Raw genomic sequence first — 50,569 nt, 5'->3', positions numbered from 1 at the left:
TATCGGTTTTGTCACCTTTAAGATGAAGGTTTTTTTCTTCCATAACTGGTACTTTTCAATTGCGAAAAGTTGACACTTCAAAGTTGCTGATTACAACAAATTGATTAGCCCTGTAGGGGCGGAGATATTTATAGAAAAGAAACGCCCCCTCCATCCCTGTGATGTTGGCAAAAGCGATTTAAACGCAAACGTGTCCCGAACTCGCTTCGGGAGAAGACGCGGAAGGATTGAAGAAGTCAAAAGTTGAAAGGCAAAAGGCAAAAGTGAAGAAGTCGCAGTCCCAGTCGCAGTGTTCAGTGTTTCTCCCTCCGGGAGAATAAGACGGGGAAAACGGGTGATGCGGCTTGTAACCGCGTCGGCGACACTTGATTAACGCTGTCAGGTCCTGCGGACGCTGTCAGGTTGGGAAGAGCAACGGCCTGAAAAGCCAACTCAATTCAGCCCGGGGCAGAGCGACGCAGGAGCGGCACCCCGGGATAAAGGCGCCCCCCTCCATCCCTGTGATGTTGGGAAATGCGATTTAACCGCAAACGTGTCCCGAACTCGCTTCGGGAGAAGACGCGGAGGGATTGAAGAAGTCAAAAGTTGAAAGGCAAAAGGCAAAAGGGGAAGAAGTCGCAGAGAAATTAGTCGCAGCCTGGGAGAATTTACCATTTAACGATTTACTATTGACAATTGAGAAAAACGACGGTCGAAAAAAAGTCGCAGTCGCAGGATGATCGGATGCTCGGATTGATTGAAGGATTGAGGGATTGAAGAAGTCGCAGTCACAGTCGCAGATGGTCAGATTGCTGGATGCTCGGATCGATTGAAGGATTGAGGGATTGAAGGATTGAAAGTCACAGTCACACTACTCACTACTCACGACTCAAGACTCACGACTAACGACTGATCACTCCTCATTAATATAAATTAACGAAATCTAAGAGCTTGAAACCTTTATTTCCGGCTAGCTTTATTACATTTGCTATTCGGGTGGTTGAAACCAGTTATTAAACATCCGCTTCAACTGTCTGTTTTGGCCTGAGCGATTGACAACGCAGTCGATCATAGCAGCGCAACAAATTATACCGTAATCAAACTGAAGTAATCCATGAAAGCAGTAAACAAGAAGAAACTGGGCATAATCCTATCGGTAGTTTTGGTTATAGGGGTCGTTTTCACCTCCTTTACCCGCGACGAGAAGCTCTTTCAGATCGATAAAAACCTGGATATTTACTACACCCTGGTCCGGGAACTGAATCTGTTTTATGTTGACGATATCAATCCCAACGAGTTGGTCAAGACCAGTATTGACAAGATGCTGGAGTCGTTGGATCCTTATACAACTTACATTCCGGAGTCGGAGATGGAAGACTTTCGCTTTATGACAACGGGCGAATATGCCGGCATTGGTGCGCTGATCGGCAAGCATGGCGATCAGATCATCATTTCGGAACCTTACGAGGGCTTTCCAGCGCAGAAAGCCGGATTAAAAGCGGGTGATGTATTTTTAGAGGTGGCTGGTAAGTCGACCGATAAGATGTCGACCGAAGACGTAAGCAATCTGCTAAAAGGCCCTGCCAACCAAGTTGTGAAGGTGAAGGTTGAGCGCACCGGCGAAAAAAAGCCGCTGGACATTGACATTGTTCGCGAAAAAATTCAGATTGATGCAGTTCCCTACTACGGAATGCTGGATGATAAAACAGGCTATATCCGCCTGTCGAACTTCACCGCTAACTGCGGCGACGAGGTTCGTGGCATCGTAAAAGAGCTAAAAGAAAAGAACAAAGCACAATCGCTGATTCTCGACCTTCGCTCCAACCCGGGAGGGTTACTGAACGAGGCCGTGAAGATTGTCAACATCTTTGTTCCCAAGGGCAAAGAAGTGGTAAGCACCAAAGGGAAGGTAAAACAGTGGGATAAGGCGTATTTTGCTACCGAGAATCCGATTGATACCCTAATGCCTTTAGCTGTTTTGGTTAACCGCGGATCGGCCTCGGCCTCGGAAATTGTGTCGGGGGCTTTGCAAGATCTGGACCGTGCGGTAATTATTGGCACACGAACCTTTGGCAAGGGTCTGGTACAAACCACGCGCGACCTGAGCTACAACAGCAAGCTGAAGGTGACTACCGCGAAATACTATATTCCCAGCGGACGTTGTATACAGGCATTGGACTACTCGCACCGCAACGATGACGGCAGTGTGGGTGTTGTACCCGACTCGCTGATCTCGGAATTTAACACCAGCAAAGGCCGCAAGGTGTACGATGGCGGCGGCATTACCCCCGACATCAAGCTCGACCTGGATCGAATCAGCAACCTGAGCATCAACCTGGTTCAGGATTTTATGATCTTCGACTTTGCAACACAATATGCTACTACGCACGAGTCAATCCCCGAACCGGAAGCCTTTAAAATTACGGATGATATTTACCGGGAGTTCAAGGAGTTTGTAAAAGCACAAAACTTTGAATACGAATCGGAAACCGAAAAATCACTGGACGAGCTGGAGAAGATTGCCAAAGAAGAAAAATACTACGAAAGTGCCAAAGCACAGTTCGAAGCGTTGAAAACAACACTTGGACACAATCTGGATAAAGATTTGGATCAGTTTGGCGATGAGATCAAGGAAATGATGGTTGACGATATTGTTTCGCGCTATTATTACCAAAAAGGTGCCATCAAAGCGTCGCTGAAGACGGACAAAGGAATTACCCAAGCCCTGGAAACGGTGAATAACCCAACCAAACTCTCGTCGGTCTTTCAGCCGGGGGTTGTCATCTCGAAAGCCAACTAAAGGAGCAGGCTGAGTCGGAGGGATTGAAGGATTGAAGGATTGAAGGATTGAAGGATTGAAGGACGGAAGAAGTCAAAAGTTGAAAGGCAAAAGGCAAAAGGGGAAGAAGACGCGGAGAATGGTCGACCACAAAATTCAGTCACAGTCACAGTCACAGCCCGGGAGAATTTACCATTTAACGATTTACTATTGACAATTGAGAAAAACGACGGTCGAAAAAAAGTCGCAGTCGCAGGATGATCGGATTAATCGGATTGAAAGACTGAAGGATTGAGGGATTGAAGGATTGAAAGTCACAGTCACACTACTCACGACTCAAGACTCATGACTCATGACTCAAGACTCACGTCTCACGTCTCAAAAAAAACCCAATCAGCATTAACCGACCGGGTTTTTAATTAACTATAGAGCAAAGCTATACCGATTAAACTCCTTCCAGTCTGAACCCGAAGTATTGCGGATACATAATTGCAATAGTAATCAAGATAACAACGAAGATGGCCAGGATCACAAAAAACAGGATGACCCCCATTTTATATCTTTTCTTAGAGACCTCCAACTGGTTATACGATTGAATTTTACTAATCTTATTCACCAGTTTTTTCAGGGCCATCTGGTCTTTCACAATATAGTCGTAAGCTCCATACTTCATGGTGTTGATGGCCACATCGATATTGTCCTGCCCCGATAAGAAGATAAACTCGACGTTGGGCGCAACTTTCTTGGCTCGCTTCAGCACTTCAATACCATTCATACCTTCCAGCAGGTAATCCTGAATAACAACAGCCGGTTGTTTTTCCATGGCTTTCAACGCTTCTTCTCCGGTTGAAAAAGATTCAACATTGGTGAGCTTGTTGGTCTTCAGAAAACTTACGATTAGTCGGTTATAGACATGATTGTCTTCAACAACAAAAATAAGGGGGTTCTTACTTGCAACCATAGGATCGGGAATATAGGTTAATTATCCGGTTAAACAATTGAGTTTCTAGATGTATACTCGTTAAAAATAAGCAAAAAACGAAACAAAATAATTTTTTGCCCTACAAATTATACCAATTGTTTCTCAGCCTGAGCCTTAAGCGAAACGCTGAAATTACAATGGACAATGCCGACAAGCAACTGAAGAGGCTTAAAGAGTGATCAATTTAAACCACCAATTCAAGTGCGAATCGGTATTACGCGAACATCACAATGGACTAACGAACAAAACTCAAATAAATTTTATCCTTGACCCTAAATCTGCTAAATTGCTCACACAAACAAGAAGCATTTATGTTACTAGCAATCGACATTGGCAATACCAACATTGTGTTTGGTGTATCGGCTGCCGGAGACTGGAAAAAGATCTGGCGCATCCAAACCGATGCGCACAAAACGGCTGACGAGTATGAGGTCATCTTTCGCAGTCTTTTCAGCAGCGGTAAAATCTGCCGAAATGAAATTGACCAGATCATACTGAGCAGTGTTGTGCCCGCCTTAAACCGGGAGTTTCAGGATATGCTGCCCCGGCTTACCGGAAATGATGTACAGTTAATTCAGCCGGAGCTGTTTGAGCGCTTACCCATTCAGGTGATGAACCCCTACGAAATTGGCGCCGACCTGGTAGCCAATGCGCTGGCTGCTTACAACAAGTACCGCAGCTGGTGCATGGTCATCGATTTTGGCACGGCCCTCACCTTTACAACCATCTCGGCCGAAGCTGCTATCCGGGGGGTGGCCATCGCCCCGGGCCTGCGCACTGCTATTCAGGCATTGGCCGGCAATACGGCTCAATTACCCGATGTTCCACCGGTTTTACCGCCCTCGGTGCTGGGCACCAACACGGTTCATGCCATTCAGGCGGGTATTGTAATTGGGTATACCGGGCTGGTCGACCGGATCATCAGCCAAACCGAGGCGGCTGTCGGGCAACAGCTCACCGTGATTGCTACGGGCGGACTGGCATCGACCTTCGCACACGAGCTCACACGAATCGACCATATTGAGCCCAACCTGACACTCGATGGGCTTCGCCTGATTGGTGCTTACCTATAGCCATCGCAAAGCATTCCGGATCAATGGCCAAAGCTTTACCGGTAATTTTCGGCTGTTCAACGATAAGCCATCTTTTCAGAAAGAGTGAATGCCGAGCTTTAGTGACGAATTCGAATATGAATGGGTATTTCCCAAAATCCGTCGCTTATGAAAAAATGGTCAATCCTTAGCATTCTTGTCTGCCTAACCTTCCTGTTCCAATCGTGCTGGATGCTTGGTCCCTCGGTAAAAGGAAACGGTGAAGTCACGGAAGAAACCCGCCAGCTATCGGATTTTAGTCGCCTCGAGACATCAACCGGGCTGGAGGTATTGCTGCTTGCCGACTCTACGGAATATGTCGTTATTGAGGCCGATGCCAACCTGCATCAGGTAATCCGAACAGAGATCAAAGAAGGAACACTGAAAATTTTCACCGAGAGCCGCATTCGCTCGGCCAAATCGAAAAAAGTGTTTGTCCACTACAAGCAGCTGGAGTCGTTACAGTCGTCGTCGGGTGCAGTCATTCGCAGTGGCGATCCGGTAGTTAGCCGGCAGCTGGAGCTTCGCGCCTCATCGGGCAGTCATCAATACCTTCAGATTAACACCAAAAAATTAGACAGCCGGTGCTCATCGGGTGCGCACATTGTCATCGCCGGAAAATGTGAAGATGCCACCCTCAAAGCCTCGTCCGGGGCCCATTTTAAAGGGCATACTTTCCGGACCGGCAAATGTGTGGCCGAGACATCGAGCGGAGCCCACATCTGGATTGACGTCGTAGATTATCTGCAGGCCGACGCATCAAGCGGCGGGCACTTGTACTACTCGGGCAGTCCGACACAAACCGAGCTCCACTCCTCCTCCGGCGGATCGATATCCCAAAAACAATAAGCTACCGGATTGATTGAAGGATTGAAGGATTGAGGGACTGAAGGAATGAAGAAGTCGCAGCCCGGGAGAATTTACCATTTAGCGATTTACGATTGACAATTGAGAAAAACGACGGACGGATTGAAGGACAGAAGGATTGAGGGATTGAAGAAGTCGCAGTCTCAGTCGCAGTCTCACGACTCACGACTCACTACTCACTACTCAAGACTAATCTCTCTGTGAAACTCTGTGCTCCCCTCTGTGGACTCCCGGAGCTAGTGCGGGACACGTTCTGTGGTAAGAAATATTGGGTTGCCGAATTCTCAGACTAATTGAAGGACAGAAGGATTGAGGGATTGAAGGACTGAAGAAGTCGCAGCCCGGGAGAATTTACCATTTAGCGATTTACGATTGACAATTGAGAAAAACGACGGTTGGATTGAAAGACAGAAGGATTGAAGGATTGAAGAAGTCGCAGTCTCACTACTCATGACTCAAGACTCATGACTCAACAGCCGGTTCATCGCTTGCAACATTTCTTCTGTTCCCAATCGTATATCGAAAATCGTTCGATGGCAAATTATCCTGGGCCAATCAATGAATCGTTCCAATCCGAACATCCTCCCGTCCGAGCTTTGCTCCTGCGGTTAAACAATAGCAGCATTAAGAGCAGTAATTTTGCAATTTCTTTGGATTAAAATATTGCCTTTCATCTCAAATTCAATTAACTTTATAAGAGTAAGCCAAAATAACCGATTGTTTAACTATTAAAAATTAAAGTTATGAGTTCAGGAAAAGTTGTACTAGGCGTATTAGCCGGTCTTGCCGCCGGAGCTGCTTTGGGCGTTTTATTTGCACCAGACAGCGGCGAAGCTACCAGACGTAAAATTGCTGAAAAAGGAGAAGATTTTTTAGATGATGCCAAGGATAAAATCCAGGATCTGATGGATGATCTTCACAAACAAGTTGATTCAGCAAAAGAGAAAGTAAAAGATCTGGAAACCAAAATCCACCAAAAAACAAAAGAGGAACCCACTTCAAATTAATTCGAAAAACATCCATTAATCGCTTGTAAACCACAGCAAACTACTTTATGGAAGAACAAACAGAATTAATAGACGAGCTTATTGAGAAAGGCCATAACTATGGCCAAACCACACTGAAATTAATCAAACTCAAGACATTGGACAAAACATCAGATGTTTTGTCCAATATTGTCTCGTGGTTGCCGGCCATCATTATGGGCTCGGTATTTTTTGCCATACTCAACATTGGAATTGCTCTGTGGCTTGGCGATTTGATTGGTGACCGGGCATCGGGCTTCTTTGTTGTAGCCGCCTTTTACGCCCTTGTAACACTGATTTGCTGGATATTCAGAAAGCCGCTGTTCAAGTATCCGATCGATAATTCAATTATTAATCAGGTATTTAACGAGGAGGATGACCAATGAAAAACAGACGCCATGCATTAACGCAAGCCATTCGGACACTGGAGGAGAAACAGGAGGCGGAGAAAGAACTATTCAACCAACAACTGCGAATAACCTTCGAGAGCCTGAAACCCTCAAACCTGATCAAGCGAACCCTTCGCGAATTCAGCCAGCAAACCTTCGAGATTAAAGGCAATATGCTCGAAGCCTTCCTTCCTTTAATTACCAATTTCATATCGGGTCGATTTAGCGGCAGAAGTGGCAGAGGCAGCTTCCGGCACTTAATCACAAGCATGATCCAGATGGCCGCAACAAGCTACGCCACCAAGCATAGTCACGCCATCATCGCCTATTTCAGCGATTTACTGGACTACGTGAAAGGCTTTTTTCAAAAGTCACAACCGGAGGATGAAAAAACAGAACCGGCTATCGATGAGCCGGAAATCGCGTCATCGGAGGACACTACAAAACCGTCGGAAGCGGAACCGGATAAACAAAGCGAATGAAACCTTATGATGCCGGAGAGAGTCTCCCCAAGAGATGGAAGTCGAGGATTTTCGGATCTCCTGGACGTCTTCGTTGTCCTGTAATCGTAGTTGTCGGGTTGTCATTCCAAAACGCGATCAACCAGCAAGAAAGTCTTCTGATCAATGCCAAAAAGTTTGGAACCGGTTGGCCTATTTTTATGCGGACCGGAATCAAACGAAAAGCTTCCTGCAATCCCGGAGGGATGCAATTTGGGTAGCTTAACGACGACAGAGGGAAATTTCGTCCCGTACGGGACGGGAGAATCTTTGTGTTATCGTTTGTGCTACCCAAATTATACCGTTTTGAAGGCTAATTTATGCGCTGAAATAGAACCGTATAATGCCGATAGACTGAAAAAGGAGCATTGGAACGAAGTGATAGGATGCGAAACTTTTGAAGCTAATCGGTATTGAATGGCTAAAGCCATTATAGAAACATGAAAACCCGCCCCGTAGGACAAAAGATCCGAATTAATCAAAAATAGGACTGATAAACAGCAGGCTCTGAAATGCCGTGGAAGGAACTCTCAAAGTGCATACCAGCAGCCCTCTGTAACTCTCCCCTGAAATGAACCAATCCTGGCGGATCGATTCAATTCTGTCCCCTCTCTGCGGGCAGAGCGGGGGAATCCCGAAGCTACAGGTAAATTACAAAGAACACTATCAACGCATAAGAATGGCGTTCGATCAATGCCAAAAAGTTGGGAACCGGTTGGCCTATTTTTATCCAGACCGGAATCAAACGAAAAGCTTAGTGAACCCGGGAAGCTCCGTCGTGAGACGGAGATCACCCGGTTGAACTTAGCTTTTCGGCAGATGGCGGTTGCAGATAAAAATCAGCCATGACCTTTTTGTTTCGTTTTTGTGTCCCCGTCAGACCGGCCGGGCAGGACTACAAAAATGAAAACCCGCCCGGTAGGACAACAGATCCGAATTGAGCAAAAGTAGGAGCGAAAAACAGCCAGGGTTGAGGCAAGGCCCACCACTACAAAATGAGGCTTTGCTCCTGATTCAAGCTCAATCGCAATACAAGGTTTCCCCGATGCGGATAAAAACCTTGCCTACCGCAGGCAGGCACATCACCCGAAGAGACTTTCACAGGAAACTACATGATTCCGGGGAATCACCAACAGGAATGAGAGTGGAGAGTTCTTAGTTATCTTGTTGTCCGGGTTATCGTAGTTTTCAAAAGTTGTCGGGTTGTCATTCCACATCTAATCAAAACCGTTATTGAAATTCGACCTTAGCACCTCTGCGTACTAAGACTGTCGCAGAAAAACGACATTAGCAGGCTTTCGGGCACACTGTTTCTGCTACTGCACAATTCGTCGTCGTAACGATTGCCATCGATTGTGAATAGATGTTACAAAACCACTTTCTGGTATTTCTGATTAAAAACAGCTAACTTGAACGATATCATCGTTTTATTTATACAGAAAAGGGTATTCTGAGTATAAAAAAAGGTCTTCACAAAGTGTGAAGACCTTTTTATGTTTATGGTATTGAATCGCCTATTCCGAAAAACGAGCGGCCAGGTACTGACGGTTCAAACGAGCGATATTGGTAATTGAAACGCCTTTGGGGCATTCAACTTCACAAGCACCGGTGTTTGTACAACCACCAAAGCCAAGCTCATCCATTTTAGCGATCATCGCTTTCGCACGTGCTTTAGCTTCAACACGACCTTGTGGCAACAAAGCCAACTGGCTTACTTTTGCTGAAACAAACAACATAGCTGATGAGTTTTTACAAGCAGCCACACAAGCTCCGCAACCAATACATGAAGCGGCATCCATGGCTTCGTCAGCATCAACTTTAGGAATTGGGATGGCGTTGGCATCCGGAACTCCACCTGTTGAAACAGATACATAACCACCAGCAGCGATAATTTTATCGAAAGCTGTACGGTCAACCATCAAATCCTTAATTACAGGGAAAGCAGCTGCTCTCCAAGGCTCGATTGTTACCGTTTCGCCGTCTTTGAACTTACGCATGTGCAACTGACAAGTTGTTACATCATCGTCTGGTCCGTGCGGACGACCGTTGATGTACAAGGAGCACATACCGCAAATACCTTCGCGACAGTCGTGATCGAACGCAACAGGTTCTTTATTTTCTTTAATCAACTGCTCATTCAGGATATCCATCATTTCGAGGAACGAGCTGTCAGTAGAGATATTTTCTACTTTATAGGTTTCAAAACGGCCTTTGTCTTTGGGACCGTTCTGACGCCAAACCTTAAGGGTAAGATTTATTGTATTTTCCATTATTGATCTCCTTTTAAAAAGCCATTATTTATAATTACGTTGAACCATTTTCACACTTTCGTAAACCAGGTCTTCTTTTACCAATGCAGGAGCTTTGTCCTCGCCTTCGTATTTCCAACAGCCTACGTAAGCAAATTTATCGTCCTGGCGCAAGGCTTCGCCTTCTTCCGTTTGATATTCTTCCCGGAAGTGACCACCACAACTTTCTTCGCGGTTCAAACCATCGTGTGCCATCAGGTTCCCGATTTCGATGAAGTCGGCCAGACGGCTGGCTTTTTCCAATTCAACGTTCATACCGTCGTTCGATCCGGGGATACGTACGTTCGACCAGAATTCCTTCTTGATCTCGGCAATACGCTTGATCGCTTTTTCCAGGCTTTCTTTGGTACGTCCCATACCAACGAAGTCCCACATCACCAAACCAAGTTCTTTGTGGATACTATCGACCGAACGTTCACCTTTAATGCTCAACAACTTGTCGAAACGGGCCTTAACGGCTTTTTCAGTATCAACAAATTCCTTTTCGTTGGTTGTCATACGAGGCGTGCGAATTTCGTCGGCCAGGTAGTTCTGGATCGTATAAGGAAGTACGAAATAACCGTCGGCCAAACCTTGCATCAATGCCGAAGCACCTAAGCGGTTAGCGCCGTGGTCAGAGAAGTTCGCTTCACCGGCAGCGAACAAACCGGGAATATTTGTTTGCAATTCATAATCAACCCAAAGACCACCCATTGTGTAGTGGATCGCAGGATAGATCATCATTGGAGTTTCATAAGGATCTTCGTCCACGATTTTCTCGTACATCTGGAACAAGTTACCGTAACGAGCTTTGATCACGTTTTTACCCAAACGTTCGATTGCTGATTTGAAATCCAAATAAACAGCCAAACCTGTTGAGTTAACACCGAAACCGGCATCGCAACGTTCTTTGGCAGCACGCGAAGCAACGTCGCGGGGAACCAGGTTACCGAAAGCCGGATAACGACGCTCCAAATAGTAGTCGCGATCTTCTTCGGCAATCTGCGTTGGTTTCAATTTACCGGCGCGGATCGCTTCAGCATCTTCTTTCTTCTTAGGAACCCAAATACGACCATCGTTACGCAATGATTCGGACATCAAGGTCAGTTTTGACTGGAATTCACCGTGAACAGGAATACAAGTCGGGTGGATCTGAGCGTAACAGGGGTTAGCAAACATGGCACCTTTGTGGAATGCTTTGATTGCAGCCGATCCGTTCGATCCCATGGCGTTAGTTGACAGGAAGAAGGTGTTTCCGTAACCACCGGTTGCCAATACAACGGCGTGACCGAAGTGACGAGTCAACTCACCAGTTACCAGGTCGCGAGCGATAATACCGCGCGCTTTACCGTCAACAATAACAATGTCGACCAACTCGGTACGAGTATACATTTTTACAGTACCAGCGTTTACCTGACGCATCAATGCCTGGTAAGCACCTAACAGCAATTGCTGACCTGTTTGACCTTTCGCGTAGAACGTACGGCTAACCTGTGCACCACCGAAAGAACGGTTGTCTAACAAACCGCCGTATTCGCGGGCGAAAGGAACACCTTGAGCCACACATTGGTCGATAATGCTGTTACTCACTTCAGCCAAACGGTATACGTTCGCTTCGCGGGCACGGTAGTCACCACCTTTAATGGTATCGTAGAAAAGACGGTAAACAGAGTCACCATCGTTCGGATAGTTTTTCGCAGCATTGATACCCCCTTGTGCAGCAATAGAGTGCGCACGACGAGGAGAATCCTGAATGGTAAAGTTTTTGACGTTGAAACCCATCTCGCCAAGAGATGCAGCAGCAGCGCCACCAGCCAAACCAGTACCAACAACAATCACGTCCAGTTTACGTTTGTTGGCCGGGTTAACCAGCTTCTGATGATCTTTATAGTTTGTCCACTTCTGGGCTAATGGCCCTTCGGGTATTTTTGCATCTAATTTGCTCATAATTCAATTTCTTTTCGATTAAAATTTAATCAGGAAATACAATGGAATAATTGCGAAACCTACCGCAACCACAATGGCAAAGATTTTACCAATGCACTGCAAACGTTTCAACCAGTACTGGTTGCTCATGCCAATTGTTTGGAAAGCAGACCAGAATCCGTGGCCCAGGTGGAAACCTAACAAAGCACCGCCAATAATGTAAAGGATGCAGTATAACACACTTGATTTGAACAAGCCGGCAACCAATGCATAAGTATTGTGCATTTCAACGCCATCGATCATTGTGGCTTCCAATCCACCGGTTTTTACGGGGATGAAAAACTGAATGATGTGCATAACCAGGAAAACCAAAACCAAAGCACCAAGAACTAACATGTTACGAGATGCCCAGGTACTTGAGTAAGCTGCATTCGACTTGTCATACCCTACCGGACGAGCCTTATAGTTTTGCAAACTGATAAGAAATGACCAGATGATATGTACAACGAATCCCAGACCAAGCACCGGCTCCATAACTTTAATTAAAGGGTTGGTAGCCATAAAATTTGCCCCAAGGTTGAATAACTCACCGCTGTCGTCGAAAAGCAACAGCAAATTCACGCCCAAGTGAACGCAAATGAACATCATCAGAAATAAACCTGAAATGCTCATGATAAACTTTCTTCCGATAGAGGCAGTCAGAAAATTGCTCATAGGATAATTGATTTATATTTAAACATTAATACTAATTTCTCAAAAAAGCTCAACAAATGTAGGCCTCTGCGCGTTTTCCTACAATTAATTCCCGCCCTAAAGTAGCTAATTTAAACTGTTTCTAAGCACGGCCCAGGCCGAATCGGGACAATCAACTGTCAAACAACTTCTTAAATAACATGAAGATGTAAATTTTCTGTTAACAGAAAAGCCCTTCACAACAGCCTGAAATCTCAGATCAACACCCTCAGATAGTTACATATTTCGATCCGGGATATCAAATTGCTGACTTGACTGCACCGAGTTTCGTGCAATCTGACCTGAAAAAGAGGGATGGATATGGTATAACCAAGCTTTTTCCTATTTTTGCAAGGCTTTTTAGCGAATGGTTCCATAGTTCAACGGATACCTGCCTGCGGTAGGCAGGGAACAACAGTTTCCTAAACTGTAAATTACAACGGCATGTATACCGTTTACGCAATAAAAAGTGAAATTGATGGACGAATATATGTTGGATTTTCTTCCAATTTGGAAAGAAGACTCAAAGAACATAATTCGGGGAAAACCAAGTCGACGAAAGGATACCGACCTTGGCGCTTAATATTTAAAGAGCAATGCGACTCCCGGATTGAAGCAAGAAAACTTGAAAAGTTTTACAAATCCGGTAAAGGAAAAGAAATATTAAAAATGGTTCCATAGTTCAACGGATAGAACGACAGTTTCCTAAACTGTAAATCCGGGTTCGATTCCCGGTGGGACTACTTTTTTAGCTGATTATCAGTGCCTTAAGCGCGCATACGAACACTTTTAACGTACACTTTAGGGTTTCAAGCATAAAAAAAGCGGCTCACATTGGCCGCCTATTAATACAATATAGATTAGTTCCTACCAACTTGATGCTGCACTTGCCATGTATGATTTATAATCAGCAATTAAATTATCAATGTCCTTTTGGGCGTCTTCTTTACTGTAATTGTAAATAGTCATTCCCGAAGCATCATAGCTCCATGCCCCTGTTGGCTCAATATCTATCTTTGTTGCCCCATCTTTAACGGCTAATGTAATTAAAGCCTAGGTGTCGCCTATCGACTGACTACTTCCATGAAGTAAATATTTACCCATGATTTTACCAGCTTCTTTGTCCTGAAATTGAATAACACTCTTTGCATTATTGAATGATCTTACCATCCACTCATTTGCTTTCACATACAATTCGTCTTTGGTTCCGGGTACTTCAATAACTTGTTCCGATTTAGAAACAGTAACCTGCTGTAAGCTCATACAGGATTGAAACAATACAGCCACAAACAGAAACAAAACAGTTTTTTTTCATTGTTAAAGGTTTTTGATTATTGTTTATTGATTCTCTTTAGTTCGGAAAGAATTTGCTTTTGAAGGTCGATAACATCGTTAATTCGAAGCATCCAAGCTCCGACAAGCCTCAGAATTATAATAATTCCAGCAATTAAGGCAAGTATGAAAATTTCACCCATAGTTAATTTAGTTTTGATTTTTTGTTCAAATTACGAAAAACCGAAAAACCATTTAGCAATATTCATGATGTTTTTTACTCATCGGTTTCAAATAGCTTTTGTTTTAACTCTTTTATCCGGGCTGCCCGGTCGAAGTTGGGAGGGATAACCGTAATTACATCGCTGCCCACATCCGCTTCAATGTCGGTTTGTTTCAATCTTGGAACAGCATAATCTAATAGCTTCGACAAAAACATTAAACGCTCCTTTGGCTCCATTGCTGCCACGGTTGCCGCGACTTTACCCGGTGCTAAATGTTCAGCCAATATGTCGTCAAACTTTTCCAGTATCTCTTTTGTCTCCTTGTCTTCCATTCCGAAAGGTCTCACCTCAGAATGCTTGAGTGTCTTTTCCAAATTCCAGACTCCTTAAAAACTCTGTTATTTAGTGCTTCTATTTAAATATTTTCGCGACATGGCAAAAGCGCAACAATTTGATTATCAACAACACAAATATCAAAGCATTTGTTTAAATCGCTACATAGCTGGACCTGACATAAGATTATCACATCATCCAGTAAGAGAAATGACATCCAGAGTTGAGTGTAATAAGTAGTGAATTAATCTTCATTTTCCCTGAACAGTCAGGTTGGAACCTGGCACGGGTTAAGTTCTTTGTTTTAATGATCAGCGCGCTGTGCAAAGTTCAGACTGATGATTTCGAGAAGTTGGCTTCGGCATTCGATTGCCATGCAAGCACCAGTTCGTCACCCAAAAGAATAGAACGGTTTATGGTCAACTATCTTTTAGATACCGATCTGATCGCAAGGCTGGTATTCGGGCTATTGCCACATAAACCTCCTTCCCGCCTGGCAATTGACAGAACAAATTGAAAGTTTGGGCAGCGGAATATCAATGTATTGGTAATCGCAGTTGTTTATCAAGGTGTTGCTTTTCCGTTGCTGTTTAAGCTGTTGCCTAAATTTAGCAATTCAAACACCAACGAGCGGATTGAATTGATCCAGCGCTACATACATCTGTTTAGCCATGAATCACTGGTTTGTTTGACCTCAGATCGTGAGTTTGTAGGAGAACACCGGATCAAATACCTGAATGATAACCGCATCCGTTACTATATCCATATCCGCGAAAACTTTTGGGTTGTGCAGCCTCATAATGACAAACAAATAAAAGCCAGTTGGGTGTTTACCGATTTACCAATGAACGGGTGCCGGCTGAACCACCGGATTGTTTATTTGAACAATCAATTGTGTTACCTCTCCGGATCAAAAGGAAAAGATAAACAGGGAAATTCGGAATTGCAGACTGTTATCTCATTCAACAAGCCGGAAGATGCGCTGGAGTTGTACAAAGAGCGCTGGCTAATCGACACAGCTTCTAGAGCGCTGAAGACAAGAACGTTTAGCATAAACAGCACCCACTTAACCGAGTTAGAAAGAATTGAAAAACTATTTGCACTGGTGATCGTTGCTTTCAAATGGGCGTATTTGGTCAGAGATTATTTGAACAAGTATGTCAGACCAATATCAATCAGGAAGCACGGTAAAAAAGCGAAAAGTTTGTTCAAACATGGTTTGACTTATATAGCATCTGTTCTTTTAAATGCTTATCTTCAGGATAATATCGACTTACATATGCATTTCTTTTTCACGTACTTAGTAGACCTGTATTGGATAATTTTACACAGACTATTTGTTTTTCTAAAGAATTAATAACTACATTTGCACAACATTTGGTGATTATCGTACTTTATCGGTACGATGATGAAAAGGGAATCCGGTGAGAGTCCGGAACAGTACCCGCTACTGTAATCCCGTTAACGCATGAGTGTTAATTTGTTCTCATCAATCACAATCCACTGTTACCCGGCAGCAATGCAGGGTGTTCAACTAACGAACAGAAATCCGTATTGGACGAAAATGGGAAGGAGATGAGAATCGGGAAAGTCAGGAAACCTGCCAATTGTATTAATAAATATTTTGCTTCCGGGAATAGAAGTAAGTAGTGATTCAGATGATTTTCCGAATTATTATCAATTAGTTTCCAGGATGCATTAGTAATTTTTTTACAATGCATAAATTGTTATTTGTGGCACTTGTGCAGGTTATATTATTGCCTGTATGTGCGCAAAGTGTGGTTTTACAAGGTAAGGTGTACGATAAAAGCAACTCGCAAAAGGTTGACTTTGCCAATGTATATATCGAAAATATTAATCGTATTGCTTCGTCGGGTGTAGACGGACAGTACCGCTTTGCTGATTTACCTCAAGGTGAATATGTATTGCAGGTAACTCATTTGGGGTATGAAAAATATAGTCAGAAAATTACTTTGTCAAAGGGAATCAGTACAATTGATATTGCTTTAATACCAAAGGCTGAAACTATTTCTCCAATTGTTGTTACCGGTACCGGAACTTCGTATCATTTAGATAATGTACCCGTTCAAACCGAAATTATTACCCAAAAAGATATTGCTGAAGTTGGCGGACAAAGTGTAGAAGAGGTTTTGGCAGGTGTTTCATCTTCGCTCGATTTTACTTTGAGTTCGATGGGAACCAACCTGAAGATTAATGGTCTGGGTAACGATTATGTTTTAATATTGGTAAATGGCAAAAGGTTAACTGGCGGTTTGAGTGGATACACCGATTTGAGCCGATTAAATGCCAACGATATCAAGCAAATCGAAATTGTAAAGGGAGCGTCTTCAACCTTATATGGGTCAGATGCTATTGCAGGTGTTATCAATATCATTACCAAAAAAACACTGAATAAACTTGATGTAACCAATAGCTCATCTATCCAAGATTATGGAAGAGTTAAGCAATTAAACACACTTAGTTTTAATGGGGATAAATGGGCCGGTAAAACTTCGTTTAATTACAGACATACCGATGGGTGGCAGTTAAATAATTTGAAGTTTAATAATGCCTGGCAAAGCAATCACGATCTTCCGTTTTTAGAAGAAACCTATTATAAGCCTGTTAATAAGAGTAATGCGTATACCATATCACAAGACTTTGATTATCGTATCAATCAAAAATTAAAATTGTATGCTGGTGGTTCGTGGTACGAAAAAACCTTGTTCTTTCCGTTTAAAGCCCAAATGCATAACTACTATTACAATAATAGGGGAGTATCGGTCGGAGGAGATTATACCATCAACCCCAACAGTACAATCAATTTTAGTGTTGATTATAATAACTACCTGTATTATACCGAGTATCCTTATAAATATAACGAGTCGTATATGGTTGATGGTAGTGTTTTACGATTAACCTTTTATCCGGGAGATCGCTTTAAAAATTCCGACGAAACAACTCTGATTGCTCAGGCAAAGGGAGTGTTTAAATTAAACGATACTCACAACCTGAGTGTGGGAACCGAGTTTTTGTACGAAATGTTAGAATCGCAATATCGTCTTACTGTTGCCGATGCCAATGCCAGTACCTATTCGATTTATGTACAAGATGAGATAAAATTAGCTGATGCTTTTAGTGTAGTAGCAGGTGTGCGAGCCATCTATTATAATAAAACGGGTATGGAGTATACACCCAAACTATCGGCAATGTATAACCTTAAACCGTTCACCTTACGTGCTACTTATGCCAATGGATTTAAGAGTCCCACCTTGCGCGAGCTTTATTATTTCTACGAGAGCGATCGCATGGGAATGCATCGATTGTATATGGGCAATGAAGATTTAAAACCGCAAAAGTCGCATTACTTTTCATTAGCAGCCGATTATAAAAACAAATCATTTACAGCAGGAGTATCGGTTTACCTCAATAAAGTAAATGATATGATTGATTATTTGATTATTAGTGCCGATGATTATACGCGTTTAACCGGCGATACCTTATCATACAATCGTAAAAAAGAAATTGAGGAGTTTAAATGGCGATATAATATCGACGAGGCTCGAAGTGTTGGGGTTGATTGCCATGTGGGAATGAAATTGTTTAAACAGGTTAAAGTTAATTTGGGCTATAGTTATGTCGATGCCAAAAACCTTACCCAACACATCCGTTTGAATGGAATTTCTGCTCACAGTGCCACAGCCAAAGCATCGTGGACAAAAAAATGGAAAGACTATAAATTCAATGCCAATGTATCGGGGGTATATAAGTCAGACAAATTCTACCTCGAAGAAGACGAGACACGCTCGTATGCTAAACCTTACCAACTCTGTGAAATAACCACCAATCATACATTCTATCATTTAAATAATTGCGATATAACAGTAGTGCTAGGCATCGATAATTTATTGAATTTTATCGATCATAGTCCTTATGGATCACATTACGCCACACTTTCTCCTGGAAGAACATATCTGGTAGGATTAAATATCAAATACCATAAATATCACGAACAACTATAGATAACGGAATTATAACATAGATAAAAAAAATGAGACAAATTAACAAAACCGTAGTTTATTTTTTAATGGCCCTTGCAGGGCTTACAGCATGTAGTGATGACGACGAAAATTCGTCGGTTGTTTTGGGCGATAAAAAGGGTATTGTGTTAGTTACTTTCGGATCATCGTACGAAGCGCCACAACAAACTTTTACCAATGTAGATGCCAAAGCAAAAATAGCTTTCCCAGGCGAAGAAATCCGATGGGGATACACTTCTGATATCATTCTGAATAAATTACGTCAGGGTAATGGCGAAGGTAGTTTAAACGGTGTAATTATCGACAGAGATACTCCTGAAGAGTGTTTTGAAGTGATGGTACGAGATGGTTACTCTAAATTCGCTATTCAATCGTTACACGTTATTCCTGGTGAGGAATTCGACGAGTTACAAGAAGATGTTGCTGAATTGGAAACTAAGTATCCGGGTGTTGAGTGTTTGGTTGGAAAACCTTTACTAAACTCAGATGCTGATATTAAAAAAGTAGCTGAAGTAATGGCTGATAAATTTAAAGATGCTGTTGCCGAAGGTCCGGTTTGTTTTATGGGACACGGTACACCTCATGCTGCCGATGCGCAATACAAAAAATTAGAAACTGAATTAAAGAAGATAAATGCTAACTTCTTTGTGGGTACTGTTGAAGGTACAGGCTTTGAAGCTGGTATTACTTCAATTAGCGGAATCATTAATGAGTTAGCAACTCTTTCTCCTAAACCAACCAAAGTAACCATTACTCCAATGATGTCTATTGCCGGAGATCATGCCAATAATGATATGAATGGTAACACTGGCGAGACAGATCCGGAAGAACAATCGTGGAGAGAAAGATTAGAAGCAGAAGGTTACCAGGTTACTGATGTAATGAAGGGTTTAGGCGATTACGATGAAATTGTTGCCATTTGGATGCAGCATTTATCTGATGCCATGAATGACTAATAATAGTGTTATGTTTTAATCTGCCACATATGATTTCAGCCTTGCTGTTTCCTCACTTACTAATAATTAGATAGCAAAGGCTGATTTCATATGTTTTTTTTACATAGCTTAATTACAGAATATTTCGGAGAACAACTTAAAATAAAAATGATCAGATTATTTACTTTCATATGCGCCGTTCTAATAACGTCAGGATTAGCATATGGACAACAACGAGTTAGCGTGACGGGTGTAGTAACCGACGAGCAGCAGCAGCCGCTAATAGGCGCCAACGTTTATATCAATGGAACAACCATTGGAACTGCTACCGATGTATATGGAAACTTTAAATTAAACAATATTAAAACTGGCGATTATCAGGTATGTGCTTCGTACTCGGGCTATAAAAGATACCGTTTGGATGTAAACTTACAATCAGATAAAAAGAATTTAAGCATTCAGATGATACAGTCGGAAGGAAATCTAGGCGAAGTAGTTGTAACAGGTACCGGCACGCCTCATCATCTTAAAACAGCTCCTGTACCAACTGAATTAATCAGTTCGAAAATGATTGAAGAAGTGGCTGCCCCTGATTTTATGAGTTTAATGCAATCAGTAAGTCCTTCGTTCGATTTTACACCCGGAGTAATGGGATCTTTCATTCAATTAAATGGTTTAGGAAACGATTTTATCGTCATCTTAATTGATGGACGTCGCGTTTACGGTGATATGGGAGGTATGAACGACTTGGGACGAATTATTCCTAATAATGTTGAGCGCATCGAAGTGGTAAAAGGAGCGTCTTCATCATTGTATGGATCCGATGCCATTGGAGGTGTTATTAACATCATCACTAAAAAATCAAACAGAGGTCTGTCTGTCAGAAACAACACTCAATATTCGAGTTACAACACCTTGCAACAAACCAATAACATCGATTTCAACTTCGATAAGCTATCGGGTAGTACTACTTTTTCGATGAATCAAACCGATGGCTGGCAAAACAGTACTTACGAGCTTGATGATTGGAATGATGATGGAACTTATACAGTGGTTGAAACCGATGCAATGACTCAGAATGCATATGTCAACCGTAATATCCGCCAGGATTTAAGCTATAATATCAATGAAAATTTAAGCATTAACGGAGGAATATCATACTACATCAACGATTTAATGCGCCCGGTTACAGTATCTAATTATGGTTTCTATTTCGAAGATTTGAGTTACAATGTTGGAGCGAAGTATTTGTTTTCGAAAAAATCACATTTAGCTTTCGATTTTAATTCTGACAGATACAAATATTACTACAAATACAATCAAACCGATGAGGATGGCGATTTTCGTTTGGGAGAACTTACCTTAAATAATGATCAGCAACGACGCGATTACAATTTACGTTGGGTATCACGCATCGGTAATAACCAAACGTTATCGGTAGGATCGGAGTTGGTTCAGGAGATTTACCGTTCTGAAACACGCATTTTAAATGGTGAGGTAGATGTTAATACTTTATCGTTTTATGCTCAGGACGAATTAACACTGTTCGAAGATTTAATGCTTACAGCAGGTGTACGTGTGGTGAAACACGATAACTTCGGAACCATCGCAACGCCTAAATTTTCGGCATTATATAAGCTAAATAATTTTAATATTCGTGGTACTTATTCCAGAGGTTTTAAAGCTCCAACACTAAAAGAGCAATACTATCACTATGTAATGCGAAGTACCATGTATTTAGGTAACACTGATTTGGATCCTCAAAAATCGGATTACTATACTTTGGGTGTAGATTATCACAACAATTGGTTAAGTGCCAGTGTAAGTGCTTATCAAAACGATGTAAAAGGTTTGATTACCTATCGCGATGTAGATACTTTACCCGAAGATGCAGATAACGGCGTTAAACGCAGACGTCAACATTACAATGTAGAAGAAGCTCGCACCAAAGGTGTAGATGTAATGTTTGATGCCAAATTGCCTGCAGGTTTCTCAGTTGGTGGTGGATATAGTTATGTAGATGCAAAAAATCTTAATGATGATATTCGTTTGGAGTATGTGGCGCAGAATTATGGTAATGTTCGTGCTGGTTATCTTCATAAATGGAAAGACTATGATTTAAATCTATTACTGACTGGTAGATTTCAGGATGAACGCTTTTTTAACGATACCGAGGGAAATGCCAAGGGATACGATTTGTGGAATTTTACAACCACACATACTTTTGCTGATTTTAGCGGAACCAAATTAACAGCTACTTTGGGGATCGATAACATTTTTGATTATGTAGATGATTTACCTGATGGTTTTAACCGCAGTACCATTACTCCGGGACGCACATTTAAAGTGGGAGTTAATATCGTTTTTGCAAAATAAATAATCAGGGCAGTATTTTATTATTGCCCAACTATTCTTTGCATACTAACATAAAGAGTTTGATAAAACAAATTCATAAGTATATAGGATGACTTATGAGTTTGTTTTTTGTGCTTTGATGTATTCGTGGTTTTTGCATGTTATAGGCATTTAATTCAATAGAGCTGTTTGAGTAGACATTATAATAATAAGAAACAAAGGTAGCAAGTGTTCATCCTTTAAATACTTGCCATTTTAAAAGGTAAAAAGTTAAGTGGTAACAAAAGAGTCAAGATGCAAAGTAGGTTTTTAATAACTCAACATATAGTTGATCAACAAAGGGATACGATCTTAACTGAAAGTACTTATGAAAACAAATAAATATATTAAACTGGGTTTTATTTTACTTATAATGAGTTGTATAAGTGTTAGCGCAAAAGAAACGGTTAAGGATAAATCAGGTATTCTTCTAGTAACGTTTGGAACCAGTTATGCCAATGCACAACAGGCATACGATAGAATAGAAGCCAAGGTAAAAGGTGCATTCCCTGATACTGAAATTCGTTGGGCATACACAGCCAACTTTATACGAAAAAAACTTCATAAGCAAGGTAAACATGTGGATTCGCCAGCCGAAGCATTGGCTAAAATGGCTAGCGACGGCTATACTCATATTGCTGTTCAGTCGCTTCATATTATCCCGGGTGAAGAATATAATGCGCTAAAGCAAACAGTAACAGCTTTTAATCATATGCCTAAAAATGCCAAAGTAGTATTAATTGGAGAACCATTGCTATATACGCACGAAGATATGATGGCTACACTCGATGCTATGTCATCTGTTTTGCCTGAAAAAATAGGAAAAAGTGAAGCTGTTGTTTTAATGGGACATGGAACAAGTCATCAGTCTAATGTTTATTATCCCGGCTTTCAATATTATCTTTGGCAAAAATCACCATCCATTTTTTTAGGAACAGTAGAAGGATATCCTGAATTAGGGGATATTATCGAAAAGCTGAAAGATCAAAAAATAAAAAAAGTCTATCTACAACCATTTATGTCGGTTGCGGGTGATCATGCTCAGAACGATATGGCAGGGGATGATGCTGATAGTTGGAAATCGCAATTGGAGGCACAAGGTTTCGAAGTGAAAACTGTTCTAAAAGGATTAGCTGAATATGATGCAATAGTAGATGTTTGGATCAAACATTTAAAAGAAACCTTTGGAAAATTGTAGAACATTCAAACGATGGCTGATTGATATAATGATAAAGTTAAACATGATGAATAAAAGAATATTCAGATTTAGGTTTATTGGGCAATTAACAATCCTTTATTTGTTAGTTTGGTCTGCATCCTGCTCCAACGAAAAGGGATCTGAAACCAATTGTGCCTATAGTAATATGCAATATGCCAAAGGTTTTAGTATCGATACAGTTGATAATAAAACACGCGTTACTATTTTTAATCCCAAAGATCTATCTGGTGTGTTGGCTCAGTTCTATTTGCTTCCAGCCAATTATGAGGAGGATCTAAAAGCCAACGAAATTAAAGTTCCTTGCCAACGAATCATCTGCTTGAGTTCAACTCAACTTGCTTACTTAATCGAATTGGATGCCATTGATGGCGTGGCAGGTATTAACAGCAGTCGTCATTTATTTAATCAGGAAATCAAAAAACGTGTAAAGAACGGAAAAATACTGCGAGTAGGTAAAGAAGGGGTGTTCGACACCGAAATAATTGCTGCCATCAATCCCGATGTTATTTTTGTTTCGCCTTATAAAACAGGCGGGTACGATATGATTAAAAATATGGGTATTCCTTTGGTTCCGATGGCTGCTTACTCTGAGGAATTACCTTTAGGTAGAGCGGAATGGATTAAATTCATGTCTTTATTTGTCGATCAAAAGTCCAAAGCTGATTCTATTTTCTCGGATATTGCCAATGAATATAACCGACTTAAGTCCTTAACTCAAAATATTAAAAAACGGCCAACCGTTTTTAGTGGTAAAATGAAGGGAAGTGCATGGTATGTGGCTGGTGGCGATAGCTTCTTTGCTCAGCTATTTACCGATGCCGGAGCAGAGTATGTAATTAAAGATCATAAAACCGGAGCTTCGCCAATGGACTTCGAATCGGTGTATGCACTGGCGCACGATGCTCAATATTGGCGGGTTTTAACCAGCTCTCCTCATGGATTTGGTAAGAAAATGTTAAAAGAAGAAGATGAGCGATATGCCGATTTCGATGCTTTTAGAACCGGAAATGTGTTGGTGTGTAATTTAAGAGATATTCCTTATCGCGAAGAATCGGGTTTACGACCTCAAATATTATTGGCCGATTATATTCATCATTTTCATCCCGATTTGCTACCTGATTATAAACCTGTTTACTGGAAAGAGATTGGAGAATAATAATACAAATACTACGCTGCTTAAGCTTTTAGCCGGGGTGGCGTTGGTTATCGTTTTATTTCTGATGAACCTGGCTTGGGGCTCGGTTCATATTCCATTTGAAGGAGTGCTAAATGTATTGTTTGATAACGATACTCCAAATGTTGTTTGGAGCAATATTCTTATCCGAACCCGCCTGCCACAAGCGTTAGTGGCTTTAGCCGCCGGATGTGCGTTAAGTATATCGGGTTTGCTGATGCAAACGCTTTTCAGGAATCCATTGGCTGGTCCATCAGTTTTGGGTATTTCATCAGGCGCTAGCCTGGGAGTGGGTTTTGTGGTGTTGATAGCCGGTAATCTTTTCGGATATTCATTAAGCAGCGTGGGGCTGGTAGGCGATATGGCTGTATTATTTGCTGCCTTTGCCGGAGCATTGGGCATATTATTTATTATTCTGATGGTGGCCCGCCACGTTGGGGGTACACTCTCTGTTTTAATTATGGGCGTGATGATTGGCTATCTTAGTAACTCGCTTGTTAGCATTATGAAGTTCTACAGTCTCGAAGAAGACATTCATTCGTATGTGATCTGGGGATTGGGTAATTTTGGTAAGCTGTCGTTAGATCGCGCCAACTACTTTCTGTTGTTTACACTTGCAGTTTCGCTGTTAAGCCTGTTATTGGGTAAATGGCTGAATATGCTTTCGCTGGGCGATAATTATGCACGTAACCTTGGATTACGAATCGAACGATCTCGTTTTCTGATTATTATGTTATCGGGAGTTTTAACTGCCACTGTAACGGCTTTTTGTGGGCCCATCATCTTTATAGGTATGGCTGTTCCTCATCTGGCAAAGATGGTTTCTAAAACTTCCAATCATTATATACTAATACTGAATAGTGCTATTCTGGGTTCGGCAACGGCCTTGCTATGCAACTTAATTGCCCGACTACCTGGATTCGACGGTGCCCTGCCTATCAATTCAGTAACTGCTTTTGTAGGAGCTCCGGTAGTTATTTCAGTTATCTGGCGTCGTCGTCGCGATCAATTATCTGTTTAAAATCAATTTGTATCGATGAAGCAATCCATTCAAATAGAAAACCTATCAACCGGTTATCGTTCTTCAAAAGGAGGCAAGGTTGTGGCACGGCACTTAAATGCTGGACTCAACAATGGCGAATTAACCTGTTTGTTGGGAGCAAACGGAACCGGTAAAAGTACCTTGATAAAAACCATAAGCGGTTTTTTGAAATCAATTGAAGGTAGCGTTAGTATTAACGGTTCAACAATTGAAGCGATGAATGAGAAAGATCTGGCCAAACAGGTAGCAGTTGTTCTTACCGAAAAAATTAATGTGCCTAACGCAACGGTTTACGAGCTGGTTGCCTATGGCCGAAGTCCGCATACGGGTTTTTTAGGCCGTTTAAACTCTGAAGATAAACAAATAATAGAGCAGGCTATTGAGCGTTGTGGAATGGGTGATAAACGAAACCGCCTGGTTACTTCGCTCAGCGATGGCGAACGACAAAAAGCTACCATTGCCAAAGCCTTGGCTCAGGATACACCCATCATCATTTTAGATGAACCTACTGCATTTCTTGATTTGCCTGCTCGGGTTGAAGTAATGCAGTTGTTGCGCAAGCTGGCTGTTCAAACGGGCAAATCTATTTTAATGTCTACTCACGATTTAGATTTAGCCTTGCAAATGGCCGATCGCCTGTGGTTGTTGCAATCCGAGGCGATTATTACCGGAACTCCCGAAGACTTGCTTCTGCAAAATGCTTTTCAGGCGATGTTTAAAAAGGATAAAATTGAATTTGATAACAAAACGGGCATGTTTAAAGTGGCTCATCAATATAACTTAACGGTTCCGGTTGTCGGTCATGGTTTTGAGTACGTGCTTTTGCGACGGGCTTTAATGCGAAAAGGAATTAAACCGGTAAAAGCCAATGAGATTGAAGATTTTCATGTTCGCATTATTAACGATTCAGATCAACCTTTCGAATTTTGGTGCAATCAGTTAAAAGCACATACAACCAACAAGGTTGAAGATATTGTTTCGGAGATAATGCGAGTTGTATCACATCAAAATATTTACAATTAAGGATGATGGATATAACTAAATCAACAATGAGGATTGCAGCCGTAAGTTCGTGGATGGAAACACTGGCTATTGAGCAAAATCTCCGTTGCATTGAGTCTTTTTTAAGCGAGTTGGAAAAGCAGGAGGTAGAGTACGCACTTTTTCCTGAACTTTCGGTATCTGGTTATATCAATACTACCGATGATCTTGCCTCATTCCTTTCTGTTGCTGATGATACGATCTTAAAATTAAAACAACTTTCGAAGCAGTATTCAATAACTTTTTCTGTAGGTATACCCATGCTGATAGATAAGGGAGCAGCTATTGCCCAACTGACTTTTAAGGACGGTAACATTATTCATCAACACAATAAAACACATTTATCGGTTCACGAAAAAGAAGTATTTGAATTGGGCAAGGAGTTGGAATTATTATCACTGAACCATTCTAAAATTGGGATGCATCTTTGTCTCGAAAGTCATTATCCTGAGTTGAGTTTACAATATCAATGTCAAGGTGCCAATTTGTTGGCTTTTGCTTTTGCTTCGCCACGCGAAACACCCGAAGAAAAGATGGAACGCTTTCAGATGATGTTGAAATGCCGTGCCTACGACAATGCTTGTTTTGTGATGGCATGCAATGCAACAGGAACTACTCCAACAAAGAAGAATTACGCGGGTGTATCAATGATTATTTCACCGCGCGGTAAAGTAATAGCTCAATATAAAGGCATGGCGCCTGGATATTGTATGGCTGAAATAGATTTTTACGATATCAGGAAGATCAAAGATAGTTTGATGTCTGATTTTCCATCCTGTAGAACCACAACCCTAAACCTATCTTTTAAAGAAAAAATTGATGAAGAATAAATATCCTATAACAGGTGTGGCTTTAGGGCCAGGCGATCCGGATTTGATAACCATTTCGTTAGTTGGCGCTTTAAATTCTGTTTCCTCATTTCATGAATTTGTTTATCCATATTATTGCATATCCAAGTTGCTATTGCGCGGCTTTGGTTTTCACAACAATAACACCACCCATGCCGCGGGAGCCGTAGCGGGCTGAGGCTGCCGCACCTTTTAACATGTCGATTGACTTGACTTGCGAGGGGGGTACTGCGATAAAAACCGGGTAATCGACAATCACACCGTCCACCACCAGCAAGGCATCAGCGGTTCCCCCTTCGAGCAGCTGCGACGAGCGGATCTGAATTGAACTGCCGGTACAACTGACTCCGGGCACCCGTCCTTCAATAATCTCGATGATGCTGTTATAGCTGCTGTAATCGGGGCCCGACTCAAAATGAGCTATCGCACTCGACAGTTGATCGGCGCTGATATAATCGTATCCGGTGGCATAGTTGAAATTCTTCTCACTATTTCGAAACCGCAGATCAACACGCAGGGTATCACCTGACTTATAATCTTTCAACCGAACATCTTCTGTAACAAATCCATGTGCGCTAATCCGGAGTTTCTCGTTTGGTCCGGACTGAAATTGAAATAATCCGGCAGAATCGGTGAGGTATTCGGTGCCGGCTGTTTTTAACACGATCGACACATTCCGAAGCGGATACTCCTGAAAGGTTGTCACTTTACCAACTACAGAAACACCCTGTGCATTTGCAGCGAAAAAGGATCCACTCAAAACTGTAATGATTAGAAGACGAATAAGTTTCATTTTACGTGTTGCTTGTTGGGTTACAATCTTTTAGTCAGTTGCTTCTCAGCACGTGTAACCACAAGCAAAGGCTTATTACCAATGGCCTTGCTGATCAGTCAACCGGGGGATAAAGCTAAAAATACGGAAAAAAACCGCTGCCGATACGAACAGCGGTTTTCTGTATACATTAACAAGTAGCTTAAGCTTCTGAATTAATAAGCAGTCGCCTACTCGATAGGCCCGGCTCCGTAATTCGGGTTATTTTTATCGAACCATAAGCGTTCGGAGCTCAGCACCGATGCCGTATTGGTATTGGTTGTGATCCCTGCTGCCTGATAATAAGCAATAATAATATCATACATCAGGTCAGCCTCGCTGGGGGTATTGATGGCTACGCGTCGCGGAATATTGCCCACGCCAAAATCTTCCCAGGCAAAATAAGCACTTCCCACTTTAGGAATACCGCTACGCCGAACGGTTGTCCACAAATCTCCCGGAGTAATCAGATTCTGAATGTATTGCTGAATGTAAACCTTCTCCAAATCGTCGGTACCATCTAAGGTACAGATATCTTTGGACAACAAGGCTGCAAGTTCTCCATCCTGCAATTTGGTGGCACCTTCGGCCGGGTCGGCCAACACCGGATCTTCATCGTAATAAGGGATCTCGTGGCGTTCGGCCAGGTTATCCATCCGTTGAACCGAGAGACTAACCCCCTGTGTCAAATACTCCTGGGCAGTCATCGGCAAGTTGGCACCCAACAATTTAAACTCAGCCAGGTAAAGATTGGTTTCCGCAGCACTTCCCAGCAGCACATAAAGCGGCACCTCGTTGCCCACAACCTGCAAGACCGATCCACCGGGCTTGGTCGGATAGGTGTAAGTCAGCGTTGTCCGTTGGTTCTTTTCTTCAATCACCGAAGACCAAGTGTATGTTTTCCGATTGGAACCGTCGGCCTTGGTGGCAAAAAACAAGGTTGACTGCTGAAAATACTCATTTTGTGTTATCGCTGCCGTCGACAGTGGAACACCCCAATATCGTCCCCAGGGCTCTTCATAGCCGCTCTTCCAACTATCGAATTTACCTTCGCCGTTCAGGTTGATAATATCCTGAATTTGGCTTGGCAAACCATCGAATCCCAGTGTTTCGATGATGGCATCGATGACTTCGGGATTGAAGTTATTCTTCCGGAATAAAAATCGCAGACGCGGGTCTTTATTGGCTTTCAGAAATTCAATCAGGTTATTCGCGGCATAGCCGATCCAACCGTCGCCAACACCTTCTCCGGTTCCGCGGTAGTTCACACCTACATTGAACAGCAGGTCGTCACCCAGTTCATTCATATAGCTTGATGCACCTACTTCCTGAGCTATTTGGAGCGCCTTCGCCCGATCGGCATTCACCAGCCGGGCTGCAATACGCAGCTTCAGCAAGTTGCAAAATTTTGACCACTTGGTGTAATCCCCCTTATACATCATATCCTGGTTTCCCAACGAGAACTGATCGGACTTGCCCAGATCGGCAATGGCCTGATCCAGCTCATCGAGCCACAGATTAAACAGCTCTTGTTCTGTATCAACCTTAGGCGTCAACAGAGGTGGTGTGGTGTAATTTGCCAAACCCGCTTCTGAGTAGGACATTCCTCCAATATAATCGAGGTTCGAAATCCCCACATAAATCTGAATGGCATAAGTCAACGCTTTCATGGCCTGGCTCGAACTTCGTTCTTCGGCATCCAAATCATCGATCCGCATACGGGCATCAACGCCAGGCACCAATGCTCTGTACAGATTCTGTAATCCGGTCAGGCTACCTTCGTTAAAGGTCGTATTATTCCCCGCCGTAGTTGAAGCTGCAACCTGCGAATAGGGATACACATAGTCGTTGTAGCTATAGAACCACACGGTATAATCGTTATTATACATCTGTTGCATAGCCCGGGATATCAAAAATCGAATATCGGGATCGGAGACCACCGATGGATCCGAGTTCAGATCGGCAAATTTATCCTTGTCCGCAAAAAAGTTGTCATCGTTACAACTTTGCATACCGAAGAGCAGGGTCACAAGGAATGTCGCAATTATCAATATCTTTTTATTCATCTTGCTTACGGTTTAAGTGTTTAGAATGTGAATTGAAGACCTAAAGTATAGCTTCGGGTATAAGGCAACAAGGTTCGGTGGAACGCTGTTTGGGCACTACCAGTACCACGTGCTGCCTCAGGATGTAAGTTGCTGGGCGACGAGTTATACAAATAACCGGCATCGCGAATATTCAGATTTACATTTAAGTTCTGAATTTTATATTTGGGCAGTTTCACATTATAACCAATCGAGATGTTACGAACAGCGATATAGCTCAGTTTATAGAACCAGTTGGGGTTAATCACCCCGGCTCCCCACGAGTTATACCAGTAGGCCCATTGGCCTTCGTCCACGGCATCGTCAACAATGTCGGCTGCGGCGGCTTCAGTCCAGCTCATCCCGCTCACGTCGTGTTGGTTGCCATCAGGCCCGGTAATGATCGTTCCTTCGGCAAACACACCAACCGGGATAACCCCATGTTCGTAACTCTGTCCGGAATATTTACTGGTCCAGTTCACATTTTTGGCCGACAGGAAGTCACCGGTGGTCTCACCTCCGTCGAGCGATGTTTCGAGCACACCATAAGCTGTTCCGTAGCGGGCGGGGAAGCTGGCAACATGTCCTCCGAAACGCATATCGAGCAGAATGCCGAAAGAGAAGGCCTTATACTGGAATGAGTTGTCCCACGATCCTTCAAAATCGGGACGTACCTTACCAACTTTCTCAACCACGCCCGATCGTTTGTAATAAGGTGCTTTAACACCATCGTGCCAAGTCATCAACGGGCGCCCCTGACTGTCGGTCGCCGCCTTGGAATCGCTGTAAAGCACACCATACTCGCCGCCTTCAAAAGCCACAGCCCCCACGCGGTAGTTTCCGTAGGCGGGATCTCCATACAGCAACTTATAGTCACCCACAAGGTCGTGCAGCTTGGTAATAGTATTTTTCACATTCCAATAGTTAAAGGTTGATGTCCATTTGAAATTCCGGTTATCCACCGGTTTACCTGTCAGCGTCAATTCAACCCCTTTTCCTTTGATGGTCCCCACGTTAGTCAGCATATTGGAAAACCCGGAAGCCTCGGGCAGCGGGATGGTGCTGATCTGATTGGTGGTTTCGTCGATGAAATAAGCCACATCCAGATTCAGTCGGTTTTTGAGGGTATTCAGTGTCAAACCAAACTCGTAGGAGTTTTTCCGTTCAGGTTTCAACTCGGTATCCACAATGGTTTCGTCCAGGTAGTTGGTAATCACATTGCCATTGGCATGCTCGATATTGCCCACCTGATAACCTTTATTGATGAAATACGGACTGGTATCGTTACCCACCTGGGCCCACGATGCGCGCAGTTTACCGAAGCTCACCCACGACGGCATGACATCCTCGAAAGTGTCGGAGAATAGCCAGGAACCGCTGACTGAGGGATAGAAATACGAGTAGGTACCACTTATATTGGTGTAAACCAAAGCTGACGACCAGTCGTTACGTCCGGTAATATCGAGATACACCTGTCCGCGCCAATCAACACTGTAACGGTACAGCAAGGAATTAATTTGCTTGGTTCCGCTCACCCTGTTATTAAGCAAGACTGGCGTATTTTTGGAGTTGCCGATAAAATACTGGCCCGGAACAATTAAGCCACCATCGGTACGAACTCCGGTTTCGGTAATACGTTGACTCCAACGTTCGGCGTGCAGCAAAAGGCTGTGGGTAAAATCGCCCGTTTTATGATCGAACAGGAAGGACAGCTTGCCGGTTTTTGAGATATCGCTTGTGTGCGCAATACTGTATTGCCCACCTTCATTCTGATAGCCTTGCCCCAGGCTTTTATTTTCACTTTGTGTGTTATAGATGTTCACGTTGGCCTCGAGCATTATCTGCATCCAGTCGGTCACTGTTGCGGTCAGTTTAACAATTGGCCGAACAACCGTTTCCTTGCGGACATTTTTATTCAAATAAGCATTAAACCAAACACCGTTGCCAGGTACGTAGGCATATTCATCACCCAGGTTGCTGCTTGGAACTCCACCATGCGTTGCCTGGTAAACACTTCTTTTCTTCCATTTATCGGGATCATACATGGCATTCCATGCCAAGCTGGTAATGATATTTTCCCCCAGGTTAATCGGTGGGTTACCTGCTTCGGAGCCGGTAACGGAGATGGACGCATTGGCCGTCAGGAAGTCAGCCAGTTTTCGCGAACCGGAGAAGAAAACCGACGATTTCTCGAAGGTGTTTCTGGGTGAAGTACCATTACGCTTGGTATAGCCCGTAGAGAGATAAAAGTTCCCTTTTTCGTCGCTTCCGCGCAAAGCCACATTCGTGTTGGATCCCCAACCCAGATCGTACATCTTTACAAAGAAATTATCCACCGGCACATAGGGGATCATTGTTCCGTCGTAATCTTCAATCTGCACATTCGGATCATACTTGGGACCAAACATACGGCTGGCACCTGCACTAATCAAACTGGGCACCGAGCTCCCGTTTTTTAGCGTTGTATAATAGCCCTGTCCGAACGAATCGCCGGTGTAAGGTCGGTTGCCATAATAGTTACCGGGCCCGTACTTGGTTTGAAAGTCCGGCTGGTTATAAACATGGTCAACCGAGAAGGTTTGCGAAACCACAATACCAAAGCCTTTGGCTCCTTTACCATCTTTGGTTTTAATAACGATAGCACCGTTAATACCGCGCGAGCCGTACAGGGCCGTTGCGGCGGAGCCTTTCAACACGTTAACAGACTCATAGTTATCCACGTTCAGGTTTTTCAGCATGTTCCCGAAGTCATTGGCATCGCCCGCCCAATCGTAGTGGCCAACATTGGCAATATCGTTTTCCAGGATTACCCCGTCGACCACAAAAATAGGCTGGTTATTTTGATTATTCAGGGTGGATACCCCGCGAATTTCAATCTTTGAAGAACCAAAAATACCTCCATCACTTCCGGAGATACTCAAACCGGCAGCTTTTCCCTGCAAGGCCGACACCGGGTTTATGGTGTTCACTTTGGCTAACTCCTCGCCTTGCACTTTCGTTGCCGCGTAACCCAGTGCTTTGGCTTCACGCTCGATCCCCAAGGCAGTCACAACCACTTCGCCAATTCCCTCGGTGGCGGGATCCATAACTACGTTCAGCGTTTGGGAGGCATCAACTTTAATTTCCTGTTCTTCCATCCCGATAAACGAGAAAATAAGCACCGTACCTTTGGGCACAGTAATCTGATAATAGCCATCGATATTGGTTATCGTTCCGCGTGTGGTACCCTTTTCCAGGACAGAAGCACCTGGCAGCGGGCCGGAATCTTCGGAACTTGTAATTGTTCCGGAAACATTCACGTCCTGAGCGAATAAAGCTCCGACACTGACGAAAGACACAACTAGTAGTGTTGCACATTTCCTCAAAAAATTAACTTTTAGATTCATAAGCATCAGTTTAGAGTGACTAAAATTTAATTCGATATCCTAAAGTCAAGGTCGTACACGACGACCGGTTTGTTCTTCTGAATACTTGAAAGATTACCGTTGGGGAACGGTGTTGTTTGGAAGGAGCTTATGAAAAAAACAGGTCTTGCATCGCTGCAAACCGACCAGGGGAGGTTGATGTAAAGCGTAGATCAGGGCGTTGATTAGGGGTGAAATGATTGGTCGTATTGACACGCCTCGGCTACTTTTCTTTTAATATTTGTTTGTAAATTTTAGCACAAATTAACACTTTCCATTGAAATAACAATCACTTCCGGATTTTTTTCAACAAGTGTTCCATGCCTTAGCATATTTCCTTCAACACAGCTACCAAAGCATTGATTAAGTGCGCAAAAGAATGAAAAAAGTAACCGACTGGGTAATCCCGTTCTTTTCGGCCGAAGCGCAAAAGTCCGCCAACGACCGCACAACCGTTGAGCATAACTGCAAAAACAGCTGGCGGGGAATAGGCACAATGCCGCTTAAAGAATATCCTCGAAACCGGCTTGTTGTTTGCGGTGTTTGGCGATGTATTCCGAAGGCAGTTCGTTGTAATAATCTTTAAAGTAACGCGAAAAATACCGGGGGCTGTTAAACCCAACCTGGTAAGCCACCTCCGAAACTGAAAACTGACTGTTCTCGAGCAGGTCGGCAGCTCGTTTCAGCCGAATGATCCGGATAAATTCGACCGGTGATTTTTTGGTCAGCGACATCAGCTTTTTGTACAGGCTCACGCGGCTCATCCCCACTTCGCGACTCAGATCTTCGACACTAAAGCCGGCATTCGGAATATTTTCCTCAACGACCTGCAGAGCCTTCTTAATGAATTTCTCATCCAGCGAGCTCACCTCAATTTTCTCGGGGTTCAGGCCAATCATGCTTTGGTAGGTTTGCCGCAGTTGCTCGCGACTGTTAATCAGGTTGTCTATGCGCGACTCCAGAATGCGGAAATCAAAGGGCTTGCTAATATAGTCGTCGGCACCCGACTCCAGTCCTTCCAGCTTATCTTCGGCCTCGGCTTTGGCTGTCAGCAAAATAATAGGCAAATGCGAAGTACGGCCATCGCCCTTCACTTTCTCACACAGCTCAGTTCCGGTCATCACGGGCATCATCACATCGCTCACCAGCAAATCGGGTAGATGTTTCAGACAAAGTTCCCAGCCTTTTTGGCCGTTGGGGGCTTCGTAAATGTTGTATTTTTCGCGCAGGTTATCCTTTAAGTAGAAGCGAAAATCATCGTTATCCTCCACCAAAAGGATGCTCTTCTTCGAGGCTTCGTAAACCGGTTCGGCAAGTTGCCCGGTTGGCTGCTCGGTAAAAAAGCTCATCGCTTCGCGTTCGTCCTGCTCCTGATTAATAGCCTCTGCTTCCTGGTCGCTCATAAGGGGCACCGGGATGCGAACGGTAAAGGTGCTTCCTTTGCCAACGATGCTCGACAGCTTGATGCTCCCACCCAGAACGCTGACATACTCCTGCACCATCGACAAACCAATGCCACTTCCCTGGTTAACCATCGAATGGGGAACATCGTCCTGGTAAAAGCGATCGAAAATCCGGCTTTGCTTATCTTCCGGAATGCCGATACCACTGTCCTGAACATTCAGCTGAAGCCATACCTGCTCCTTGCCGTCCAACTGAAAAGGCGTCGGTTCAATATCCACAGTCAGCCGAATCCGGCCTTCGTCAGGGGTAAACTTGAAGGCATTGGACAGTAAGTTGGAAATGATTTTATAGGTTTTATCCTGATCGAACCAGGTAAAAAAGGACTTGTGACTGACCTTCACCTCGAAGTCGATCTTCTTATTGGCAGCCATGTCGCTGAAAGCAATCCCCAGATCGGAGATAAAAGCGGCCAGATCGCCCCAGCTGCGTTTGGCTTCCAGCTTCTGAAATTCCATCTTCCGGAAATCGAGCAGCTGGTTCACCATGGCCAGCAAACGCCTCGACTGACGATGAATAAAGATCAGCTGATTGCGCTGCCGGGCATCCTCCGTTTTGTTGATCAGCTTCTCCAATGGCGCCATAATCAGCGTTAGCGGCGTACGAAACTCATGACTCACATTGGTGAAAAAACGGGTTTTCAGATTGTCCAGCTGCTGAATACGCTCGGCCTCCCGATGTTCCTGCTCGGCTTCAAACTTCAAACGCTGACGTTCCAGGGTAAACCGCCGGGTGAAATACAGACCAACAAGCAGTGCGACAAGATAAAAAAGCATCGCCCAGGTACTTTTCCAAAAGGGTGGCAACACGGTAATCTGCAAGGGATCGGCCAGCTCGGTCCAGCTTGAGCCATCGTCGCTTACCCGAACACGGAACTTGTAATCGCCGGCATTCAGGTTGGTAAAACTGGCTTCCGGCTTTTTCAAATCGGCCTCCAACCATCGCTCGTTAAACGGTTCCAGCTTATATTGAAAGCTATTCTTTTCAGGATTAAAAAAGTTGAGGGCGGCAAAACCGATCGAAAACACATTTTCGTTATACCGCAGGGTGATGGACTGCTGCCGGTTCAGGGTTTCGCGAAGCAGCACGCGCCCCCGAAAGTCGGAGCCAACGCGTACTTCCTGGTTAAAAACACTCAGCCCGGTAAGGATGATCTTGTTGGCCGACTGCACCGAATGGATGTCCTCGGGCACAAAAAGGTTGAAGCCATTGCCTCCGCCAAAAATCAGTTCTCCGCGCCGGGTACGGTAGGCTGCATTCTCGTTAAATTCGGTGCCCTGCAAGCCATCCATCAGGTCGTAGTTCACCACGCTGATCTGCAAATCGGCCACCCGGATCGAATGACCATTCGGCGACACAAAAACCTGCGACAAACCGCGGGTTGTCGACAGCCACAGATGTCCATTCTGATCTTCCTGCACCGTTTTAATATTGCTGTCCTCCAGACCATCCTGTTCGGTAAACACCCTGAACTGTCCGCTTTGTTTATCCAGTACATTGAGTCCCTGGTCGGTGGCAACCCACAGCAAACCGCGCGAATCTTCGTGCAGGTCGGTGGCATGATTGTCGCTCAGCCGTCCGGGAATGCCGGGGCCAGGGTAATAATGTTCAAAACGACGGGTATCGAGCCTCAACCGGTCGATCCCGTAACTTGTACCAATCCAGAGGTTGCGCTCCGAATCTTCGATAATGGACATCACAAAATCGGCACCCACCGAATTGGCCTCGCCCGCCCGGAAGTGGTAAAAACAATCCTCCGCACGGTCGTACAGGTTTAATCCGCCCGCCAGTGTTCCCACCCACAGGTTACACTCCGAGTCTTCAAAGATTTCCCAAACGCGGTTATCCGATATGGAGGTTGAATCGGCCGGATTATGTTGATGATGATGAAACTTCTTGCCGTCGAACCGATCCAGGCCGCCAAAATAGGAGCCTACCCACAGCTGGTTGTTCCGGTCGAAACACAAAGCCACAATCACATCGCTGGCCAGGCTGTTGGGGTCGGCCGGATTGTTGCGATAAGTTTGAAAGCGGTTTTTCCGACGGTCAAAATAAATTAAGCCTCCGCCATTAGTGCCGATCCAGAGGTTCCCCTTGTTATCTTCCACAAAACAGTTCACATCGTCGTAGGGCAGGCTGTTGGGCACCGATGGCAAATAGCGGTAATGCTCGAACTGCACCAGGCTGGGGTGAAAATAGCTCAATCCCTTTTTATAGGTTCCCGCCCAGATAATCCCCTGATCGTCGCGATAAAGGGTGTTCACACTATTCTGACCAAGGCTGAAACGATCGTCGCGGTTATTGACCAGCGAAACAATTTGCCCCTTTTGTTTATCCAGCACATTAATTCCGCCATGATCCGAGGCAATCCAGATCAGGCCCTTCTTCTCCTCAACGATCGAGGAGACCAAATTCGAATTTAAAGGCAGCGAACGGTCGGCAGCAGTATAATGCACAAGCTGTTGGTCGGACGACCGAAGTTGAAAGGCTCCAAAGGGTTGGCCGGGAGCCCAGACCCACACATCGTCGTCGCTGTCGATCAAAATGTTGCTGATGACATTCTCGCCGGGAGGTTGCTCAAAAAGGGAATAATTGGCCTGAACGGCTTGGCTTGCCGGATCAATTTTAAACAGCCTGAAATGCCGCGACACAACCCACAGTTGACTTTTCGAGTCGAAAGCAATCGCCTCCAGATTGTCGTTGGCCGGCAGTCCCTGCGCCGGGCCAATACGCATAGAGTCGCTTTGCAGTGTGCGGTGATCGTAGCAATACAAGTTGTTATCCGAATTCAGCAACCAGCTTCTACCGTCGCCATCCGGCATCAGCTGCTTAATCCCCGCCAACGGAATTTTCGAATCCATGTAATAGCGAGGCAGAGCTTCAAACAGGTTCCGGTCCGGGTCGAAGATGAAAAAATCGTTGATCGACCGCAACCACAGCCGGCCATCCTCATCTTCCACCATAAAATCGATCGAGGTAAACGGAATGCTGGTCGAATCGAAAGCATCGTGGGTGTATATCTTGAAGTTTGTGCCATCGAAGCGGTTCAGTCCGCGAGCCGTTCCGAACCACATAAAGCCGCGGCTATCCTTCAGTATAGCCCGCACCTGGTTGTTTGACAAACCGTCGTCGATTGACAGTTGCATGAACTTATAGCGACTGCCGTCGGCCTGCCCCAAAACAGCAGAAAACTGAGCGACAAAAAACAGCAGCAGAAAAAGTCGGGTTCGATTCATCATGAGGTTGTTCAATTGGCTGTACCAAAGATAATAATTGCACCCGATTATCACCATCACCGCCCAGATATCTGCATCCGCAACACCTCCAACTCCAATAGCACAATCGCAACACGACCATCGCCCGGATTGCCCGGGGACGGGTCAAACTGCTCGTGAACGCCGAGAAATTGCTCGGGGGACGGTCAAATCTGCTCGTGAAGAAGATCAAACTGCTCAGGGGACGGTCAAATCTTTCAGGGGATGGCTCAAACTGCTCAGGGAACGCTCCAAATTGCTCGGGGAAGGCTTCAGACTGCTCGGGGACGGGTCAAAAGCCTCAGGGGAGGGTCAAACCTGCTCGGGGGACGCGTCAACCGGGCGTTTCAGGATTTTGCCACTGGCCGGGTGACTGCGAGTCACCCGGTCAGTGGCTTTTCCTAAAATAGCTTGACAGATTTATACTTTATTTGGTAGGATGTAAATGTTTTTCATTTCATTTACTGGTTTACAAAACCAATAAGATTCTAATTCCTGATTGCATTCATACTTCATTTTCTTTATCCTGTTTTTTGGTGGTTGTTTTTTCTCTTTGCTGGTTTCGCTAATAAGCAGCGTTCTACTCCCTGTTTTTCGACGATGCTGTTGTCGTGGTTGTTTCAAGTTGTCGGGTTGTCATTTTAAAACAGCCCAACGAGTGAGAATGACTTTCGATCAATGCCAAAAAGTCGGAACCTGGTTGGCTTGGTCTTATCGAAGCCGAAATCAAACGAAAAGCTTCCTGCAATCCCGGAGGGATGCTAGTTGGGTCGCTTACCGACGACAGGGGCGAAATTCCGTCCCGTACGGGACGGGAGAATCTTCGTGTTGCCTTTGGTGCTTCCCAAATTATACCGTTGCACAGGCTAAATTTATACTCTGAAATAGGACGGTATAATGCCGATAGACTGAAAAAGGAGCATTGAAACGAAGTGGGACTTTCAATGTGTATACCAGCAGCCCGCTGTAACTCTCCCCTGAATTGAACCAATCCGGGCGGATTAATTCAATTCTGTCCCCTCTCTGCGAGCAGAACGGGGGTATCCGGAAGCTACAGGTAGATTACAAAAAAACACCATCAACGAGTGAGAATACCGTTCGATCAATGCCAAAAAGTCGGAACCTGGTTGGCCTATTTTTATCGAGGCCTCCATCAAACGAAAAGCTTAGAGAATCCGGGAAGCTCCGACGCGAGTCGGAGATCACCCGGATGAACTTAGCTTTTCGGCAGATGGCGGTTGAAGATAAAAATCAGCCATGACCTTTTTGTTTCGTTTTTGTGTCACTACAAAAATGAAAACCCGTCCGGTAGGACAAAAGATCCGAATTGCGCAAAAGTAGGCGAGAAAAACACCAAAGGTTTGGGAAAGGCTCACTAACAGGTTTGCGACAAAGTGAGTAGTGGCTCCTGATTCAAGCTGAACCGCTATTCAAGTTATCCCCGACGCGGTTGGAAACCCGGCCTACCGCAGGCAGGCGCATCACCCGAACGGACTTTCACTAAAAACCTTTATGATTCCTGGGAATCACCAACAGAAATGAAAGTGGAAGAAGGCAGTTGGACGCGATTGAAGGCAATTGAGAAGGCGGAAGCTCGCTCGGAGCGGGACCGGCCTACTTTTTATCGATGGTGAGAGGCGAACCGGAAGCTTAGTGAAACCGGGAAGTTCCGATCCGGCAGCTGCCGGAGTGGAAATCACCCGGTTGAACTTAGCTTTCGGAAGGCGACACCTGAAGATAAAAATAAGCCTTGCGTTTTCTGTTTCGTCTTTGGGGCAAGCCAAAGATGAAAACCCGTCCGGTAGGACAAAAGATGCGAATTGAGCAAGAGAAGAATGAACAAAACAGTCCGGGCTTGGGGCAATTTCCACCAGCACAGGTTTGCTACAAAGTGAGCCTTCGCTTCAGCTTCGAGCTGAACCGCTATTCAAGTTATCCCCGACGCGGTTTGGAAACCCTGCCTACCGCAGGCAGGCACATCACCCGAAGACTTTCACCAAAAAAGGGAGACAAGCTCCCTTTTTCTACCATAAACGATCTGCTTTAAAATTCAATCCTTTTTAAAATAAACCAATGACGAATTAAAGTTGAATTTCCATCGCCTGACCAGCATAATCCAGCTCTTTGGCATCCGCCGGAGCCTCCAGGAAAGGCACTGCCTGATCGCGCGAAACCACAATGACCCGGAAGGTCCGATTCGCAACCATTCCGGGGAACTCGCCCTGGCGGTCCTGAATGGTCAGCTTGTGCGTAGCCTCGCTGTAATCGAAGCGAATGGTACTGAACGCCCCTTTCTCGTAATTGTAGTTGGTACTTTCGTCCTCGTACAGCTCAAAACTGGCGTCCTTACCCGTGTAAACATACAAGTCGATCGGTGCACCCGGTTTTTGATCGGTATATTCAATCTCCGGTCCAACGGGGATGATTGATCCCTCGCGCACAAAAACAGGCATCCGTTCGTACGGGGCGTCCACAGACTGCTTTTGTCCGCCTGCCACAAACTTGCCACTGTAAAGGTTGTACCAGCCGCTGTTATTCGGGAAATAAACGTCGCGTTGACGATCCTGGTAGCTGTATACCGGGCAAACCATCAACGAAGGTCCAAACAGATATTGATCATCAATATTCAACACGCGTTTGTCGGCGGCAAAATCCATCGCCAAGCCGCGCATTAGGGTATAATCGTGATGATAAACCGCACCGGTCATACTGTAAATGTAGGGCATCAGGCGGTAGCGCAGCTTGTTGTAGTACAACATCGACTGGTAAGCCGGGTGGTTTTCGGGCGCCAGGTTGTAAATCTCGCGATAAGGGTACTGCCCGTGCACGCGGAACAACGGCACAAAAGCGCCAAACTGGTACCAGCGGGTGTTCAGCTCGCGCCATTCGGCCATTTCTTCCGAGCCTTCCTTCGCGTTTTCAAACTTCTTTTGTACACTGAAACCACCAATATCCATGGTCCAGTAGGGCAAGCCCGACATGGAGAAGTTGATGCCTGCAGGAATCTGGGCCTTCAGGTCTTCCCAGCAGGTGCCAATGTCGCCACTCCAGGTGGTGGTGCCGTAACGTTGCATGCCGGCAAAGCCCGAGCGGGTCAGGATAAACACCCGATCTTCGGGGTTTTTAGCCCGCTGTCCTTCATAAATACCTTTGGCATTCATCAGGGCAAAGGCGTTAAAATATTGGGTTGAAGGCCCCAGTGCAGTGGGGTTCATCAACTTTTTGCGGTACTCAACACTGGCATTCGACAACACATCCGGCTCGGTAGCATCCAGCCACCAGGCATCGATTCCTTTGGAATATAGCTTTTCGTCGATCTGTTTCCAGAACAACTTGCGGGCACCGGGCGAATAGGCATCGTAGAACGAACCCAGATATCCCGGATAAATCCAGTCGAGCACACTGTCCTTGATCGCCTGCTGATACATCCAGCCGTTTTTGTCGAACTCCTTGTAGTGTTCGGTTCCGTAGTAAAACTTGGGCCACACCGAAATCAGGATGTGCGCATTGTTGTCGTGCACGGTTTTAATCATGGCATCGGCGTCGGGGAAGCGTTCAGGATCGAACTCGTGGCTGCCCCACTGATCCACCTTCCAGTACGACCAGTCCATCACAATATTGTCGATGGGAATGTGGCGTTTGCGGAATTCTTTCAGGGCGCCTTCCAGCTCATCCTGCGTTTTATAGCGCTCGCGGCTTTGCCAGAAGCCCATGGCCCATTTGGGCATCACCTGTGCTTTACCGGTTAGCTCGCGGTAACGGCTGATCACCTCATCCATCGAATTTCCTTTCATGAAATAGTAGTCCACCTGATTACCCATTTCGGAGTAGAACGAAATGTGCTTTTGCTGCTCCGGGTCGACCGGCGACAAAGCTTTCAATCCAATGTAAGAAACACCGCCATCGGGAATCCAGTCAAGCTTCACATGGAAACGCTGACCAGCCTTCATATCAACCTGAAACTTGGCAACAGATGGGTTCCACGCCGTACGCCATTTATCCACCATCAACTGTCCGTCGATGTACAATTTAGTGTAACCTGCGTAGTACAACAGGAAATTGAATACGCCATTTTCCTTCGCTTCCAGATCACCCTCCCAGGTAATTTGGGCATGGTCGAAACTGAAACCTTCCGGAAAATTCTTGATGGTCTCCAGGTTTTCATAATCGATCGTTGGTTCCTGCCGCTCAACAAAGACGTGTCCTTTGCGCGAATCGTCGATGTAAGTCGCAGTCAAACCACCTTCTTTTCCATCTTTGCCGTACTGGATAAACTGGTCCATCTGCCCGTAAGGACGCGGATCGCCGAAGCGCGACAACGAATAATTGTCCCACAGGATCCCGTAATTCTGAGTTGACATGATGAAGGGCACCGACACCTTGGTGTTGTATTGAAACAGCTCCTCGTTTTTGCCTTTATAGTTCATTTCGTCGGCCTGGTGCTGTCCCAAACCGTACAGCGCTTCGTCGTCCGACGAGTCGAAAACCTGCTGAAGTTCGAACGCTTTCACGCCGTCAACCTCCATGGGTTTCATCGTCGTTCCATTTTCGGCGCCGGCCAGAATTTCATTGCCATTTTGGTCGAGGAAACGGACTACGCCGCTTTCTTTCGAAATTTCAACCGTGGTACTGGCTGTTGCGACTTTCACAAGCTGACCGTCTTCACTGGTTGTAAACTTTACTTGTTTGTCTTCGGGCAAGGCGATCAAACTGGAGTCGGTCGAAAACTGACCGGTTGCCGACGCCGAAACCCGAATGATCTCGTCACTCACGGGCATCACCCGTACCGCTTTCGCGCCATTTTCGGTTGTTTGCTTCGGAAAAACCGTTATTCCCTTCTCATCAAGCTGGTAGTCTTTGGGGCTGCAGGCCGCCAAAGTCGCTGCCAGTATCGTCATTGCTAATAGTCTATTCATATTCTTTCGGTTTATTTCTGCACAATAAAGCGGTCATGTTTCTATCAATTTTCGGCGGTACCAATAATCGCGTCGAGCGCATCCTGGTGTACCACTTCGCCGGTTGACCGGTTGAACAAGCCCATGGAGTTGTTGCCGGTCGGTCCGTTGTCCCAATAACAAGGAATCATGCCGTTTTCGATTGCAGCCCGGGTGACATAGTTCAGGTAATAGTTGCGGGCAGCAATATGCTCATCCAGGCCGCTGGTTAAACCGGAGCGCAGGATAGCGCCGTATTCACCCAGGATCACCGGCGTTCCCTGATCGACAAAATTGGTTTTCATCTTGCCAAAAGCTTCGTCCACCCAGGCTTCCTGTCCCCAATCAGACACATCGGTATAACCGTTGCCCCACTGTGTTTTATAGCTGCCACTCTCCTGCAGCGCAAAATCGTACGGGTCGTAGAAATGAACTTCGGCCATCAGGCGGTCGGGCGTTTCATCGGTTGGAAGCGTCAGATCGCTCACCGCCAGGTCGATGTTGGTATTATACGACTGGATAACCAGGAACCGGTAGGCATTGCGCCCGCCTGTTGCGCGCACCACGTCGACAAAAGTCTGGTTGAATGAATTTTGAACTTCCAGGTTTTCGGCCGAAGGGGTTCCGTAGTATCCTTCCTCGTGCACTTCGTTGGTTCCGGCAAACAACAGGTGATCGTCGTAGTCGCGGAAATAAATGGCGATTTGCTTCCACAAGGCTGCCAGCTTGGTATTGATGGCTTCCTGATGTTCATTATCGGGATGATCCGCCCATCCGCCATCCCAATGCACGTTAATCATGACGTACATGTCGTTGTCCAGGGCATAGTTCACCACTTCTTCAACCCGTTGTTTCCAGGCCCAGCTAATTTTGTAGCTTTCCTGGTCGTCCAGTTTGTGCGACCACGAAACGGGAATCCGGATGGTATTGAAGCCGGCCGCTTTCACCGCATCAATCAGGGTTTTGCTCACCACCTCATTACCCCAGGAGGTTTCGTTGCCGCTTAGCTCTTCGCCGTTGGCAACAATCGATTCGAGCGAGTTGCCCAGGTTCCATCCCTGCCCCATCAGAGCAGCAAAATCCAGGGCGCTTAAACTGCTCATATTGCTGTTGTCGGGTTCAATATATTCTTCTTTTTCCGGCTCGGTTGGCTCAAGCTCTTTGGCGGCCTGCGTACATTGCAGGTTGATGGTTTCCACCCCGTCGGCGGTAATGCTCAGGCTCAGGCTCCGCTCCTCGGCGGTCGGGTTTTCGTCGGCCATGAGGCGCACCGTGGCATTGCCGGTTGTTGTTTGAATGGACGGTTTACACCAGCCAGTCGATTCGAAATTGATGCGCCAGGTGGTATTACTGCTAATCTCGAAACTGACGGTTCCGCCGTCAGCGGTAAAGCTGAAGCTTGTTGTACCCGCCGCCAGCGTTGGCTCGGGTTCGTCAATTATTATTTCGTCGTCGGAATCACTGCATCCTGTCACTGCCCACACCATGAGCAGCATACAAAGCCATCTTTTTAAATTATTCATCAGCTATTCTAAATTGTTGTTTTTGGTTCAGGTTAATTCGGGCAAGCGGAGCAATAGCCCCGTATTTTTGGGATTCCCCGGATACCGGAAGATATCCGGGGAATTTTTATTCTCCTTTTACTATTGATTCAACACGTAGTGATAGATCACAACCTCATCTTTATCATCTCCGGCAGCAGTCGAGTTCGCGATAACCCCCAACCAGAATCCCTCTGTGTCGATGTTCGCGAGATTATTTCCACCATGAGAGACGAAATAGAAATCACTCGTATCACCGGTTATGGATTTTGGATTCGTCGTCGGCAACCAACTGGCAGTTGTTCCGGCATAATCCACCAGCGGGATCGAGATATTCAGAATATTATCATCGGCATTAATCACAACATCCCCGGTTGCGGTATATGGGGCGCCATCTTTGGTCTGCGTTAAAGTCAACTTAATCGTACCGTCTTCTTCGGTGAATGATAAGCTTGCACTTTCTGCCACAGCTCTCACATTAGCATCCCAAACCCAACTATTTGACGAGTAATCATCTCCAAAAGTTGAAGCAGTAGTCCATCCGCCGGTAAACCCTGTTGGGAAACCAACCCAATCGACAAACCAATTAACGTCCGGGGTGAATGTTTTACCAACCAATGCCTTTTTCCAGGCGGCAAGGGGGTCAACTTCGGCGGAACCAGAAACCGGAGTCAGATGCAAGGATAGGTATTCGTCTTTGTCAGTTGAACGCTGCCCCAGCCAAATGCCATCGATATTACCCAAAGCATCCTTTTCTGAAATGATTATCCTCAGCGTATTCTCAGCGGTGGTGCCAAAGCTTAACCAACCACCGATGCCGCTAAAGAACGATATGGGTTGGCCAAAATCAATATTATTGTTTTCGTCAACGGTGTAGCTTCCCTCATAAGAGTCATTAAGTGTCTCAACTACATAGGTACCACCGTCGTCACTCTCTTTGGTCAAACTCATCGAAACTGCAGCAAATGCGGCTTCATCATAAGGAGGAGCCCAGGTTGTAAAGGCAAATTCCCCGTCACTCGCAGTTGAAGCGACTTCATTTAATGCAGAGCCATCCAAACCATGCCAGTTGTATGGAATATCCATATCAATTTTCCAGGTTTTGGTTGTGCTCACTGATGTCGTTAAATCCTCATTCGCATCGCCATCGTAAGGGGGTTCCGGATCGGGAAGATCTTCGGGCACCCAATTGTCGCGATAATCTTCCGAAATATAGTTGTAGCAAGCGCCCAGAGCGGGCACAAAAATTTGCAAAAAGTCTTCCGACAGGTACAACACGCGGAACTCAGAGGCAGCCTGCATGTCGGCATCCCGGTTTGAGTCGTGCAAAGGAAGGGCATCCGAAAAACTGATGGTGTGTGCTTCCGTGTCCAACACGAAACTTCCCACCTGCAAATCCAGTCCATATTCTTGCTGATCGACCTGCACATTAGCCCCGTTAATTAAATCGAAGGTCATTGTACCAAAATCAGCCGCATCGCACATCCACTGGTTGCCGGCCCAATCAGCCGTCCAATACCAAGTTGCAGAGCCGTCAGTCAGGTTCGGAACGATAGCGTCGGCTGCTGCCCAATTTTTGGAATCAATGTAGTTGCTGCCGTTCGCTGCATGCAAGTTGTCCCATTCGTAGGTATCTGTAAAAAACCAGATTGGCCCGTCAAAAAAGCGCGTGGTTTTCTCGGCATCCAGGTCTAAATACCAGGTTTTGCTTTCGCCCACACCACCAGTCAACAGGGTCCAAAGCGGATCATCCACATAGTTGAAGTTGTTGGTTGTAATACTTAACGGAAAGGCTTCGGCCTGCACCAAACCACCGGCGCTTTGCACGCCGTAAATAAATTCGTAATCGCCCGCAAAGGGGAAGCGCAGGGTGTCCTTCACCCGGGTTGAACGGCCCATGGGGGTGACCCACAGCGGGGTGACACCGGGCGTCAGACTTTCGAGGATCACCATATTGGGATCGTCGGCGTCCTGGGTAATGCGGTATTCCAGATCGCTTTGCGACAATACAGAACCCAGGTTGAACTCGTCGGGCGAGCAGGCAAACATAGCCAGGATCATTCCCAACAGGAGGCTGTATAGTTTGAAATTTCTTGTCTTCATAAGATTTTAGTTTTGATTAGTTCCAACCATCATTTTGGGTGAGCACACCGTTTGACAAACTGATCTGCGTTTGAGGGATTACCATCAGCCCGCGTTTAGCCGTGATGTTTGACGCACTGATGACTTTCTGGAAGTCAACGCCGCCGTCCTGCACGGTGGTTGAAACCGCAATGGTGCTGGCGGCCGTGGAAACTCCCTGACGCAGCAGGTCCCAGTAGCGCAAACCTTCGAAGGCAAATTCGAAACGACGTTCGGCCATCAGGTTTGCCTGGCTCACGGGTTTTGAAATCAGCCCGGCGCGTCCGCGTACCTGGTCAAAATAGTCCTGCGCATTGGCGCTACCCAGCTCGGCAGCCATCAGCAACACGTCGGCATAGCGCATCACCACATAATCCTGAAACTGGCCTACCTGGAAGTTAGCCGCTCCGTTGGCTTCTGCCACATCTTTCCCGTTGGGCAGGGCAAGTGGTGTGTACTTTTTGTTGCTGTAACCGGTGTACTCGCGTTGGGTCGAATTATCGAATGCCAGACCTTCCTCGGCAATGGCAATCACCGAAGCTGTTTTGCGGGCATCATCGTCGTCGTAAGCCTGGTACAGTGCCGGCGAAACCGTGCAGCCGCCCCAGCCTTTTCCGTAAGGTGAAAACGACTGACTGCGCAAGCCCAACATCACCAGCCAATGGTTACCATCGGTATTTCCATCGTAATCGGATGTAATGTTGTACTTAATGGCAAAGAGGGTTTCCTTATTGTCTTTTCCGGCATAGGTTGTTTCCAGTTCGTTGGTGGCTACATTGGGCGTAGACGATGCCGCGGGCCACAGGTTTTTGTACTCTTCAACCAAGCCGTAGCCGGTTGTGCTGGTCGATGCAATAATGTCTTCCAGCCCCTGCAAAGCTTCGGTTTGCGATACCAGTCCAAGCAAATCCGACTGGCCGTAGTAACCGGTATAATAAAGGTAAACACGCGCCAGCAAGGCTTTGGCAGCCCATTTATTCACGCGGCCCGGCTCAACCGATTCGGCTCCGTTTTCGGCGGCGAACATCAAATCGCGTGCAATCACGGCGTAAGTTGAATCAGCCGGTGCTTGCGGAATGTTTTCAGCCGAAGGTTCGGTCAGCAGGGGAACGCGCTCCCACAACCGCACCATATCAAAATACGCATAAGCACGCAGGAAACGGGCTTGCGCCTCGATGCTGTTGCGATAGTCCGTATCGCCTTCCCAGTCAATCTGGTCCATTTTCTGCAACAAAACATTACAGCGGTAAATCGACTTATAATAGGCTACCCAGGTGTCGTTCAGCATATTCACCTCGCCGGGAGACACTTGCAGATCCATCTGGTCGAGCACCCGATAGTTCAGGCCGTCGGTATTTCCGGTGCCCCCAAAGCAGTTGTCCGATGCTACTTCCGACAACACCGGGAAAGCAATCCCATTGTCATAAATTGTTTGCACACCATCGTAACAGCCAACAATGGCCAGTTCGGCGTCATCAGTTGTCCGGTAAAAGTTTCCGTCGGTCAGTGTGGTTGTCGGCTCACTATCCAGGAAGCTATCCGAACAGGCGCTAAATACCAAAGTGGACAGCGCCAGCATATATATTAATCGTTTTTTCATTGTTCCTTCAGTTTTTAAAATTTGATATTTACACCAACCAACATCGTCCGTGGACGTGGATAATAGCCCAGGTCAACGCCCGATGATCCGTTCTCCACACCGTAACCAATTTCCGGATCCATGCCGTTATATTTGGTAAAGGTGAAGGCATTCTGCACCGACGCATACAAGCGCAGTTGGCTGATGAAATCTTTTTTCACCAACTTCCGGGCAAAGTCGTAGCCCAGCGTAATGTTGCTGATGCGCAGGAAGTCGCCGTCTTTCACAAAAACATCCGAGAACTGGTAGTTCACATTGGTTTCTGTGACCCGGGGAATTTTGTTTGACGTTCCTTCGCCATGCCAGCGGCTTAAAATCTCCGTGGTATAATTGGCATAAGCATTGGTTTGGTTGCGGTACGACTGCACAATCTGGTTGCCGGCAACGCCGTTGGCATCAATCGTCAAATCAAATCCTTCGTAATCGAAACCTACCGAGAAGCCAAATACATAGTCGGGATTGGGATCGCCCACCTCCGTTTTGTCGGTTTCGTTAATCACGCCGTCCTTATTACGATCGACGTAACGCAGGTCGCCGGGCTTGGCATTGGGCTGAACAACTTTCCCGTTGTTGACATAGCTCTGAACTTCGTCTTCGTTTTGGAAAATACCATCGGTTTGCCATCCCCAGAAATAACCAATCGGATAACCGGTTTCAGCGCGATGGTAGAATTCGAGCGAATTATCGTAAAGCATATTGGTCAAGCCGTGCACAATACCGTCGGAAGTTGGCACTTCAGAGACTTCGTTTTTATTTTTGGCCACGTTACCGCTGATCCGGTAGTTCAGTTTGCCAATATTGTTGTGGTACGACAGCGACAACTCAAGGCCGGTGTTATCCACATTACCACCGTTAATATAGGGTGCATCGGCACCGGCAGTAGCCAGGATCGGCGCTTTAATCAGCCAGTCTTTCGTTGATTTTTTGTACCAGTCGAAGGTCAGGTTTAGATGTCCGTCCAGCAGTTGCGAGTCGAAACCAATGTTGATCTGCTCAGATGTTTCCCACTTCAACTCCGGATTGGACAAGCGATTGGGGTAGGCTCCCGTTGAATTACCCGAGGGATCGAAATCGCTGGAACCGAAATAATAATTACTACCGGTAACCACATTGTTATCGCCGTCGCGATACCCGTCGCCAACCGTAATTGGCGCCAGGTACTGCCAGGCTGCAATACTTTGGTTACCCACCTGTCCCCAGCTGGCACGTACTTTCAGGAAGTCGAGAAAGTTTGCCGAGTTTTCCATAAACGCTTCGTTGGTAACCACCCAACCGGCAGACACCGATGGAAAGTAGCCCCAGCGGTTCCCTTTGGCAAATTTCGAAGAACCGTCGGCACGGAAAGTCGCATTCAACATGTAACGTTCCTTGTAGTTGTAGCTCAAACGACCGAAATACGACAGCAACATGGCTTCGTCGTTCGGGGCGCCACCGTAACTAAGCAGCGTTAAAGCGGTGTTTGTTGTGTTGTCGATATAAGCATGGTCCAGATCAGAAGTCACCAGGTCGGAGTTGCTCACGCTCACCCACGAACCTTTATTCTGGTAGATTGAGTTACCGGCCATCACCGTAAACGCATGTTCCTTCAGGTTGAAATCGTAAGTCAACACGTTGTCCCAGGTCAGGGCAATACCCTTACTCATATCCTGGCTGGCACCATCATTGAGACGGAAGGCGTACATTGACAATTCGTAGATCGGACGATAAGAACGGCCTTCACTTACATAGTAGTCAAAACCTGCTGTGGAGCGGAAGCGCAAGTTTTTCATCGGGTTCAATTCGAAATACACATCCCCGAAAATCTTTTGGTTGTTATTCTTGCTTTGGTTGTTCAGAATCATCGATCCGTAGGGGTTGCTTTCGCCCTCGTACCAAGGCGTCCACACCTGCAGGTTGCCGCTTTGGTCGTAGTATTCAACACCTGCTTTGTTATTCAGGAAGTCGCCGTTTACATCGTACATCGGAAGGAACGGACTGGTGTTGAAAGCGCTGCGTAAGCTGTTATTATATTGGTTACCCACACCAATGCCGTTTTTCTCAATATAACCCATGGTCAGGTGTTGGCCCACTTTCACGATTCCATCGTACAATTTATGTTCGCTGTTGATGCGCAGATTATACCGGTCGTAGTTCGACACATCCGGTCCGCCCACAATACCTTCCTGACCGGTGTATGAAAGCGACATAGAGTACACCGAGTTATCAGAACCGCCGGTTATTCCCAGCGTATAGTTTTGGGT

The 50,569-nt window shown here is 45.4% G+C and carries 31 protein-coding genes, 1 tRNA gene and 1 riboswitch (1 of these 33 cut by a window edge); of the genes, 17 read left to right on the top strand and 15 right to left on the bottom strand.

What is annotated here, in order from left to right; translation table 11 throughout:
• Window positions 1-1,093: 1,093 nt before the first annotated feature.
• Window positions 1,094-2,779, top strand: coding sequence for a S41 family peptidase (locus C8N47_RS08055; protein WP_107822027.1), 1,686 nt, complete (start codon window positions 1,094-1,096; stop codon window positions 2,777-2,779).
• Between the two features lie 424 nt (window positions 2,780-3,203).
• On the opposite strand, the gene C8N47_RS08050 is transcribed toward C8N47_RS08055, so the two are convergent.
• On the bottom strand, window positions 3,204-3,719 hold the full coding sequence (locus tag C8N47_RS08050; RefSeq protein WP_107822026.1) for a response regulator: 516 nt from the start codon (window positions 3,717-3,719) through the stop codon (window positions 3,204-3,206).
• Window positions 3,720-4,051: 332 nt separating this feature from the next.
• Here C8N47_RS08050 and C8N47_RS08045 point away from each other — a divergent pair, with 332 nt between their 5' ends.
• The 5 genes from C8N47_RS08045 (at window position 4,052) to C8N47_RS08025 (ending at window position 7,594) form a co-directional block, all read left to right on the top strand.
• The gene (locus C8N47_RS08045; protein ID WP_107822025.1) at window positions 4,052-4,813 is read left to right on the top strand and encodes a type III pantothenate kinase; all 762 of its coding nucleotides are present in this window, start codon (window positions 4,052-4,054) and stop codon (window positions 4,811-4,813) included.
• Window positions 4,814-4,960: 147 nt separating this feature from the next.
• Window positions 4,961-5,680 (top strand): head GIN domain-containing protein, encoded by a 720-nt coding sequence (locus C8N47_RS08040; protein ID WP_170111337.1) that lies wholly within the window; start codon window positions 4,961-4,963, stop codon window positions 5,678-5,680.
• A gap of 761 nt (window positions 5,681-6,441) precedes the next feature.
• Window positions 6,442-6,705, top strand: coding sequence for a YtxH domain-containing protein (locus C8N47_RS08035; RefSeq protein WP_107822023.1), 264 nt, complete (start codon window positions 6,442-6,444; stop codon window positions 6,703-6,705).
• A gap of 47 nt (window positions 6,706-6,752) precedes the next feature.
• Window positions 6,753-7,109, top strand: coding sequence for a hypothetical protein (locus C8N47_RS08030; RefSeq protein WP_107822022.1), 357 nt, complete (start codon window positions 6,753-6,755; stop codon window positions 7,107-7,109).
• Window positions 7,106-7,594 carry a hypothetical protein gene (locus C8N47_RS08025; RefSeq protein ID WP_107822021.1) on the top strand — a complete coding sequence of 163 codons (489 nt, stop codon included), beginning with the start codon at window positions 7,106-7,108 and terminating at the stop codon, window positions 7,592-7,594. Before C8N47_RS08030 ends, C8N47_RS08025 begins: the two co-directional genes overlap by 4 nt.
• 1,532 nt (window positions 7,595-9,126) lie before the next feature.
• On the opposite strand, the gene C8N47_RS08020 is transcribed toward C8N47_RS08025, so the two are convergent.
• The 3 genes from C8N47_RS08020 to C8N47_RS08010 are packed head-to-tail and all read right to left on the bottom strand — an operon-like array spanning window position 9,127 to window position 12,540.
• Window positions 9,127-9,882, bottom strand: coding sequence for a succinate dehydrogenase/fumarate reductase iron-sulfur subunit (locus C8N47_RS08020; protein ID WP_107822020.1), 756 nt, complete (start codon window positions 9,880-9,882; stop codon window positions 9,127-9,129).
• Between the two features lie 24 nt (window positions 9,883-9,906).
• Complete coding sequence (locus C8N47_RS08015) at window positions 9,907-11,847, bottom strand: fumarate reductase/succinate dehydrogenase flavoprotein subunit (protein ID WP_107822019.1); 1,941 nt, start codon at window positions 11,845-11,847, stop codon at window positions 9,907-9,909.
• 18 nt (window positions 11,848-11,865) lie between these two features.
• A complete protein-coding gene (locus C8N47_RS08010) occupies window positions 11,866-12,540 on the bottom strand; it encodes a succinate dehydrogenase cytochrome b subunit (RefSeq protein ID WP_107822018.1) in 675 nt (224 codons plus the stop codon).
• Window positions 12,541-13,002: 462 nt separating this feature from the next.
• On the opposite strand from C8N47_RS08010, the gene C8N47_RS08005 reads away from it, so the two are divergent.
• Window positions 13,003-13,239 (top strand): GIY-YIG nuclease family protein, encoded by a 237-nt coding sequence (locus tag C8N47_RS08005; RefSeq protein ID WP_107822017.1) that lies wholly within the window; start codon window positions 13,003-13,005, stop codon window positions 13,237-13,239.
• A tRNA-Arg gene (locus tag C8N47_RS08000) sits at window positions 13,230-13,301 on the top strand. Before C8N47_RS08005 ends, C8N47_RS08000 begins: the two co-directional genes overlap by 10 nt.
• Before the next feature lie 310 nt (window positions 13,302-13,611).
• Here the strand turns inward: C8N47_RS08000 and C8N47_RS07995 are convergent.
• Entirely contained in the window at window positions 13,612-13,821 is a 210-nt protein-coding gene (locus C8N47_RS07995; protein ID WP_107822016.1) for a DUF4468 domain-containing protein, read from the bottom strand.
• 286 nt (window positions 13,822-14,107) lie between these two features.
• A complete protein-coding gene (locus C8N47_RS07990) occupies window positions 14,108-14,428 on the bottom strand; it encodes a hypothetical protein (RefSeq protein WP_107822015.1) in 321 nt (106 codons plus the stop codon).
• Between the two features lie 503 nt (window positions 14,429-14,931).
• Between C8N47_RS07990 and C8N47_RS07985 the strand changes: the two genes are divergently transcribed.
• The 9 genes from C8N47_RS07985 (at window position 14,932) to C8N47_RS07945 (ending at window position 27,062) form a co-directional block, all read left to right on the top strand.
• Window positions 14,932-15,744, top strand: coding sequence for a hypothetical protein (locus C8N47_RS07985; RefSeq protein ID WP_107822014.1), 813 nt, complete (start codon window positions 14,932-14,934; stop codon window positions 15,742-15,744).
• 4 nt (window positions 15,745-15,748) lie between these two features.
• A riboswitch (cobalamin riboswitch) is annotated at window positions 15,749-16,009 on the top strand.
• 111 nt (window positions 16,010-16,120) lie between these two features.
• Window positions 16,121-18,409 carry a TonB-dependent receptor gene (locus tag C8N47_RS07980; protein ID WP_170111336.1) on the top strand — a complete coding sequence of 763 codons (2,289 nt, stop codon included), beginning with the start codon at window positions 16,121-16,123 and terminating at the stop codon, window positions 18,407-18,409.
• 29 nt (window positions 18,410-18,438) lie between these two features.
• Window positions 18,439-19,383, top strand: coding sequence for a sirohydrochlorin cobaltochelatase (locus C8N47_RS07975; protein ID WP_107822012.1), 945 nt, complete (start codon window positions 18,439-18,441; stop codon window positions 19,381-19,383).
• A 147-nt stretch (window positions 19,384-19,530) separates the two neighbouring features.
• The gene (locus C8N47_RS07970; protein WP_170111335.1) at window positions 19,531-21,738 is read left to right on the top strand and encodes a TonB-dependent receptor; all 2,208 of its coding nucleotides are present in this window, start codon (window positions 19,531-19,533) and stop codon (window positions 21,736-21,738) included.
• 346 nt (window positions 21,739-22,084) lie between these two features.
• Window positions 22,085-22,954, top strand: coding sequence for a sirohydrochlorin cobaltochelatase (locus C8N47_RS07965; protein WP_107822010.1), 870 nt, complete (start codon window positions 22,085-22,087; stop codon window positions 22,952-22,954).
• Between the two features lie 43 nt (window positions 22,955-22,997).
• Window positions 22,998-24,131, top strand: coding sequence for an ABC transporter substrate-binding protein (locus tag C8N47_RS07960; protein ID WP_170111334.1), 1,134 nt, complete (start codon window positions 22,998-23,000; stop codon window positions 24,129-24,131).
• On the top strand, window positions 24,121-25,170 hold the full coding sequence (locus tag C8N47_RS07955; RefSeq protein WP_107822008.1) for an iron ABC transporter permease: 1,050 nt from the start codon (window positions 24,121-24,123) through the stop codon (window positions 25,168-25,170). Before C8N47_RS07960 ends, C8N47_RS07955 begins: the two co-directional genes overlap by 11 nt.
• A 15-nt stretch (window positions 25,171-25,185) precedes the next feature.
• Window positions 25,186-26,214 (top strand): ABC transporter ATP-binding protein, encoded by a 1,029-nt coding sequence (locus tag C8N47_RS07950; protein WP_107822007.1) that lies wholly within the window; start codon window positions 25,186-25,188, stop codon window positions 26,212-26,214.
• A gap of 2 nt (window positions 26,215-26,216) precedes the next feature.
• Window positions 26,217-27,062, top strand: coding sequence for a carbon-nitrogen hydrolase family protein (locus C8N47_RS07945; protein ID WP_107822006.1), 846 nt, complete (start codon window positions 26,217-26,219; stop codon window positions 27,060-27,062).
• Between the two features lie 130 nt (window positions 27,063-27,192).
• Here C8N47_RS07945 and C8N47_RS07940 read toward each other — a convergent pair whose 3' ends face one another.
• The 9 genes from C8N47_RS07940 to C8N47_RS07890 form a co-directional block, all read right to left on the bottom strand.
• Window positions 27,193-27,873, bottom strand: a complete 681-nt coding sequence (locus tag C8N47_RS07940; protein ID WP_107822005.1) for a TonB-dependent receptor plug domain-containing protein — start codon at window positions 27,871-27,873, stop codon at window positions 27,193-27,195.
• A gap of 209 nt (window positions 27,874-28,082) precedes the next feature.
• Window positions 28,083-29,957, bottom strand: a complete 1,875-nt coding sequence (locus C8N47_RS07935) for a SusD/RagB family nutrient-binding outer membrane lipoprotein (protein ID WP_245915690.1) — start codon at window positions 29,955-29,957, stop codon at window positions 28,083-28,085.
• Between the two features lie 20 nt (window positions 29,958-29,977).
• Window positions 29,978-33,361 carry a SusC/RagA family TonB-linked outer membrane protein gene (locus C8N47_RS07930; protein ID WP_245915689.1) on the bottom strand — a complete coding sequence of 1,128 codons (3,384 nt, stop codon included), beginning with the start codon at window positions 33,359-33,361 and terminating at the stop codon, window positions 29,978-29,980.
• Between the two features lie 521 nt (window positions 33,362-33,882).
• Window positions 33,883-38,076, bottom strand: coding sequence for a hybrid sensor histidine kinase/response regulator transcription factor (locus tag C8N47_RS07925; RefSeq protein ID WP_170111333.1), 4,194 nt, complete (start codon window positions 38,074-38,076; stop codon window positions 33,883-33,885).
• Between the two features lie 2,099 nt (window positions 38,077-40,175).
• Window positions 40,176-43,010: a TIM-barrel domain-containing protein gene (locus tag C8N47_RS07910; protein WP_107821999.1), complete on the bottom strand. Its 2,835-nt coding sequence runs from the start codon at window positions 43,008-43,010 to the stop codon at window positions 40,176-40,178.
• A 44-nt stretch (window positions 43,011-43,054) separates the two neighbouring features.
• On the bottom strand, window positions 43,055-44,551 hold the full coding sequence (locus C8N47_RS07905; protein WP_107821998.1) for a cellulase family glycosylhydrolase: 1,497 nt from the start codon (window positions 44,549-44,551) through the stop codon (window positions 43,055-43,057).
• A 120-nt stretch (window positions 44,552-44,671) separates the two neighbouring features.
• Window positions 44,672-46,672 carry a hypothetical protein gene (locus C8N47_RS07900; RefSeq protein WP_107821997.1) on the bottom strand — a complete coding sequence of 667 codons (2,001 nt, stop codon included), beginning with the start codon at window positions 46,670-46,672 and terminating at the stop codon, window positions 44,672-44,674.
• Window positions 46,673-46,688: 16 nt separating this feature from the next.
• Complete coding sequence (locus C8N47_RS07895; RefSeq protein ID WP_107821996.1) at window positions 46,689-48,290, bottom strand: RagB/SusD family nutrient uptake outer membrane protein; 1,602 nt, start codon at window positions 48,288-48,290, stop codon at window positions 46,689-46,691.
• 14 nt (window positions 48,291-48,304) lie between these two features.
• A protein-coding gene (locus tag C8N47_RS07890; protein ID WP_245915688.1) for a SusC/RagA family TonB-linked outer membrane protein crosses the window boundary here: on the bottom strand, window positions 48,305-50,569 show its 3' portion. Its footprint extends 957 nt past the window's final position; the window shows 2,265 of its 3,222 coding nt (coding positions 958-3,222); its start codon lies beyond the right edge, outside the window; the stop codon is at window positions 48,305-48,307.

The organism is Mangrovibacterium marinum (assembly GCF_003046625.1).
Classification (GTDB): domain Bacteria; phylum Bacteroidota; class Bacteroidia; order Bacteroidales; family Prolixibacteraceae; genus Mangrovibacterium; species Mangrovibacterium marinum.
This window is presented reverse-complemented; position numbering and strand designations above follow the sequence as displayed.

Bases quoted from the DNA above. Each gene is read 5' to 3' on its own strand.
- C8N47_RS08055 (WP_107822027.1), top strand. From the start codon at position 1,094: ATGAAAGCAGTAAACAAGAAGAAACTGGGCATAATCCTATCGGTAGTT.
- C8N47_RS08050 (WP_107822026.1), bottom strand. From the start codon at position 3,719: ATGGTTGCAAGTAAGAACCCCCTTATTTTTGTTGTTGAAGACAATCAT.
- C8N47_RS08045 (WP_107822025.1), top strand. From the start codon at position 4,052: ATGTTACTAGCAATCGACATTGGCAATACCAACATTGTGTTTGGTGTA.
- C8N47_RS08040 (WP_170111337.1), top strand. From the start codon at position 4,961: ATGAAAAAATGGTCAATCCTTAGCATTCTTGTCTGCCTAACCTTCCTG.
- C8N47_RS08035 (WP_107822023.1), top strand. From the start codon at position 6,442: ATGAGTTCAGGAAAAGTTGTACTAGGCGTATTAGCCGGTCTTGCCGCC.
- C8N47_RS08030 (WP_107822022.1), top strand. From the start codon at position 6,753: ATGGAAGAACAAACAGAATTAATAGACGAGCTTATTGAGAAAGGCCAT.
- C8N47_RS08025 (WP_107822021.1), top strand. From the start codon at position 7,106: ATGAAAAACAGACGCCATGCATTAACGCAAGCCATTCGGACACTGGAG.
- C8N47_RS08020 (WP_107822020.1), bottom strand. From the start codon at position 9,882: ATGGAAAATACAATAAATCTTACCCTTAAGGTTTGGCGTCAGAACGGT.
- C8N47_RS08015 (WP_107822019.1), bottom strand. From the start codon at position 11,847: ATGAGCAAATTAGATGCAAAAATACCCGAAGGGCCATTAGCCCAGAAG.
- C8N47_RS08010 (WP_107822018.1), bottom strand. From the start codon at position 12,540: ATGAGCAATTTTCTGACTGCCTCTATCGGAAGAAAGTTTATCATGAGC.
- C8N47_RS08005 (WP_107822017.1), top strand. From the start codon at position 13,003: ATGTATACCGTTTACGCAATAAAAAGTGAAATTGATGGACGAATATAT.
- C8N47_RS07995 (WP_107822016.1), bottom strand. From the start codon at position 13,821: ATGAGCTTACAGCAGGTTACTGTTTCTAAATCGGAACAAGTTATTGAA.
- C8N47_RS07975 (WP_107822012.1), top strand. From the start codon at position 18,439: ATGAGACAAATTAACAAAACCGTAGTTTATTTTTTAATGGCCCTTGCA.
- C8N47_RS07970 (WP_170111335.1), top strand. From the start codon at position 19,531: ATGATCAGATTATTTACTTTCATATGCGCCGTTCTAATAACGTCAGGA.
- C8N47_RS07965 (WP_107822010.1), top strand. From the start codon at position 22,085: ATGAAAACAAATAAATATATTAAACTGGGTTTTATTTTACTTATAATG.
- C8N47_RS07960 (WP_170111334.1), top strand. From the start codon at position 22,998: ATGATGAATAAAAGAATATTCAGATTTAGGTTTATTGGGCAATTAACA.
- C8N47_RS07950 (WP_107822007.1), top strand. From the start codon at position 25,186: ATGAAGCAATCCATTCAAATAGAAAACCTATCAACCGGTTATCGTTCT.
- C8N47_RS07945 (WP_107822006.1), top strand. From the start codon at position 26,217: ATGATGGATATAACTAAATCAACAATGAGGATTGCAGCCGTAAGTTCG.
- C8N47_RS07940 (WP_107822005.1), bottom strand. From the start codon at position 27,873: ATGAAACTTATTCGTCTTCTAATCATTACAGTTTTGAGTGGATCCTTT.
- C8N47_RS07935 (WP_245915690.1), bottom strand. From the start codon at position 29,957: ATGAATAAAAAGATATTGATAATTGCGACATTCCTTGTGACCCTGCTC.
- C8N47_RS07930 (WP_245915689.1), bottom strand. From the start codon at position 33,361: ATGAATCTAAAAGTTAATTTTTTGAGGAAATGTGCAACACTACTAGTT.
- C8N47_RS07925 (WP_170111333.1), bottom strand. From the start codon at position 38,076: ATGAATCGAACCCGACTTTTTCTGCTGCTGTTTTTTGTCGCTCAGTTT.
- C8N47_RS07910 (WP_107821999.1), bottom strand. From the start codon at position 43,010: ATGAATAGACTATTAGCAATGACGATACTGGCAGCGACTTTGGCGGCC.
- C8N47_RS07905 (WP_107821998.1), bottom strand. From the start codon at position 44,551: ATGAATAATTTAAAAAGATGGCTTTGTATGCTGCTCATGGTGTGGGCA.
- C8N47_RS07900 (WP_107821997.1), bottom strand. From the start codon at position 46,672: ATGAAGACAAGAAATTTCAAACTATACAGCCTCCTGTTGGGAATGATC.
- C8N47_RS07895 (WP_107821996.1), bottom strand. From the start codon at position 48,290: ATGAAAAAACGATTAATATATATGCTGGCGCTGTCCACTTTGGTATTT.